Raw genomic sequence first — 41,374 nt, 5'->3', positions numbered from 1 at the left:
CGCTGCTTCGCGGTGTCGACCGTGACGGTGTGGAGCGCGGCCAGGTTCTTTGCAAGCCGGGTTCTGTTACGCCGCACACGAAGTTCAAGGCCGAGGCCTACATCCTGACGAAGGAAGAGGGTGGCCGTCACACGCCGTTCTTCACCAACTACCGTCCGCAGTTCTACTTCCGCACGACGGACGTGACGGGTGTTGTGACGCTTCCGGAAGGCACCGAGATGGTGATGCCGGGCGACAACGTGACGGTTGACGTCGAGCTGATCGTGCCGATCGCGATGGAAGAGAAGCTTCGCTTCGCCATCCGTGAAGGCGGCCGCACCGTTGGCGCCGGCATCGTCGCAAGCATCACGGAATAACTGAAAGACTGCACAAACGCGCCGGCTCAAACCGGCGCGTTTTGCAACCCCGGCGGTTCCAATCCGCGAACAACGAGAATTGGACTGGTTTTCAGTCCTTGAACTAAGGATTAAGTCGAATGAACGGCCAGAATATCCGTATCCGCCTCAAGGCGTTTGATCATCGGATTCTCGATGCCTCCACGCGTGAAATCGTGTCGACGGCCAAGCGTACGGGCGCCAGTGTGCGCGGACCTGTTCCGTTGCCCACGCGAATTGAAAAATTCACGGTCAACCGGTCGCCGCACATCGACAAGAAGAGCCGCGAACAGTTCGAGATGCGCACCCACAAGCGTCTTCTCGACATCGTCGACCCGACACCCCAGACCGTCGATGCGCTGATGAAGCTCGACCTGGCTGCCGGCGTAGACGTGGAAATCAAGCTTTAACGAGCAGTCTGTGGGGCCGGTTGCGAAAAACCGATGCGGGACCTTCGCGCAAGACCGGACCCAAACGGAGACAAGGACGAACCAATGCGTTCAGGTGTGATTGCACAGAAAGTGGGAATGACCCGGGTCTACAACGACGCCGGCGAGCATGTTCCGGTAACCGTTTTGCGGCTCCAGAACTGCCAGGTCATCGCCCAGCGTACAGAAGAAAAGAACGGCTACACCGCGGTTCAGCTCGGTGTCGGCATTGCCAAGGCCAAGAACACGACGAAGCCGATGCGCGGCCATTTTGCCGCCGCCAAGGTGGAGCCGAAGGCCAAGCTTGCCGAGTTCCGCGTGACGGCCGACAACATGCTTGATGTGGGTGCGGAGATTACCGCCGAACACTTTATCGCCGGCCAGCGCGTAGACGTGACCGGCACCTCCGTCGGTAAAGGCTTTGCCGGTGCCATGAAGCGGCACAATTTCGGCGGCCTGGTTGCCTCGCACGGCGTGTCGATCTCGCACCGCTCGCACGGCTCCACCGGCCAGTGCCAGGATCCGGGCAAGGTCTTCAAGGGCAAGAAGATGGCCGGCCACATGGGCGGAACCCGGGTGACGACGCAGAACCTCGAAGTCGTGTCCACGGACAGCGACCGCGGCCTCATCCTCGTGAAGGGTGCAGTACCGGGCTCCAAGGGTTCCTGGATCATCGTCAAGGACGCAATCAAGGCTCCGGTGCCGGACGACGCACCGAAGCCGGCAGGTCTGCGCGCCGCTGCTGCGGCCGAAGCCGCACCCGCCGAAGAAGCCACTGAGGGAGCCGAGTAATGGATTTGAAGGTAACAACCCTCGAAGGCAAGGCTGCCGGCAAGGTGAAGCTGTCCGAGACGGTGTTCGGCCTCGAGCCGCGCCAGGACATCCTTCAGCGCATGGTTCGCTGGCAGCTCGCCCGCAAGCAGCAGGGTACGCACAAGACCAAGGGTCGCTCCGAGATCAACCGCACCGGCGCCAAGATGTTCCGGCAGAAGGGCACCGGCCGCGCCCGCCATTCTTCGGCACGCGCGCCGCAGTTCCGCGGCGGCGGCAAGGCCCACGGTCCGGTCGTTCGCAGTCATGAGCACGGCCTTCCCAAGAAGGTGCGCGCCCTGGCTCTGCGTCACGCCCTTTCGGCGAAACTGCGCGATGAGAACCTGATCATCGTCGACGAGATTGCCGCCAAGGAAGCAAAGACCAAGGCGCTGAGCGGATCGCTCGAGAAGCTCGGCCTCTCGAACGCGCTGTTCATCGGCGGTGCCGAGCTCGACAGCAACTTCAGGATCGCTGCCCGCAACATACCCGGTGTCGATGTGCTGCCGGTTCAGGGCATCAATGTTTACGACATTCTGCGGCGCGGGAAGCTGGTGCTCTCAAAGGCCGCGGTTGAGGCTCTCGAGGAGCGGTTCAAATGACGGATCTTCGCCACTACGACGTGATCACCGAGCCGGTGATCACCGAAAAATCGACCCTCGTGTCGGAGCAGAACCAGATCGTTTTCAACGTCGCGAAGACGGCGACGAAACCGGAGATCAAGGCGGCTGTCGAGGCTCTGTTCGGCGTCAAGGTCAAGGCTGTGAACACGCTCGTCCGCAAGGGCAAGAAGAAGCGTTTCCGTGGCCGGGTCGGCCAGCAAAGCGACGTCAAGAAGGCCATCGTGACGCTCGTTGACGGCGAATCCGTCGACGTCACCACCGGTCTTTGACGGCAAGCCCAGAGGAAAGAAGAAGACAAATGGCACTGAAATCTTTCAAGCCGACGACGCCGAGCCAGCGCCAGCTGGTCATTGTCGATCGCTCCGGCCTTCACAAGGGCAAGCCGGTCAAGTCGCTGACGGAGGGCCTTTCGGCGAAGGGCGGCCGCAACAACACCGGCCGCATGACCGTTCGCCATCGCGGCGGCGGACACAAGCGCACTTATCGCCTCGTCGACTTCAAGCGCCGCAAGTTTGATGTCGAGGGCACGATCGAGCGCCTTGAATACGATCCGAACCGCACGGCGTTCATCGCGCTCGTCAAGTATGACGACGGTGAACTGGCCTACATTCTGGCGCCGCAGCGCCTGTCCGCCGGCGACAAGGTCATCGCGTCCCAGTCGGCAGTCGACGTCAAGCCCGGCAACACAATGCCGCTGCAGTCGATGCCGGTCGGAACGATCGTCCACAATGTCGAGATGAAGCCCGGCAAGGGCGGCCAGATCGCCCGTTCGGCAGGCACCTATGTCCAGCTGGTCGGCCGCGACCAGGGCATGGCGATCCTGCGGCTCAATTCCGGCGAGCAGCGCCTGGTTCCAGGCAGCTGCCTGGCAACCGTCGGCGCCGTGTCCAATCCGGACAACGCCAACCGCAACGACGGCAAAGCGGGCCGTTCCCGTTGGCTCGGCAAGCGCCCGACTGTTCGTGGCGTCGTCATGAACCCGATCGACCACCCGCATGGCGGTGGTGAGGGACGCACCTCCGGCGGTCGTCACCCGGTGACCCCGTGGGGCAAGCCGACCAAGGGCAAGCGTACCCGGTCCAACAAGTCGACCGACAAGTTCATCATGCGCTCCCGCCATCAGCGCAAGAAGTAAGAGAGGAAGTCTCAAGTGGCTCGTTCAGTTTGGAAAGGTCCGTTTGTTGACGGCTATCTGCTCAAGAAGGCGGAGACGGTTCGTGAAAGCGGCCGCAACGAGGTGATCAAGACGTGGAGCCGCCGCTCCACCATCCTGCCTCAGTTCGTCGGCCTGACATTCGGTGTCTACAACGGCAACAAACACATTCCGGTATCCGTGTCGGAAGACATGGTCGGACACAAACTCGGTGAATTTTCCCCGACCCGTACCTATTACGGCCACGGGGCCGACAAGAAAGCGAAGAGGAAGTAGCAATGGGCAAGGCCAAGGCCGAGCGCCGGCTAAAGGACAACGAGGCAAAAGCAGTTGCCCGCACGATCCGCGTCAGCCCGCAAAAGCTCAATCTTGTGGCGGCGATGATCCGCGGCAAGAAGGTCGAGCGCGCCCTGGCGGATCTGGAGTTCTCGCGCAAGCGGATTTCGGAAACCGTCAAGAAGACGCTGGAATCGGCGATTGCCAATGCCGAGAACAACCACGATCTCGACGTGGACTCGCTGATCGTCGCCGAGGCCTATGTCGGCAAGTCGATCGTCATGAAGCGTTTTCACGCACGCGGCCGCGGCCGGGCATCGCGGGTCGAAAAGCCGTTTTCGCACCTGACGATCGTCGTCCGTGAAGTCGAGGAACAAGGGGAGGCCGCGTAATGGGTCAGAAGATTAATCCGGTCGGCCTTCGTCTCGGCATCAACCGCACTTGGGATTCCCGCTGGTTCGCCGAGAAGGGCGAATATGGCGATCTGCTTCAGGAAGACCTGAAGATCCGCGATTACCTGACGCAGGAACTCAAGCAGGCGGCGATCTCCAAGGTCGTCATCGAGCGCCCGCACAAGAAATGCCGCGTTTCGATCCACTCCGCGCGTCCCGGCCTGATCATCGGCAAGAAGGGCGCGGATATCGAAAAGCTGCGCCGCAAGCTGTCGGTGATGACCAACTCGGAGACGCACCTCAACATTGTCGAGGTCCGCAAGCCCGAGATCGATGCGACGCTGGTCGCCCAGTCGATCGCCCAGCAGCTCGAGCGCCGTGTCGCGTTCCGCCGGGCGATGAAGCGTGCGGTCCAGTCGGCCATGCGCCTCGGCGCGGAAGGCATCCGCATCACCTGCGGCGGCCGTCTCGGCGGCGCGGAAATCGCGCGCACCGAGTGGTACCGCGAAGGCCGTGTGCCGCTGCACACGCTGCGCGCGGATATCGACTACGGCACCGCCGAAGCGCACACCGCCTACGGCGTCTGCGGCATCAAGGTCTGGATCTTCAAGGGCGAGATCCTTGAGCACGACCCGATGGCCTCGGAGCGTCGCGCAACGGAAAGTGACAACCAGGGCAGCGGCGGACGCCGCCGCGAAAACCCGTCGCAAGCCGCGCGGTAAGCCAGTTCGGAGAAAAACAAAATGTTGCAGCCAAAGCGTACGAAGTACCGCAAGCAGCACAAGGGCCGTATCAAGGGTGTCGCGTCAAGCGGCACCAAGTTGAACTTCGGATCCTACGGCCTCAAGGCCCAGGAGCCCGATCGCGTCAACGCGCGCCAGATCGAAGCTGCCCGCCGTGCCATCACCCGTCACATGAAGCGTGCCGGCCGCGTGTGGATCCGCATCTTCCCCGACGTTCCGGTCACCCAGAAGCCGACCGAAGTTCGCATGGGTAAGGGCAAGGGTTCGGTCGAATACTGGGCGGCCAAGGTCAAGCCCGGCCGGATCATGTTCGAGATCGACGGCGTCAGCGAGGAAGTCGCACGCGAGGCCCTGCGCCTCGGTGCTGCCAAGCTGTCGGTCAAAACCCGCTTCGTACAGCGCATAGCAGACTAGGAAGTCAGACCATGAAATCCGTAGATGTACGTGCGATGAGCGCCGACCAGCTGACCGACGAGCTGGCCAAGCTGAAGAAAGAGCAGTTCAACCTGCGCTTCCAGAAGGCCACCGGGCAGCTCGAGAAGACCTCTCGCATCAAGGAAGTCCGTCGCGATATCGCGCGCATCAAGACAATTGCCCGCCAGAAGGCGGCAGAAGCCAAGGCCTAAGGACCGAAAACAATGCCGAAACGCGTTCTGCAGGGCACTGTCGTCAGCGACAAGAGCGACAAGACCATCGTTGTGAAGGTCGAGCGCCGCTTTGCCCACCCGATGATGAAGAAAACCGTGCGCCGTACCAAGAAGTACAAGGCGCATGACGAAGCAAACCAGTTCAAGACCGGCGACACGGTTTCCATTGAGGAATGTTCGCCGATCTCAAAGGACAAGCGCTGGACGGTGGTTACCGAGTAGGCGCAGTCCGAACCGAAAAGACAATGAAATCGCCGGGGCCGATCGATAACCCCGGGCAAGTTGGAGAAGGCGGTCTGACATGATTCAGATGCAAACAAACCTCGACGTAGCCGACAATTCCGGCGCCCGTCGTGTCATGTGCATCAAGGTGCTGGGCGGCTCGAAGCGGAAATACGCTTCCGTTGGAGACATCATTGTTGTCTCCGTCAAGGAAGCCATTCCGCGCGGCCGCGTCAAGAAGGGCGATGTCATGAGGGCGGTTGTCGTGCGCACGGCCAAGGACATTCGCCGGCCGGACGGCAGCGTCATCCGTTTTGACAAGAATGCGGCAGTCCTGGTGGACAACAAGAAAGAGCCGATCGGCACCCGCATCTTCGGGCCGGTCCCGCGCGAACTTCGTGCCAAGCGGCACATGAAGATCATCTCGCTGGCGCCGGAAGTTCTTTAAGGAGATAACGATGCAGAAGATCCGCAAAGGCGACAGTGTCGTTGTTCTGACCGGCAAGGACAAAGGTCGCACAGGCGAAGTCATCCAGGTGATGCCGAAGGAAAACCGCGCCCTCGTGCGTGGTGTCAACATGGTTCGGCGCCACCAGAAGCAGACGCAAACCCAGCAGGCAGGCATTGTCAGCAAGGAAGCGTCCATTCACCTGTCCAATCTGGCCATCGCCGACAGCGAGGGCAAGCCGACCCGCATCGGCTTCAAGATCAATGATGACGGCCGCAAGGTCCGCGTTGCAAAGCGTTCAGGAGAAGTGATCGATGGCTGAGGCAAATTACGAGCCGCGGCTCAAGAAGGAATATGGCGAGCGCATCCGCGACGCGCTGCAGGAGAAATTCTCCTACAAGAACGTCATGGAAATTCCCCGTGTTGAGAAAATCGTTATCAACATGGGCGTAGGCGAAGCGACGACGGACTCCAAGAGGCCTGCGGCGGCAGCGGAAGACCTGGCGGCCATTTCCGGCCAGAAGGCCGTTGTCACCCATGCCCGCAAGTCGATCGCCGGCTTCAAGGTCCGCGAAGGCATGCCGATCGGCGCAAAGGTTACGCTGCGCCAGACACGCATGTATGAATTCATGGATCGCCTGGTCAACATCGCGCTGCCGCGCGTTCGCGACTTCCGGGGTCTCAACCCCAAGAGCTTTGATGGCAACGGCAATTTCGCCATGGGCATCAAGGAACACATCGTGTTTCCGGAGATCGACTACGACAAGGTCGATCAGATCTGGGGCATGGATATCATCGTTTGTACGACCGCCAAGACGGATGACGAGGCACGGGCTCTGCTGGCAGAGTTCAACTTCCCGTTCCGGCAGTAACGGCAAGCGTAGAGAGGATATTTGACATGGCTAAGGTTAGCGCAGTCGAAAAGAACAAGCGCCGTCGCCGTACAGTCGCGGCACATGCCGAAAAGCGCGCCGCGCTCAAGGCAATCATCAAGAACCAGGAAGCGCCGATCGAGGAGCGTTTCAAGGCAACGCTGAAGCTTGCCGAAATGCCCCGCGACGGATCCAAGACCCGGGTTCGCAACCGCTGCGAAGTGTCGGGCCGTCCGCGCGCCTATTATCGCAAGCTCAAGATGTCCCGTATTGCGCTGCGCGAACTCGGTTCGCTCGGACGCGTTCCGGGCGTCGTCAAGTCCAGCTGGTAAGGAGACAGGCAGATGGCTATGACTGATCCGCTGGGCGATATGCTCACCCGTATCCGCAATGCAACCGGCCGCCGCAAGGCGACGGTTTCAACCCCGGCCTCGAAGCTGCGTGCCCGCGTTCTCGACGTGCTGCAGTCCGAGGGCTACATCCGCGGATATTCGGAAGTCAAATACGACAACGGCAAGTCCGAGATTAACATCGAACTCAAGTACTATGAGGGTGCCCCGGTCATTCGCGAGATTGCTCGCGTCTCCAAGCCGGGCCGCCGCGTTTACGTCTCGGTCAAGTCCATCCCGCAGGTCTCGAACGGCCTCGGCATTTCCATTCTTTCGACCCCGAAAGGTGTGATGGCCGACCACGAGGCGCGCGAACAGAATGTTGGTGGCGAGGTTCTCTGTCACATCTTCTGATGTGACGGACCTCCATAACGGTCAGACAGGTTTGAAAAATGTCTCGTATCGGTAAAAAGCCCGTTTCGGTTCCCGCCGGCGTCACTGCGACCGTCGAGGGAAAGAAGGTCACCGCCAAGGGGCCCAAGGGCGAACTGAGCTACGTCGTGAACGACGAGGTTCTGGTGAAGATGGAAGAAAATCAGGTCGTGGTTTCACCCGTCGACCAGAGCAAGGACTCGCGCTCCAAGTGGGGTATGACCCGCACGATGATCGAAAACATCATCACCGGCGTGACGGACGGCTTCGAGCGGCGGCTGGAGATCAACGGCGTCGGCTACCGCGCCGCCATGCAGGGCAAGAATCTGCAGCTCGCGCTCGGTTACAGCCACGACGTGGTCTATGAAACGCCGGACGGCATCACCATCGCCTGTCCGAAGCCGACGGAAATCATCGTCACCGGCATCGACAAGCAACAGGTCGGTCAGGTCGCCTCGGAGATCCGCCGATTCCGCAAGCCCGAGCCCTACAAGGGCAAGGGTGTCAAATATGCCGAAGAGCGGATTGTCCGCAAAGAAGGCAAGAAGAAGTAAGGATTACGCAAAATGGCTAGCAGGAAGGAAACACTTTCGCGTCGTGCTGCGCGTGTCCGCCGTCAGCTTCGATCGGTCGCCGATGGCCGCCCACGGCTGTCCGTCCACCGTTCTTCGAAGAACATCTATGCCCAGATCATCGATGACGAGGCAGGCAACACGATCGTCGCCGCTTCCACGCTCGATGCTGATCTGCGCAAGAAGCTGAAGACCGGTGCAGACAAGGATGCCGCTGCCGCCGTCGGCAAGCTCGTCGCCGAGCGCGCATCCAAGGCGGGCGTAAAGGACGTGGTCTTCGACCGCGGCGCCTTCATCTACCACGGCCGCATCAAGGCGCTGGCGGATGCCGCGCGTGAAGCAGGGCTGAATTTCTAACCAACTGACCGTTGCACCCGGAAAAGAAAAAGGACAAGGACAATGGCAAGAGAAGCGCGCCGCGATAACCGCGGCAAAGAGGAAGAGCGCGACAGCGAATTCGTCGACAAGCTCGTCCACATCAACCGTGTGGCGAAGGTCGTCAAGGGCGGCCGCCGTTTCGGTTTCGCCGCCCTGGTCGTCGTCGGCGATCAGAAGGGACGCGTCGGCTTCGGCCACGGCAAGGCCCGCGAAGTGCCGGAAGCGATCCGCAAGGCGACCGAGGCCGCCAAGCGCAACATGATTTTCGTTCCGCTTCGCTCCGGCCGCACGCTGCACCACGATGTGCGCGGCCGCCACGGCGCCGGCAAGGTTCTGCTGCGCTCGGCGAAGCCCGGTACCGGAATCATCGCGGGTGGTCCGATGCGCGCCGTTTTCGAGACGCTCGGCATGCAGGACGTCGTCGCCAAGTCGACCGGCTCGTCCAACCCGTACAACATGGTTCGCGCCACGTTCGATGCGCTCAAGCACCAGATGCATCCGAAGGATATCGCCGCGCAGCGCGGCATCAAGTATTCGACGCTGCAGGCGCGCCGCGCATCCATCGTCGGCAATGAAGAATAGGGAAGCGGTACGTTATGGCTGAGAAAAAGAAGGGCAATACGGTTACCGTCGAACAGATCGGTAGCCCAATCCGCCGCCCGGCCGACCAGCGCCAGACACTGGTTGGGCTGGGGCTCAACAAAATGCACCGCCGCCGCACCCTGGAAGATACCCCGGCCGTGCGCGGCATGATCCGCAAGGTCAGACACCTCGTGCGCGTCGTCGACGAAGGCTGAGGGGAGTTGGAAACATGAAACTGAACGAACTTCGTGACAATGAGGGCGCGACGCACAACCGCAAGCGTGTCGGCCGGGGCATCGGCTCCGGCAAGGGCAAGACCGGCGGTCGCGGCGTCAAGGGCCAGAAATCGCGTTCCGGCGTCGCCATCAAGGGGTTTGAAGGCGGGCAGATGCCGATCTACCGTCGTCTGCCGAAGCGCGGCTTCGTCAATATCTTCAAGAAGGACTTCAACATCGTGTCCCTCGGTCGGCTGCAGGTCGCCGTGGACGCAAAGAAGCTCGACGCCAAGAAGACGGTCGATGCGGCTGCCCTTCTGGAAGCCGGCGTTATCCGCCGTGTAAAGGACGGCGTACGCGTTCTTTCCGATGGCGAATTGAAGGCCAAGCTCAAGCTTGAGGTTGCCGGTGCTTCCAAGTCGGCAATCGAGAAGATTGAAAAGGCGGGCGGCTCGATCAAGGTAATCGCTCCGGCTGTCGAAGCGACCGAGTAAACGGATGTTGGCCCGTTGTGATTTGCAATGGGCCCATTTGTTCCCATATGGGTGACGCACGTTGCCCGTGACGGGCTTGGATGAAGGGGCGCATGTCGCATTGACAATTTGTCGTATTGCGCGGGCGCCCCGACAACAGCAAAGGTGACCTCGTCCGGCGGTAGTATCGATTTGCCGACAACAACAGTGACCGGGTCTCGCGGAGATTTCGCATGGCATCTGCAGCCGAACAACTCGCAGCCAATCTGAATTTTTCTGCCTTCGCGAAAGCCGAGGATCTCAAGAAGCGCATCTGGTTTACCCTGGGTGCGCTTCTGGTCTATCGGCTGGGGACCTATATTCCGCTGCCCGGGATCAATCCCGAAGCATTTGCGCAAGCATTCGCGCAGCAGGCCGGCGGTGTCCTCGGGCTGTTCAACATGTTCGCCGGCGGCGCTGTCGAGCGGATGGCGATCTTCGCGCTCGGCATCATGCCGTACATTTCCGCCTCGATCATCATGCAGCTGATGACGTCGGTTGTTCCGACGCTCGAGCAACTCAAGAAAGAGGGCGAGCAGGGCCGCAAGGTCATCAACCAGTATACGCGCTACGGAACCGTGCTGCTGGCGACCATGCAGGCTTACGGGATCTCCATCGGACTGGAATCCGGCACGAACATCGTCACGGACCCGGGCTGGTTCTTCCGTATATCGACGGTCATCACGCTCGTGGGCGGCACCATGTTCCTGATGTGGCTGGGCGAGCAGATCACCGCCCGCGGAATCGGCAACGGCATTTCGCTGATCATCTTCGCCGGCATTGTCGCGGCGTTGCCCGGCGCCATCGCCAGCATGCTGGAACTCGGCCGCACCGGCGCGATGTCGACCGGCCTGATCATCATGGTCATCGTCATCGCGATCGCCGTGATTGCATTCATCGTCTTCATGGAGCGCGCGCAGCGGCGGCTTTTGATCCAGTATCCGAAGCGCCAGGTCGGCAACCGCATGTTCCAGGGCGATTCCTCGCACCTGCCGTTGAAGCTCAACACCGCCGGTGTCATCCCGCCGATCTTCGCGTCGTCGCTGCTGCTGTTGCCGGCAACGCTTGCCGGCTTCTCGGGAACGACGGATCTTCCCGGCTGGGCAACGACCGTGCTGGCGTTGCTCGGCCACGGCCAGCCGCTCTATATGCTGTTCTACGCAGTCATGATCGGCTTCTTCGCCTTCTTCTACACTGCTGTCGTTTTCAATCCGAAAGACACCGCCGACAACCTGAAGAGCCATGGCGGCTTCATTCCCGGCATAAGGCCGGGTGAGCGGACGGCTGAATACATCGATTTCGTGCTGACGCGCATTACGACCGTCGGTGCGATCTATCTGATCTTCGTCTGTCTTCTGCCCGAGGTGCTGATCGCGCAGACCGGCATTCCGTTTTATCTGGGCGGCACGTCTTTGCTGATCGTGGTCAGTGTCACGCTGGACACCGTGGCCCAGATACAGGGCCATCTGATCGCTCAGCAATATGAGGGGCTGATCAAGAAGTCCAAGCTTCGGGGAGGAAAGAGGGGACGATGAGACTGATTTTGCTTGGCCCGCCGGGAGCGGGAAAGGGGACCCAGGCTCAAAGGCTGGTCGAGAAGCACGGCATACCCCAGCTTTCGACCGGTGATATGTTGCGGGCAGCCGTTGCCAGCGGCACGGAGGTCGGACTTCGCGCCAAGGCGGTTATGGATGCCGGAAAGCTGGTCTCCGACGATATCGTCAACGCGATCGTTTCCGAGCGGCTTGATCAGCCTGACTGCCAGGCCGGTTTCATCCTCGACGGATATCCGCGCACGCTGGCCCAGGCGGATGCCATCGGCGCGATGCTTGCGGCAAAGGACATGCCCCTTTCGGCGGTCGTCGAGATGCGCGTTGACGACGACGTGCTCGTCGACCGTATAGCCGGGCGCTACACTTGCGCCAATTGCGGTGCCGGCTATCACGATGAGAATCTAAAGCCCGCCGAAGAAGGCGTGTGCGACAAGTGCGGGTCGACCGAGTTCAAGCGGCGCAAGGACGACAATCCGGAAACCGTTCGCACACGGCTGCAGGCCTATTACAAGGAAACCGCGCCGCTGCTTGGATATTACTACGCCAAAGGGCTGCTGAAGCCGGTCGACGGAATGGCCGAAATCGACGAGGTCACGGCCCAGATCGATAACGTGCTGGCTTCACTTTGACGCCAAGGAGCGTTTTTTCGCCTAAAATGCGCGGTCGCACCGGATTTTAGGCATTTGGACTGTTGACGATTGTGCATCGAGTCCGTTAGAAACCCGCCAATTCGAGATTGTCGAGCGATTGGCGCGGTTTTCGAAAAGAGAGAACCGGGGCCGGTCGCTTATACATGTCCCGGCTATGAACAACCTGCGGCAACTCGGCCGCACCAGGAACCAGCCAGGCCATTCTGGCTTGGAAGGCAAGGAGACTAGACGTGGCCCGTATTGCTGGCGTCAACATTCCAACGAACAAGCGCGTCGTCATCGCGCTACAGTACATTCACGGGATCGGCCCGACTTTCGCCAAACAGATTACCGAAAAGGTCGGTATTCCGGCAGAGCGCAGGGTCAACGAGCTCTCGGATGCAGAAGTCATCCAGGTTCGCGAGGCAATCGACCGCGACTATCAGGTCGAGGGCGATCTGCGCCGTGAAACGGCAATGAACATCAAGCGCCTGATGGATCTGGGCTGCTACCGCGGCCTGCGCCACCGCCGCAACCTTCCGGTTCGCGGTCAGCGCACGCACACCAATGCCCGCACCCGCAAGGGACCGGCAAAGGCGATCGCAGGCAAGAAGAAGTAAGCAGCCGGATATGGTCCGGTTCTGGTCGGCTCCTTTTCGGGGATGCCGGCCTTTTGCATAGGAATTGTCGGGGCGGCCATAGCGCCCTGACAGGTGGAGCCGCTGGAATTACGGCGGTGTAGAGATCGATGAAAGGGTCGTAATGGCAAAGGAAGCCACGCGCGTTCGCCGTCGCGAGCGCAAGAATATCTCGTCGGGCGTCGCCCACGTGAATTCGACGTTCAACAACACCATGATCACCATCACCGACGCACAGGGCAACGCCATTGCCTGGTCGTCCGCCGGTGCCAAGGGTTTCAAGGGTTCGCGCAAGTCGACGCCGTTCGCGGCGCAGATTGCCGCCGAAGACTGTGCCAAGAAGGCTCAGGAACATGGAATGAAATCGCTTGAGGTCGAGGTCTGCGGACCCGGCTCCGGTCGTGAGTCGGCGCTGCGGGCGCTTCAGGCCGCAGGTTTCACCATCACGTCGATCCGTGATGTCACGCCCATTCCGCACAATGGCTGCCGTCCGCGCAAGAAGCGGCGCGTCTAACGTGTGATTGTCTGCCGATGAGCGGATATCCGCTCCTCTCGGTACTCCAGCTCTGTTGCCACGATTGGATGGTGGCAAGGAACGGAAGGTAATACAAATGATCCAGAAAAACTGGCAGGAACTGATTAAGCCGAACAAGATCGAGTTCAGCGCCGCGGGCCGCACCAAAGCGACCCTGGTGGCCGAGCCGCTCGAGCGCGGCTTCGGACTGACGCTCGGCAATGCCCTGCGTCGCGTGCTGCTGTCGTCGCTGCGCGGCGCCGCCGTGACCGCGGTGCAGATCGACGGCGTTCTGCACGAATTCTCCTCGATCCCGGGCGTCCGCGAGGATGTCACGGACATCGTCCTGAACATCAAGGAAATCGCCATCGGCATGGAAGGTGACGAGCCCAAGCGCATGGTCGTGCGCAAGCAGGGCCCGGGAACCGTTGTTGCCGGTGACATCCAGACGGTCGGCGATATCGAGATCCTCAATCCGGAACATGTCATCTGCACCCTCGACGAGGGCGCGGAGATCCGCATGGAATTCACGGTGCAGAACGGCAAGGGCTACGTGCCCGCCGACCGCAACCGTGCGGAGGATGCGCCGATCGGCCTCATCCCGGTCGACAGCCTCTATTCGCCGGTGAAGAAGGTCTCCTACAAGGTCGAGAACACCCGTGAGGGTCAGGTCCTCGACTATGACCGCCTGACGATGACGCTGGAAACCGACGGTTCGGTGTCCGGCGAGGACGCGATCGCCTTCGCGGCGCGCATCCTGCAGGACCAGCTTGGCGTGTTCATCAACTTCGACGAGCCTCAGAAAGAGGTCGAGGAAGTCCAGGCCACCGAGCTTGCCTTCAACCCGGCACTTCTGAAGAAGGTCGACGAACTGGAACTCTCGGTGCGTTCGGCCAACTGCCTGAAAAACGACAACATCGTTTACATCGGCGATCTCATTCAGAAGACCGAGGCGGAAATGCTGCGCACGCCGAACTTCGGACGCAAGTCGCTCAACGAGATCAAGGAAGTTCTGGCTTCCATGGGGCTCCATCTCGGAATGGAAGTTCCCGCATGGCCGCCGGAGAACATCGAGGATCTCGCCAAGCGCTACGAGGACCAATACTAATCGAACCCGCGGGCGCGCCCGCATTCAAGGAGAAGGCTCATGCGCCACCGTAAGTCAGGCCGCAAGCTGAACCGGACAGCCAGCCACCGCAAGGCAATGTTTGCCAATATGGCGGCGTCCCTGATCGAGCACGAACAGATCGTCACCACCTTGCCCAAGGCAAAGGAAATCCGGCCGATCGTCGAGAAACTGGTTACGCTCGGCAAGCGGGGCGACCTGCATGCCCGCCGCCAGGCGATCTCGAAGATCCGCGACGTCGAAATGGTGCGCAAGCTGTTCGACACGATCGCCACCCGCTATGCAGACCGTCACGGCGGTTACATCCGCATCATGAAGGCCGGCTTCCGCAAGGGCGACAACGCCCCGCTTGCGGTCGTCGAGTTTGTTGACCGCGATGTCGATGCGAAGGGTGCGAAGGACCTTGCCCGCCTCGAGGCGGAAGAGGTGACGGAAGAAACCGAAGCAGCGTAAGAACTGCAACTTTGAAGCTGTCAGGCCGGGCTTTGCCCGGCCTTTTTTCTTTCAAGACCGTTTTTAACCGTAACGAAATCCCCGCCAGGCGGCCGGATGCCGTAAAGTCTTGCTCCAGCCTTTTTGATCGGTAGATCCTGATTATCTATGTAGAATAGAGATTCGTTCGGAGGGAATCGCATGCGCCGTTACAGATGGGCCGGACTGGTTGTTCTCGCCATTGCCGCAATAGGAATCATGCTGCCGGTCACCGGCGCCCAGGAGCAGCCGGCTACCGAGCGGCTCAGGGGCGTCATTTCCGAGATTCTCGGCAACGCGGACAAATCCGCCGCCGAGCAACGCAGGGTCGTGCCTCCATCACGCCCGGCGCTGCAGTATTCCTACGCGCCGCTGGTCAAGCTGGCCGCGCCGGCGGTCGTCAACGTCTATGCGGAACGCATGGTCCGCACCCGCTCGCCCTTTGCCGGCGATCCGTTCTTTGAACGCTTTTTCGGGCAGGGACCGCCCGGGCGCTCGCAGCGGCAGTCGTCGCTCGGTTCGGGGGTTATCGTTGATGCCTCGGGCATCGTGGTGACGAACAATCACGTGATAGACGGCGCCGACGAGATCAAGATCGCGCTGGCCGACGGGCGGGAATATCCAAGCCGGGTCCTTCTGAAGGATCAACGGGTGGACCTCGCTGTGCTCAAGATTGACGATTCGGGTCCGTTCACGGCGATCGACTACAGCGACTCGGACCGCCTGCAAGTCGGTGACGTCCTGCTGGCGATCGGAAATCCCTTCGGTGTCGGCCAGACGGTCACCAGCGGCATTGTCTCCGCGCTGGCCCGCAACGGCATCGGTGTTTCGGATTTCGGCTTCTTCATCCAGACCGATGCAGCGATCAATCCCGGTAATTCCGGCGGCGCCCTCATTGACATGAACGGGCGGCTGGTCGGCATCAACACCGCGATATTCTCACGGTCAGGCGGCTCCAACGGCATCGGCTTTGCCATTCCCGCAAACATGGTACGCGCCGTTGTCGATGCGGCCAGGAACGGAGAGGAGAAGTTCCTGCGGCCGTTTATCGGTGCATCCTTCGTTCCGGTCACCGCGGACATGGCCGAGGCGCTGGGTATGGAGCGCGCATTTGGCGCGATCGTCACGGCGGTCGTTGAGGATGGGCCCGCCCATAAGGGCGGAATGAAGGTCGGTGATCTGGTGATCAGCCTGGATGGCCTGACCGTCCAACACCCCGACGCCCTGGGATACCGTCTCGCAACGGCCGGCGTCGGCAAGATCGTGAAGCTTGAGGTGATCTCTCGCTCGACCGTCCGCACGCTCAGCATCGAACTGGGCGAGCCGAGCGACCCGCAGCGGCCCGGAGAACTGCGCATTACGGGCGAGAACCCGTTTGCTGGTTCGGTCGTTGTGGATATCGATCCCCGGATCGCGGAGCAGCTTCGCCTGCCGCCGAGCATCAGGGGCGTGGTCGTCACCGAAGTCGAACGCGGTTCGCCGGCCAATCGATACGGTCTCCGGCCACGCGATATCCTGGTTGAGATCAACGGCGAAACGATGCGCCAGGCAAGCGACGTCGCCGAAGCGATCGCCCAGGATCCCGGATACTGGCAATTCGAGATTACCCGTAACGGACGAAGACTCCGGCAAGTGATACGCTGATGAGTGATCTGTTTTCATCGCTCGCCGATGAAACGGCACAGAAGGCAAGACCACTTGCGGACCGGTTGCGTCCGCAATCCCTGGCGGAGGTCTGCGGCCAGGATCACCTGACCGGGGCCGACGGCACGCTGACCCGGATGATTGCCACCGGCACGCTCGGCTCGATGATTTTCTGGGGGCCGCCGGGTACGGGCAAGACAACCGTCGCCCGTCTGCTGGCCGGCGATACAGATCTTGCGTTCGAACAGATTTCGGCGATCTTCTCCGGTGTCGCGGACCTGAAGAAAGTATTCGAGGCGGCCCGCGCCAGACGCATGTCGGGCAAACAGACGTTGCTCTTCGTGGACGAGATCCACCGCTTCAACCGCGCGCAACAGGACAGCTTCCTCCCGGTGATGGAGGATGGAACGGTGATCCTGGTCGGTGCGACGACCGAGAATCCCTCGTTTGAACTTAATGCCGCTCTGTTGTCGCGCGCACGGGTTTTGACATTCAATGCGCTCGATGAAACGGCGCTGCTGCAATTGCTCGACCGTGCGGAGGCCGCGGAGGGCAGGGCGCTGCCGGTCGACGAGGATGCGCGCCGGAGCCTTCTTCGCATGGCCGACGGAGACGGACGCGCGGTCCTGACACTCGCCGAGGAAATCTGGCGCGCGGCGCGCGAGGGCGAGACCTTCGACGCCGAGGCCCTCCAGGCCGTCGTGCAAAGGCGCGCGCCGGTCTACGACAAGGGGCAGGACGGGCACTACAACCTCATTTCCGCGCTGCACAAGTCGGTGCGCGGCTCCGATCCCGATGCCGCACTGTATTACCTTTGCCGCATGTTCGACGCCGGCGAGGATCCGCTCTATATCGGGCGCCGCCTTGTCCGCATGGCGTCTGAGGATATCGGTCTTGCCGACCCCCAGGCTCTGGTCGTCGCCAATGCGGCGAAGGATGCCTATGACTATCTCGGTTCGCCCGAGGGAGAACTGGCGCTGGCCGAGGCCTGCGTCTACATTGCGACGGCGCCGAAATCGAATGCGCTCTATACCGCGTACAAGGCGGCAAGCAGCGCGGCGAGGGAGCACGGATCACTGCTTCCGCCCAAGCACATCCTCAACGCGCCGACGCGGCTGATGAAGGACGAGGGCTATGGCGCCGGCTACGAATACGATCACGATGCGCCGGACGCCTTCTCGGGACAGGATTACTTCCCGGAAAAGATGGGAAGGCGCACGTTCTATGATCCGCCGGAAAGGGGCTTCGAGCGGGACCTGCGCAAACGCCTGGATTACTGGGCCAAGCTGAGGGCCGAGAGAGGCGGCGATGAGCGCTGATCTCGGGCCGATCGGTGTTTTCGGTGCCGGAGCGATCGGCTGCTATGTCGGCGGCATGTTAAAGGCAGCCGGCGCAGATGTGCGGTTCCTTGGGCGCGACACCGCCGTCGCGACATTGCAAAAGCACGGTTTGACACTCACACGGTTCGACGGGCCGCAGGTGACCGTTAAGCCGGGGGACATCGCCATATCGTCCGATCCGTCGATACTCTCGGCCTGCGATATCATTCTTCTGTGCGTCAAGTCACAGGCAACGCCGGAAGCTGCTGTCGACATTGCATCGCGGATGAAATCCGGTGCCTGCGTCGTATCGCTCCAGAACGGGGTCGAGAACGCGGAGACGCTGGCCGACGCGCTTGGTGCGAACCGGGTCCGGGCCGGGATGGTGCCGTTCAACGTTCTTTCGTCCGGCAACGGCCAGTTCCATCGCGGAACCGCGGGCGATATCCTGCTGGCCGATGGTGAATCGACGCGCAAACTGGCCGCCTTTCTGACGCGCGCCGGCATTGCCGCTAACACACGCAGAGACATGAACGAGGTTCTCTGGGGCAAGCTGCTGCTCAATCTCAACAATGCGCTCAATGTGCTTTCGGATGTGCCGCTGGTTCAACAGCTTTCCAACCGTGCCTACCGGCTGGTCCTTGCCGGCATGGTCGAGGAGGCATTGCGCGCGATGCGCAAATCACGGATCAGGCCCGCCAGCATCGGCAGGGTGCGCCCGTGGCTCATCCCGCATATCTTGCGGCTGCCGGACTGGCTCTTCCTGCGCGTCGCCCGCTCGATGCTCGCCATGGACGCCAAGGCGCGTTCGTCCATGTGGGACGACCTGAAAAACGGGCGTCAACCGGAAATCGATTTCCTCAACGGCGCCGTCGTGCGTCTGGCGGAGAATGCCGGGATGCCGGCGCCGGTCAACCGCAAGGTCATCGCGCTGGTTCACGAGGCCTTCAAGTCCGGCCATTCCCCGGGCTTCAGCGGCGATGAGTTGTTGCGGCTCGTCGGGAGCAGGCAAGTCTAGGAATTTTCCGTTTCGACCTTTTCTGCACTCGCAAAAGCGATTAAAGCCACTGCCATGGCACAATTACTCATTGTTGCGCTGGGCGGAGCCATTGGCGCGACGCTGCGGCATCTCGTCAATCTTGCAAGTCTGAGAATGCTCGGCCCGAATTTTCCGTGGGGGACATTGACCGTCAATATCGTCGGGTCCTTTGTCATGGGCCTGTTCATCGAGTTGCTGACGCGGCGCCTCGGGGGATCCCAGGAACTGCGTCTCCTGATCGCGACCGGTGTTCTCGGCGGCTTCACGACATTCTCCGCCTTTTCGCTGGACATTGCCGTGCTGTGGGAGCGCGGGGCTGTATTGAGTGCTTCCGTCTATGCCGTTTCCAGCGTTGTGCTCTCCATCGCCGCCCTGTTTGCCGGGCTCGCGGCCGTTCGAGCGTTCGTCTAGAGGAACAGGATCTTCCATGTCAGGTGTTGAACAGCGCAAGGTCGACCAGGACGAACAGGGCATGCGCCTCGACCGCTGGTTCAAGTCGCACTTCCCGGGCCTCGGCTTCGGCAAGCTGCAAAAGCTCCTGCGGTCCGGGCAGATCAGGATCGACGGCGGCAGGGCCAAGCACGACACCCGCGTCCAGCCTGGTCAGATCATCCGCATCCCACCGCTCGGCACGGACGAGAAAAACGCCGGTCCAGATCAGCAAAAAAAAGATGCCGACAGCGCCGACGGTGAGTTTCTGTCCAAGATGCTGCTCTACGAAGATCCCAAGGTTTTCGTGTTCAACAAGCCAGCGGGTCTAGCGGTCCAGGGCGGCTCCGGCCTCTCGCGCCATGTCGACAAGATGCTTGAGGCCTGGCGCAATCGCAAGGGCGAGAAGCCGCGGCTCGTGCACAGGCTCGACCGGGACACTTCCGGCGTCCTCGTCGTTGCGCGCACGCGCGGAGCGGCACAGGCACTGACGACCGCATTTCGTGTCCATGAGACGAAGAAGACGTACTGGGCACTGGTCAAGGGTGTGCCGCCCAAGCGCGAAGGGCGTATCTCCACCTGGCTCGTCAAGGAACACACGCCGGACGGCGACCGCATGCGGGTGTGCAAGCACGGCGAACCCGATGCCGATCACGCCATATCGAACTACCGGATCATCGAGCAGGCGGGCCAGCGTCTGTCCTGGCTCGAAATGGAGCCCTACACGGGCCGCACGCACCAGCTGCGCGTACATGCCGCTTACATCAAGTGCCCGATCCTGGGCGATCCGAAATATTTCGAGGCCGATCACAACTGGGAGTTCCCGGGCGGCATGCAAAAAAGGCTGCATCTTCATGCGCGGCGAATTTCCATTCCGCACCCCGACGGCCGGGGTACCATCGATGTGACGGCACCCCTGCCGCCGCACATGGTCCAGAGCTGGAACCTGCTCGGCTTCGACAGGGACTTCGAGGAATGAGGCTGCTGTTATTCGACTGCGACGGTACGCTGATCGACAGTGCGGCCGTCATCCATGCCTGCATGGAAAAGGCCTTTGCGGAGGAGGGCTTTTCCGCGCCGGAACTTGCCCACACGAAGTCCATTATCGGGCTGACGCTTGACTTCGCGATCGCCCGCCTTCTGCAGCGGAAGATCGACGACACGGTCCATCGGCTGGTGCGCAGCTACAAGCATCACAGCACGCAAATGCGCGATGCCGAGGACTGCGAGGAGCCGTTCTACGAAGGCATCTGGGAACTGCTTGAAACGCTCGCCGCCAAGGACGATATTCTATTGGGTGTCGTCACCGGTAAATCGCGCAGGGGGCTCGACAAGCTCTTGCATCAGCATGGCCTCGCAAAAACCATGATCGCGACGCGCACCGCCGATGAATGCCCCTCGAAACCGAATCCTGCGATGGTCCTCGAGTGCTGCAACGACACCGGGATGGATCCGTCGCGCACAATTGTCGTAGGCGATGCGATCTACGACATCGAAATGGCGCGCAACGCGGGCGCGACGGCGGTCGGCGTATCCTGGGGCTATGCCGAGGTACGGCAGTTGCACGAAGCCGGTGCGCATCACATCGTCCGAGAGCCGGCCGACCTGATGCCGATCATCGGGATTGACTGAGGAAAACGATCATGCGCGATATCCTGAACGATCTCAGCGAGATGCTGAGCGATGCGGATCCCGTCCGCCGGGCGCAGATCAAGTCGAAACAAGAGCTGCCAAAGCGGTTTTACGAGCGTGCGCATATTGATGATTCGGAAGGAAAATTCCCGATCCTTCTTGACGGAAAACCCATCCGCACACCGGCCGGTAATCTGCTCGAAATGCCGACCAACGACCTGGCCGAGCTCCTGTGCGCCGAATGGAACGCGCAACAGGATGAGATCAACCCCGTTACCATGCCCGCGACACGCCTGGTGAACACGGCAATTGACGGCATAGCGTCCGATCCGCAGGCGATTGTCGAGGACATCCTGCGCTTTGCCGGCACCGATTTGCTCTGCTATCGCGCGGACGGTCCGCAGCGCCTTGTCGACCGCCAGAATGCCCACTGGGATCCGGTCATCGATTGGGCGCACTCGAGCCTCGGCGCGCGCTTTGTCCTTGCCGAAGGCGTCATGCATGTGGAACAGCCGAAGGAAGCGATCAACGCCATCGGCATCCATCTGTCAGCATTCGAAAGCCCGATCGCGCTTGCAAGCCTGCACACGTTCACGACGCTTACCGGCTCCGCGCTTTTGGCCGTGGCCCTTGCCAGGGAGTTCCTGACGGCGGAAGACGCGTGGACCGCGGCGCATGTCGACGAGGACTGGAACGCAGAGCAATGGGGCGAAGATGCCGAGGCCAAGGCGCGCCGCGCATTTCGCTGGGGCGACATGCAGGCTGCCGACAGGGCCCTGAAGGCGCTTTCGTGAATTCGTGCTCTGGCAATCGGGCCTACAGCGCCTAGTTACAGTTGACTGGACATTACAGAAATCCGCACCGGGAGTTACGCACCATGACCGCACAGACAGCCCTGATCGTTGGCGTCGGAGACGGCCTGTCAGCCTCGCTCGCGCGCCTCTTGCACAAGGAAGGCTACAACCTCGTTCTGGCCGCCCGAAACAGGGAAAAGCTCGCGGCGCTTGCGGATGAAACAGGCGCAGCGACCGTATCCTGCGACGCCGCGGAGCCGGAAAGTGTCCGCGAACTTTTCGTCGGCGTTCCGGGACCGTTGAGGGTAGTCATCTACAACCCTTCAGCCCGGCAGCGCGGTCCGCTCATCGAGCTCGATCCGGTTGCTGTCAGGCATGCCATGGACGTCACGGCCTACGGCGCCTTTCTCGTCGGGCAGGAAGCGGCAAGAGCTATGCTTGCCCAGGCGGATGAAGAGGGCGTGCGGGGAACCATCCTCTTCACCGGCGCGTCGGCGGGCGTCAAGGGGTTTCCGAATTCGGCCCCCTTCGCGATGGGTAAGTTCGCGCAGCGTGGACTGGCCCAGTCGATGGCGCGGGAACTGCACCCGCAAGGGATCCATGTCGGCTGGATCAATATCGACGGAGCGATCCGCAATCCCGGGCGGACGGAGCCGGCTGACCGTCCCGATTCCATGCTCGACCCGGATGCCATAGCCAGGAGTTATCTCGACCTGATAAACCAGGATCGTTCAGCCTGGTCCAACGAGATAACCGTGCGGCCCTGGGTCGAAAAGTTCTAGAACGCGTCCGGGCGGGAGAGGGGCCATCAACGAGCAGGTCGACAACTACTGCGAACGGGTCGGAACGGCTTTCTGGGCCGAGCCGATCAACGCGGTAACAAATCTGGCATTCGTGATTGCCGCGCTTTTCCTGATCCTTGCCTGGCAAAGAAGCAAGGCAAGGTCGCCGGCCGTCCTTTATCTGAGCATCTGGGTCGGCATTATCGGTATCGGATCGTTCCTGTTCCATACATTCGCGACCCTGTGGTCAGCGGCGGCCGATGTCATACCGATCCTCGTGTTCATCCTGAGTTACCTGTTCCTGGCGGTGCGATACTACCTCGGCCTGCCGCTGTCGCTGAGCCTGGTCGCGACCGCCGCCTATATCCCGATCAGCTACGTGGTCGTTCCGGTCATCGAACCCCTGATCGGATCGTCGTCCGGCTATGTTCCGGCGCTCCTTGCGATCTTCATTGTCGGTCTGCTGATGCTCGGACGCGATCGAAGACTGGCGCTCGGCTTGATCGTCACCGGCGGCGTATTTCTCCTCTCCATCGGGTTCCGCATGGCCGACGAGCCTGTCTGCAACGTGCTGCCGCTCGGCACGCACTTCCTGTGGCACATTTTCAATGCGGTGGTCCTCTACCGCCTGACGATGATTTACTTGCGGAAATGCGAGCGGTCGGTTCAGTCGGCTCAGTGAACTGAAACACCCCGAAAAATCAAAGGCCGACCGCGCTTTTCGGCCCGGTCAGCCCGTTTCCCCCAAAAATTCGTGCCGTTATATAGCGGGACTCTTCAGCTTCATCAGGCGAACGCTGGAAATCTGGTAGTTTCCGTCATCCTGCCTGTTGAGAATATAGATCGCCCGCCAGTCCTTGCCTTTGGGACCGGTTATCAGCAACTCCAGCGCAATCATGTTTCCGCCGGTCGCGCTGTGCGACCGTCCGAACGCATAATTTCCCGGACGGTATACCGGCTGATAGTTGCGCTTGACCATCTCAATGAAGCGCTGCGGCTCGGGATACAGGTTCTTTATGCCCGGAGAGGCATAGGAATACGCCGCATCGATATCGTCATTGAGGAACGCGATAATCTGTTGTTCGACAACACCTCTCGCCGTGGCCAGGTCGGTGTCCTCGTCATTCGCGAGCGAGGACGTGGCCATCAGCAAGCCAACCATGATGGATAAACCGAGTATACGCATGGTTTCATCCTCCTTTCTTAACCCTAGATAGGGTGCTGCATCAGGACGAAAAGCTCACGCAAACTCAACTTTTACTGAACAGATTCGTTGTAGTTTATCACTATTATTGAACAGTTTGAAGTTATCGGCGGGTTATCCCGGGAGGTCTCCATCGCTGCGCTGCGCATTTCGCACACCGGACCCGGGTCGGTCAGATATCTATCTTTTCGCCAAAGAGCTTGAACGTACCGGTGGCGGTCGCGACCTTCGTGCCGTCTTCGGCGGTCAGTTCGGCATCGATAAACACGATCTTTCGGCCGCCACCGGTTTTCCGTGCGGTGGCTACGACCCGCCCGTCGCGGACCCGGGCGAGATAATTGACCGTAAGGGAGACGGTGGATGTGTAGTAGAGCGATTGGCCGTCGACAGACAGGCTGACAGCATAGCCGGCAACTGCGTCCAGCATCGTTGCCATGATCCCGCCATGCAGGGAGTTGCCCCTGTTGATGTGGCGCTCGTCAATATCGAGATAGACACGCGGCTTGCCGTCCTCGATCTCGACGACATAGCCGATATTGGTCTGCGCTCCCGTTTGATCGCGGATGATCCTCATGACGGTCCGAGCGGCTGTTACCGGCGCGCCACGTCCATCACGCCGCCTGCCGAGAGAGTTCGGCAAATCGCGCGGTATGATAGTCGACGTCGCCGAACTGATGGTCGATCATGATCAGCCGCTTGGCGAAATGTCCAAGCCCGTATTCCCAGGTCATGGCGATGCCGCCATGCATCTGGATGGCTTCCTCGGCGACGAGACGGCCTATACGGCCGGTCAGCGCCTTGGCGGACGAGATCGCCATCTCCCGCTCGATGCGTGGCCGGTCGAGCCGTCCGGCCGCATTGACGGCGGCCGAGCGCGCCTGCTCGATTTCGGTCAGCACGGTGGCCATGCGGTGCTGCAGCGCCTGGAACTTGCCGATGGGCACACCGAACTGTTTGCGCGTGCGCAAATAGTCCAGCGTCATGTCACGGCACACGTCCATGAGCCCGACCGCTTCGGATGCGAGAGCGACATTGGCCCTTGCCGCAGCCATCTCGATCGCAGGATATGCCTTGCCGGTATCTCCGAGAAGCGCCGTATCCGGAAGCCGGACATCGGACAGCGTGATCTCGCTCGCGTGGAGGCCGTCCATGGTCGGATAGCCGCGCACTGAAACGCCGTCCGTATCTGCCGGGACCAGGAACGCCGAGATTCCGTCCTCGTCCCACGTCTCGCCAGAAACGCGCGCGGTCACAACAAGGAGGTCGGCGCTGTCGCCGTTGAGGACGACAGCCTTGCTGCCGTTGATCAGCCAGCCGCCGCCGTCGCGAACAGCCGTTGTCGCGACATGCGAGAGTTCATAATGGCTCTCCGGCTCACCGTGGGCGAGGGCCATCAGCTTCGATCCGTCAATGATCCCTGCAATCAGGGCCTTTTGCTCCGCATTGCCGAGCTGCGCGAGCACGCTTCCCGACAGGACCGCGCTTGCCAGGAAAGGCTCAACGACAAGGCCCTTGCCGAGTTCCTCGAACAAAACGCCGATATCGAAACCGGCACCGCCGAATCCGCCGTCCTCCTCGCTGAACAGGGCACCGATCAGTCCGAGCTCCGCGAACCGGGCCCACATCTGCCTTGAAAACCCTTCCGTGCCCTTGGCTATCTCATTGCGGGCCTCCAGCGCGTAATTGTCGGCGATGAAACGCGAGACCATGTCCTTGAGCATGGCGCGGTCTTCGGTGTGATTAAAGTCCATGATGCCTCACAGTCCCATCATCATCTTGGTGATGATGCCGCGCTGGATTTCATTGGAGCCGCCATAGATGGTGATCTTGCGGTTGTTGAAATACTCCTGGGTCACCGGTGCCGCGTAGTCGGGACCGATCGGCTCTTCATTGTACCCGGCGTCCAGCGCCTCGGAAACGAACGGCATCGCGTAGGGGCCGAGCGCCCGGCGGGTCAGGTCGTTCAGTGCCTGGCGGATCTCCGTTCCCTTGATCTTGAGCATGGAACTCATTGGGCCGGCATTGGCGACACTGTCGGGGGACGACAGGAGGCGTAGATTGGTGGTTGCCATCGCGTCGAGCTCCATCTCGATCTGTGCCAGCCGCGCGGCGAAAAGCGGATCCTCGATCAGCGGGCGCCCGCGCACTTTCTGCTTGCGGCCGATATATTTGAGATGATCGAGCGAGACCTTGTTGGCGCCGACATTGGCGATATTGGTGCGCTCGTGGGTGAGCAGGTACTTGGCGTAGGTCCAGCCCTTGTTCTCCTCGCCGACGAGATTGGCCACCGGCACCCGCACGTCGTCGAAGAACACTTCGTTGACCTCGTGCGTGCCCTCAAGAAGGATGATCGGCCGGACGGTCACGCCGGGCGTATCCATATCCACGAGGATGAAGGAGATGCCTTCCTGCGGCTTGCCTTCCGTCGATGTGCGCACCAGGCAGAAGATCATGTTTGCGTGCTGGCCAAGCGTCGTCCAGGTCTTCTGGCCGTTGATCACGTAGTGGTCGCCATCGCGGACGGCCCGCATTTTCAGCGACGCAAGGTCGGAACCGGCGCCCGGCTCGGAATAGCCCTGGCACCACCAGTCGGACCCGTCGAGAATACGCGGCAGATAGTGGTTCTTCTGCTCTTCCGAGCCGTATTTCATCAGCACCGGCGCGAGCATTTTCAGGCCGAACGGTACGGTGCGCGGCGCGCCCGCGGCAAAGGATTCGTCCTCGAATATCTGCCGCTCGACGGCGTTCCATCCGGTTCCGCCATATTCTACGGGCCAGGATTCCGCGAGCCAGCCGCGCCGGTTCAGGATCGCGTGCCAGTTCTCCATGTCCTCCTTGGTCAGCCGCTTTCCGGTCTTCACCTTGGCTGAGATCGAAGCCGGCAGCTCGGCGTCGAGGAAAGCGCGGACCTCCTCGCGGAAGGCCAGTTCCTCGTCGGTATAGTTGAGATCCATGATCCGGCTCCCTAGTAAATCTCAAACAGGCCGGCCGCACCCTGGCCGCCGCCGATGCACATCGTCACCACCACATGTTTGACGCCCCGGCGCTTGCCTTCGTACATCACATGGCCGACCTGGCGCGCGCCGGTCATGCCGTAGGGGTGGCCGATGGAGATCGAGCCGCCATTGACGTTAAGAATCTCGCTCGGAATGCCGAGCTTGTCGCGGCAGTAGAGCACCTGGCTGGCAAAGGCCTCATTGAGTTCCCAAAGGCCGATATCGTCCATCGTCAGCCCGGCGCGCTCCAGCAGCCGCGGCACCGCGAAAACCGGGCCGATGCCCATCTCGTCCGGTTCGCAGCCGGCGACCACGAAGCCCCGGAACGCGCCCATCGGTTCGATGTTGCGCTTTTCTGCCTCGGTCGCCTCCATCAGGACGCAGGCGGATGCCCCGTCCGAAAGCTGCGACGCATTGCCGGCGGTGATGTACTGGTCGGGCCCGCGCACCGGCTCCAGCGACTGCAGGCCCTCGAGCGTCGTACCCGGCCGGTTGCACTCGTCACGCTCGATGGTGACCTCGTGTTTGGATATCTCGCCCGTTTCCTTGTCCTTGACCGCCATCACGGTGGAAAATGGAATGATTTCATCGTCATAACGGCCGGCTTCCTGGGCCGCGGCGGTCCGTTGCTGCGACGAAAGGGCATATTCGTCCTGCGCCTCCCTGCTGATGCCGTAGCGCTCCGCCACGATGTCGGCGGTGTCGATCATCGGCAGGTAGATTGCCGGCTTGTTTTCTAGGATCCACGGGCTTTGCGCCATGTGCGTATTGGCGTTGCCCTGTGCAAGGGTGATCGACTCGATGCCTCCGGCCAGCATTGCCGGCGCGCCCTGCTGGGTGATGGCGTGCGATGCCAGTGCCACCGCCTGCAGGCCCGAAGAGCAGAAGCGGTTGACGGTCATGCCGGCGGTGGTTACGGGCATGCCCGCGCGAATGGCGATCTGCCGGGCGATATTGCCGCCCGTCGCGCCTTCCGGCAGGCCGCAGCCGATGACGGCGTCCTCGATCATGTCGGTATCGACGCCCGAGCGCTGCACGGCGGCGCGTGCCGCGGCGCCGCCGAATTCCGCGCCATGGGTCATGTTGAGCCCGCCGCGAAAGGCCTTGGTAATGCCGGTCCGGGCGGTCGAAACGATTACAGCTTCACGCATGGTGTCCTATCCTCAGCGGTTGGCGCTTTTGTTCAGGCTGTCGAAATTCTCCCCGCGCTCCACGAGATCGACCAGCAGCTTTGCCGGCTTCCAGAACTCCGGATCCTCTTTCTCGAATTCGCGAATGTCGGCGAGCACCTTGTCGAGGCCGATCATGTCGGCATATTTCAGCGGACCGCCACGCCAGCGCGGGAATCCGTAGCCATAGAGCATGGTGATGTCGACATCGAGCGGCCGCAACGCGATGCCTTCCTCGACGACATGCGCACCCTCATTGATCATTGCCGCCATGTAACGGCGCATGATCGCGTCCTCGTCGAGCGGTTTCGGCGTGATGCCCTTTTCAGCCCGCACCCGGTCGATGATTTCGAGGACCTCCGGATCGGGTTTCCCGACGCGGCTGCCGTCCTCGTAGATGTAGAAACCGCGGCCGGTCTTCTGTCCGTGACGGCCGAGTTCGGTGATGCGGTCCATATAGTCGGCCGCATAACGGCCCTTCCAGCCTTCTTCGCGCTTGCGCTTGCGGTTGGCGTAACCGATATCGAGACCGGCGAGATCGCCCATCTGGTTCGGCCCCATCGGGTAGCCGAATTTCAGCACGGCCTTGTCGATGTCGTAGGGGCTCGTGCCGTCCTCGACCATATAGGAAGCCTGCGACAGGTAGCGTTCCAGGATGCGGTTGCCGATGAAGCCGTCGCAGACGCCGGCGCGCACGCCGACCTTCTTGAGTTTCTTTGCCAGCGCAAAGCCGGTCGCGGCAACATCCGGATCGGTCTTGTCGGCCACCACGATCTCAAGCAGCCGCATGACATGAGCGGGCGAGAAGAAATGCAGCCCGAGAACGTCCTGCGGCCGGCCGGTGACGGAGGCGATCTCGTTGATATTCAGGTAGGACGTGTTGCTGGCCAGGACAGCACCGCTCCTGGCGTGCTGGTCGATCTGCCGGAAAAGGTCCTTCTTGACGTCCATGTTCTCGAAGGCCGCTTCGATGACGATATCGGCCTCGGCGAGCGACGCGATATCGGAGCTGACGCTGTAGAGCTCGTTGGCCAGGCGGTCGCGATGCGCCTGGTCGAACTTGCCCCGCCGCACGCCGTCGTCGAGGATGCGTTCGACATTCTGCCGGCCGCGCGCCGCACTTTCCTCGTCGCGCTCGATCATTTTCACCGGCATGCCGGCAAACAGCATCGACACGGTGATGCCCGATCCCATGGTGCCGCCACCGATAACGGCGGCACGATCGAGCGGCCTTGGCGCGCCGGTTTCCAGCTCCGGCACCTTGCCGACCTGGCGGTCGGCGAAAAACACGTGGATCAGCGCCTCGCGCTGCGGCGAGGCCATGAGTTCCATGAACAGCTCTCGCTCGCGCTTCAGCCCCTGTTCGAAGGGCAGTTCCGCGGCTGCGATTACTGCTTCAAGGCACAGTTGCGGTGACAACTGGCCCTTGGCTTTCTTCTTGACCGTCTGTCGCAGCTCGTCGAAAAGGGCCTGGTTTCCGCGCGCCGCCTCGACCTTGTCCGACAGCTCGCACGTCCGGCGGGCCGGCAGCTTCTCGGCCAGGACCCGCCGAGCGAAGGCGAGCCCGGCCGCAAGCGGATCGTCGCCCTCGTCAACCGCATCCACAATGCCCAGCTTCAGCGCCTCGGGCGCCGGAACGTGGCGTCCCGATGTGATGATTTCGGCCGCTGCCTCGATGCCTGTCAGGCGCGGCAGACGCTGCGTGCCCCCGGCGCCCGGGCACAGGCCCAGCAGCACCTCGGGCAGACCGACGCGCGCCGATTTCACAGCGACGCGGTAATGGCAGGAGAGGGCGGTTTCCAGTCCGCCGCCGAGCGCAGTCCCGTGGATGGCGCAGACAACCGGCTTGTCGAGATTCTCGATGGCGTCGATGACCTCTCCGAGGCCCGGTGCCTGCATCGGCTTGCCGAATTCGCGGATGTCGGCGCCGGCGATAAAGGTGCGCCCCTTTCCGACGATAACCGCAACCTCCGCCGAGTCCCTGGCGAATTTCTCGGTGGCGTCCGCCAGACCCTGACGGACCGCGTGGCTGGCCGCATTCACCGGCGGATTGTCGATGGAAATCACGGCAATGGAGCCGGCTTCATCGGACAGGACTTCATAGGATACTGCTTCGGTCATTGCACTCACCGGTAAATTCTCTCGAAATAGGCTGGATCAAATGGTCTAAAGTCGTCGGTGACCGGCGCCCCGAGGGGCGCCGGTTGTTTTCGTGGATGGGACTATTTCTCGCCCTTGACCTGCCAGTCGCCGCCTTCGATCTTCGAGATGATGATCGCGTCGCCGCCCTGGTGATCGGTTGGACTGTAGTCCGTCTGCACACCGGTGATCTTGTCGACGTAGTTCAGGCTTTCCATGGCCTTGAGGAAGCCCTCGGCGGTCAGGTCAGGACCGGCTGCCTCCAGCGCCATCACAAGGCCCTCGGCTGCCGACCGGCCCAGCAGCGCGCCGGTTCCGGGTGCTTCGCCGAACTCGGCGGTGTAGTCCTCGACCCATTTCTTGACGTGCGGGTCATCCATGCGGGTGTTCAGGTCCGGCCAGCCGGCCGCTGCATAAAAACCCTCGGTAATGCCGTTCGGCACCTTGGCGATCGCCGTGTGGAAGGCCGCGGACGAACCGATGAAATCGACATCGTCCCAGCCGATCTTCTTGGCCGTTCCCAGGACGGTGATCGTCTGACGCACGGTGAGAGCCGTGGCGATCGCGTCGCAGCCTTCATCCTTGAGCTTGGTCAGCGAACCGACGAAATCCTGCTCGTCCGGCTTGTGGGTGGTTTCCGCCTTGTATTCATGCCCAAGTTCGGTAGCGCCATCCTTTGTGCCTTCCTGGATTTCCTTGCCGAAATCGGTCGGGAGGTACATCGCGCAGAACACTTTCCTGTCGTTGTTCTCGCTCAGATAGTTCACGCCTGCCTTCATCTGATCGTAGTAAGATGAGAAGCCGGCAAACTTGTAAGGCGCCGGCGGTTCGATCATCTGCCGCGCCGCGCTCAACGGGCCGATATTGGCAATGCCCTTGCGTTCCAGAAGCGGGAAGCTGGCGATGTTCATCGGTGTTCCGAGCGACAGAAGCATCACGAAGACCTGGTCCGAGTTGACCAGCTTGTTGATGTTCTGCATTGCCTTCGGCATCTGATAGGCATGGTCTTCGGCGATCAGCTTGAGCTGACGGCCGTGGACGCCACCGGCGGCGTTCACCTGGTCAAAATACTGTTTGGCCGCGCCGGTGGCCGGTGCCCCGAAGGCGGCGAAAGGTCCTGAAAGGTCGTTGTTCGAACCGATCAGGATCTCGGTATCGGTGACCCCTTGCGTCTGGGCATTGGCCTGCGGCAGGAAGGCCGCGGACATGGCCAGGGCAAAAGCCAGTGGTTTCATGAGATTCTTCATGTTTTCCTCCTTGGAATGCAAATCTCTAATTTGGCTTAGGCATACATCTCGTCTATGAGCGCTTTGTGTTTGTCCTCCACGAAACTGCGCTTGAGCTTCATGGTGGCAGTCAATTCATCGTCCTCCGCGGTCAGCAGCACATCGATGAGGCGGAAGGCCTTGATCTGTTCGACACGGGCGAATTCGTCATTGACATCGCTGACGACGCTGCCGATCAGCTCCTGCACCTCGGCCGTGGCGCAAAGCGAGGCAAAGTCGCCGAAGGGGACGCGCCTGTCCTGGGCGAACTTTTCGACATTTTCCTGGTCGATCATGATCAGGCAGGACAGGAACTTGCGCTTGTCGCCGATGATCACGGCGTCGGAAATATAGGGCGAGAACTTCAGTTTGTTCTCGATCTCCGCCGGCGTAATGTTCTTGCCGCCCGCAGTAATAATGATGTCCTTTAACCGGCCGGTGATGTTTACGTAGCCGGAGTTGTCGATGTGGCCCACGTCGCCGGTCTTCAGCCAGCCGTCGTCGGTCATCGTCTCGCGGGTCTTGTCGGGTTTTTTCCAGTAGCCCTCGAAGACGTTGCCGGCCTTGTATTGAATTTCCTCGCCTTCACCGATCCGCACCTGGCCGCCGGGAACAACCTGACCGACAGAGCCGATCTTGTTCTTGCCGAACATGTTCAGCGAGATGATGCCCGCGGTCTCGCTCATGCCGTAGCCTTCGAAGAGATCGATGCCGATCGCCTTGAACCAGCGCAACAGGTCCGGCGATATCGGCGCCGCGCCTGTCGTGCCGCGGCGCAGCCGGTCCATGCCGATCATCCGCCGTATGTTCTTCAGGACCAGCGCGTCCCAGATCCGGTAGCGCATCTCGAGCAGCCCCGGAACGGTTTTGTCGTCTTCCAGCAGCGCGGCCCGCGCCTGACCCGCCGCAACCGCCTGATTGAAGGCCCAGCGCCCGAACGGTGTCGCATCGCCGACCATGATCGAGATGCGCGAATAGATCTTCTCCCAGACCCTGGGGACCGCGGTAAACACGTGCGGACTGACTTCCTGCACGTTGTCGAAGACGGTCTCGGGACTTTCGGCGAAATTCACCGTAGATCTGGCGGCGATCGGGGAAAGCACCGAGATGAAGCGCTCAAGGATATGGCACAGCGGCAGGAAACAGACCTGCTCGTCCGTTTCGAATACCGGAAGCGTGTAGGCGCCGATGGACAGCGAGAACATAACGTTGCTGTGCGAGATCATCGCGCCCTTCGGCTGGCCGGTCGTTCCGGACGTGTAGACCAGGATGCAGATGTCTTCAGGCTTGGATTTGGCGATCTCCTGCTCAAAGAGCTCCGGGTGCTTTTTGGCGTGGACACGGCCAAGATCGTAGAGTTCCTCAATGAAGAGCACCTGATCGTCGTGATAGTCGTGCAGGCCTTCTCGGTCGAAGACAATGACTTTTGTAAGGCCGGGCATCTGGTCCCGTACGGTCAGGAACTTGTCCAGTTGTTCGTCGTTTTCGACAAACAGGAACCGGCTGTCGGAATCGTTGATGAGATAGGCCAGTTGGCTTGCGGAATCGGTGGTGTAGACGCCGGATGCGATGCCGCCGACACTCTGAATGGCGAGGTCGCAGTAGACCCATTCCTTGTTGTCCTCGGACAGGATCGAAACCACCTCGCCACGCTTAAGGCCAAGCGAAATCAGCCCGTGGGCGATGAGTTTGGCGTGTTCAAGAAAATCGTGCCACGAGTAGGAAAGCCAGATCCCGTAGTCCTTTTCGCGATGCGAGGTGCGCTCGCCGAGCTCCCTGCAGCGCTGCAGGAAGAGTTTCGGCAGCGTGTCGCAACCGTCGATGAAATAGGGACCTTTTTCCAGGTCGGTATTGACGTTCAGCCCGTTGATCTTTGTTTGCGGCGGAATGGATTCCATGCTGCCCATATGTATCCTCCCTTCGGCCTATCGCCAGGTCTTGCGCTGCTTCCAGCGTCTTTGCCCGCGCTGCGTTTCCTGTTGCGCACCCAGGTAAAACTCCTGGATGTCCTTTGATTGTTGCAGCTTTTTGGCCTCGCCGCTCATCACAATACGCCCAAGTTCAAGGACATAGCCATAGTGTGCGACTTCAAGGGCGACCTTGGCGTTCTGCTCGACGAGCATCATTGTCACGTTCTGCTCGTGATTGAGGCGGCGGATGATGGTGAAAATCTCGCGCACCAGCAGCGGGCTGAGGCCGAGGCTCGGTTCATCGAGCAGCATGATGCTGGGCTTGGTCATCAGGCCGCGTCCGATGGCGAGCATCTGCTGCTGTCCGCCCGACAATGTGCCGGCTTCTTGTGTGCGCCTTTCCTTGAGGATCGGAAAGTAATCGTACACAAGCTCCATATCCGCAGCGATCTGCGCGTGATCGGAGCGCGTGTATGCGCCCATCTTCAGGTTTTCCTCCACCGTCAGGATCGGGAAGATCTCCCGGCCTTCCGGAACGTGGACGACCCCCTTGTTGACGACCGCATCCGGCGCCGAACCCTGGATCTCGGATCCCTGCAGCACCACCGTGCCTTTCTCCGGGTCCATGACGCCGGAGATGGTCTTCAAGAGCGTCGTTTTGCCGGCGCCGTTGGCGCCCAGAACGGTGACGATCTGCCCTTCGTTGACCTCGAGGCTGACACCGCGAATGGCCATGATCGGTCCGTAGAAGCTCTCCAGGTTGTCGACCTTGAGGAGAGGGGCCTTGTTGTCCTGCTTCATGCCGCTTCTCCATCTTCGGACATATCGTCGGAACCGAGATAGGCCTCGATCACGGCCGGGTCGTTCTGAACCTCCTGCGGTGTTCCGATGGCCAGCATGCGGCCGTCGGCAAGCGCCATGACACGGTCGGAGACCGCACCGACAAGATGCATATCGTGCTCGACCATCAGCACCGTGATGCCCATGACCTTCTTGATATCCTCGATCCAGAACGCCACGTCCTGCGTCTCTTCCACCGACAATCCTGACGCCGGCTCATCCAGCAGGAGGAGTTTCGGTTTGATGGCAAGGGCACGCCCCATCTCCACAACCTTGCGCACGCCGTAGGGAAGGCCGGCTATCATCTTGTCGCGGTAGGCCTGCAGATCGAGGAAATCGATGACATGTTCGACCGCTTCTCTGTGCACCCGTTCCTCGTTACGCACGAATGGCGTGAAGACCATGTCCGCAAGGAAGTTCGAGCGCCTGTGCGTGTGCCGGCCGACAAGAAGGTTCTGCAGCACCGACGCCTGTTCAAAGAGTTCGATGTTCTGGAAGGTGCGGGCGATGCCCTGCGAGGGAATCTCGTGCGGCTCCCAGTTCAGGATGCTCTTGCCCTCGAATTTGATCTCCCCTTCGGCCGGCGTGTAGAAGCGCGAGATCATGTTGAAGATCGTGGATTTGCCGGCGCCGTTAGGCCCGACCAGCGCAAAGACCTCGCCTTCTTCCACGTTGAACGAGACGTCATTGACGGCGACCAGCCCCCCGAAACGGAGCGTGACGTTGGTTAGCTCGAGCAAACTCATCGCGTACGCTCCGTCTTGAGGTAGCTCTTTTGCCGCCTGAACATGTCCTTGCGGTAGAAGGGGAAGAGCTCGAAATAAGTCCTGATCTTCAGCCACCGGCCGTAAAGCCCCATCGGCTCGAACAGGATGAACCCGATCAGGATCGCACCGAAAATACCGCTTTCCAGACCCGGGATCGTGATCGATCCGGAGCCGGTCAGCGACCCGACCGCATCCCGGGTCACCGATATCAGCAACGGCAGCATGACAAACACGATGGAGCCGAAGAAGGCCCCGTGAATGGTGCCCAGCCCGCCGACGACGATGATCAGCAACAGCGTGATCGAGATGATCAGGTTGAAGGTCTCGTTGGTAAAGACGGTGGCGAAATGTCCCATCAGGGCACCGCCAAGCCCCGTGATGGTGCAGGATATCGCGAAGGCGACCATCTTGGTCCGCGCGACATTGACGCCCATCGCCTTGGCCGAGACTTCGGAGTCCCGGACCGCGGCAAACGCGCGGCCGGTGGGCGAGCGCAAGATGTTGCGATAGGCATAGACCACGACGAATGTGATCGCCAGGACCAGCCAATAGAGTTCGACCGGATTGCCGTATCGGTTGAACGTGTAGCCGAAGATCTGGATATCGGGCGCAAAGATACCGGCGATGCCGCCGGTGATCGGCTCGAGGATGATGATGATGTCTTCCGTGAGCACCGATATGGCAAGCGTCGCAATGGCAAGATAGATGCCGTGAAGTCGCGTTGTCGGCAGGGCCACAAGCGCGCCGGCCACACCCGCCGTCAGTCCCGAGAGCGGGAAGGACAAGAGGAACGGCATGTTGAAATTGATCTGGTAGATCACGTTGGAATAGGCGCCGACGGCCATGAACGCCGCGTGTCCAAGGCTGGCCTGGCCGGTCTGGCCGACGAGCATCATCAGCCCCATGCCGCAGATCGCCCAGATCAGGACAAGCGTTGCCTCGCCGATCAGGAAGTCGTTGACCAGGAACGGCAATAGGATCGCCACGGTAAAGAGCAGCAGATACCAGAACGCCTGGGCGTTGTGTTTGAACAGGCGGATGTCGGCGTCGTAGGAAGTCTTGAAGACAATGCGCATGACGGATCCCTACACCTTCTTCGTCTGAATCTGTGAAAGGATGCCGTGCGGCCGCACGATCAGCATGATGATGAGGATGAGATAGGGAAAGATCTGCGAATAACCGGCCGGCATGTACCGCGCCGCGAACGGCTCCACAAGACCGACGATCAGACCGCCCAGCAACGCACCCGGCAGGCTGCCGAACCCGCCGATGACGGCGGCGGCAAATGCCTTGATGCCGAGAAGCCCGGCCGTCGGATCGATCGATCCCTTGGAAGCAAACAGGATTCCCGCAATGGTGGCGACAATTCCCGAAAGCGCCCAGATCATCGAGTGAATCCGCTTGACCGGAATGCCCATGTAGTAGGCGGCAAGCTGGTTCTGCGAGGACGCCTGCATGGCAACGCCAAGCTTCGTGCGGGCAAAGAAGAAGTATAGAAGCAGCGTGAGCAGGACCGTGATGATGATGACCCATATCTCGTCCATGCCGAGCGCCAGCCCGCCGAAGCGTAATTCCACCCCGGCAATCGGCGATTCCAGGGATTGCGGTTCATGCCCCCAGATGGCCCCGGCAATGAAGCGGATCACAAACCCGAGCGCGATGGTCAGGATAACGACCGCCACCTGCGACTGACCGAACATCCTGCGCAGAACGATCAGGTCGAGCAGGTATCCCAGCATGCCCATAATGGCGATGGCCAGGCACACCGACAACCAGAACGGAAGGCCCAGATAATGCTCATTGGTGAACCCGAGGGTGATGAAGGCACCTAGCATCATGAAATCGCCCTGGGCGAAATTGACGGCTTCCGTTGCCTTGTAGATCAGAACAAAACCCAGCGCGATAAGGCCGTACACGCACCCGTTGGCCAGACCGCTGACAATCAATTGCAATATGTCCACTCAATGGCCCTCCCAAAGCCCGAGTTCTTGCTTCTTTATCGGCTTCGCCGAATATGCTGGTCCGTCCTTTCCTCCTCTAGGGGACAAGCATCACCTTTCCATTGGCGTTGCGCAATGCACCGGCAAGGTCGGACATGGCGTCCTTAAGCCGGATTGTTTCGGCCACTTCCGTTTGCCATTTGCCGGATACGAACCGTTCCTGAACCTCGCCGATAATCCGCATCTGCTCCTCCGGCGGCGTGCTCATGAACCAGCGGGTCAGCCAGAAGCCTTCGATGCGTTTTTCCATGAAGACGAACTGGCCCATTTCCCTGAATGCGGGCGGTTGCGGGTCGAGTTTGCCATAGACGATCCAGCGTGCGCGGTTGGGCATCGCCGCAAATATGTCGGCGGAAACCTGGTTGGCGACCGCATCGAGAAGCACGCGCGGTTTTTCCTGCTTGATCGTGGCCCGGGCGACCTCCTGAAAATCATCCGATGCGGTGCAAAGGACATGGCGGGCGCCAAGCTCCTCCAGGTGTGCTGCCTGCTCCTGCTTTCGCACGACCGCTATCGGCGCGATGCCTTCGTCCCGGCCGAGTGCCGTCATCAGCTTGCAAAGCTGGCTGTTGGCCGCGGTCATGATGAAACTGGACGTCTCTGACTTGCGGACGATGTCGAACATGGCCATTGCCGTCAGCGGATTGACCACATGTCCCGCCGCGTCTTCGTTCCGCATATCCTCGCGGACGGGAATGCAGACCTTTGCCGACGTAATCGCGTAGTCGGCCCAGGCTCCCGAGCCGGCCGGATCGACTGTGAATGCGACGCGCTTGCCGACGAGCGACTGCGCATACGCGCCGTTTCCGGCGACCACTTCGCCCACGCCCTCGAAACCCGCGGCCGCGCCCTTGACGCGCGGATGACCGTATTCCCCCTTGATGTAGTGCAAGTCGGAGGGGTTGATCGACGCCATGGCCATCTTGATCAGCACCTGACCGTCCGCCAGTTCCGGCAGCGCAATGGTCGCTGCATCCAGGTAAAGATCGAGGCTCTCGATGGACGGTCCCTCAGCCTTGCCGGAAAATCCGTCGTGCTTCTGCACGAGAGCGAAGGTTTCTGACGGTATGGCCAAATTCATGCTCCTTCGGGGACGAGTACGAGTTTTCCGGTGGCACCGCGGCCGAGCACGCGCTCCAGAACGGACGGCGCGTCGGCAAGCGGGTAACGGCCTTCGATGAAAGGCTTGACCTTTCCCTCAAGGTACCAGCCGATCAGTTCCTTCATGTTGTCCGCATAGACCGCGGGCTCATGTTGGGTGAACGAGCCCCAGAACACACCGACAAGGGAGAATTCCTTGACCAGCGTCAGATTGGCGGGCAGTTCCGGAATGCGCCCCGAGGCAAAGCCGATCACCAGGAGACGACCTTTGCGCGCCATGGCCCGGCAGGCGGCATCGAAGGCGTCGCCACCGACGGGGTCGAACAACACGTCCACGCCCTTACCGCCGGACAGCTTCTTCAGATCATCCTTCAGATTGTCGTAGCCGGTGACATCGTCAGCGCCGTTTTCCCGGGCAATTGCCTGCTTTTCTGGGGAAGATGCCACCGCAATGACCTTTGCCCCCATGGCCTTGGCGATCTGGATGGCTGCGATGCCGGTCGATCCGGCCGCGCCCAAAACAGCGACCGTTTCTCCCGGTTGCAAATTTGCACGCTGCTTCAGCGCGTGATGAGCCGTGCCGTAAGCACAAAGCAACGCACAGGCATCCGCTGTATCGATGGCCTCGGGGAGCGGGAACACCGCCGCCTGGGGCACAGCGGCGAGTTCCGCGTAGCCGCCAAGTTGCCCCAAGGCGGCAACCCGGTCTCCGGGTTTGAAATTCTCGACCGCCGATCCGACGGCCTCGACAGTGCCGGCCACCTCCATGCCCGGCACGAACGGGGTCGGCGGCTTAACCTGATAAAGTCCCTGAACAAGGAGTCCGTCCGGATAGTTGACGCCTATGGCCTGCGGGCGGATGAGAACCGTATGATCCTTGACCCGTGGGTCGTCGATATCCCTGTAGGCGAGCTTGTCGAGCGCGCCGAATTCTTCGCAGACGATTGCTTTCATGGTCACACGCGCTCCTGCGTGTACTTTTTCAGTTCGGTGCGGGCGACCTGCATGCGATGGACCGCGTCCGGGCCATCGGCAAGTCTCAATGTTCGCAAACCAGTCCAGGCGCGGGCGAGGGGCGTGTCCTGCGAGACGCCCTGACCGCCATGCATCTGAACGGCTTCGTCGGTGACCTTCAGCGCCACTTGCGGCGCAACGACCTTGATCTGGCTGATCCACGGCGCAGCAGCCCGCGCATCGCCCTTGTCCATCATCCAGGCCGCCTTCAGGCAAAGCAGGCGGGCCATTTCAATCTCCATCCGGCATTCGGCGATGATGTCGTAGTTCGCACCGAGTTTCGCGAGTGGCTTTCCGAATGCCTCGCGGCGGAGCGATCGCTGGCACATCAGTTCAAGTGCGCGCTCGGCCTGACCGATGGCCCGCATGCAGTGGTGGATGCGGCCCGGCCCAAGTCGCCCCTGGGCGATTTCGAAGCCGCGGCCTTCGCCCAGGATCATGTTCTCGACGGGAACCCGGACATCGGTGAACCGAATGTGCAGGTGCCCGTGCGGCGCGTCGTCGTGGCCATAGACCTGCATGGCGCGCAGTTTTTCGATGCCCGCCGTTTCGGCCGGCACCAGGATCATCGAATGGCGCTGGTGGCGCGCTGCGTCTTCGCCGCCGGTCTTGACCATGACGATATAGATCTTGCAGCGCGGATCGCCGGCACCGGAAGACCACCATTTCTCCCCGTTGAGAACATAGTGATCGCCGTCCCGTTCGCAGCGCATCGCGATATTGGTGGCATCCGACGAGGCGACATCGGGCTCCGTCATCAGGTAGGCGGAGCGGATCTCGCCGGCAAGGAGCGGGGTCAGCCACTCGCGCTTGTGCTCCTCGCTTCCATAACGCTCGAGCACCTCCATGTTGCCCGTGTCAGGAGCTGAGCAGTTGAACACCTCAGCGCCGATGCTGGCCTTGCCCATCTCCTCGGCGAGATAGGCGTATTCGACCGTCGAGAGGCCATAGCCCCGTTCGGAATCCGTCAGCCAGAAGTTCCATAGGCCGCGTTCCCTGGCCTTTGCTTTCAGGCCCTCGAGTATTTCCGTCTGCCGCGGCGTGTGGGACCACCGGTCGCCGACATCGACTTCCGCGAGGTACTCCTCCTCTACCGGTTGGATATCGTCACGCATCATGGTTCGGACTTCTTCGAGAAGCGGAGCGAGTTTGTCGGTAATACCCAGATTCATGTCAGACATCGGCAATTAGCTCCTCTTTCATTCCGAGGCCCCGCAGTGCGAACAAAGCGCATTGGCTCGCGATATTATCGATTGTTGATGCATCCTGGCCTTCGCGCTCGCGATACCAAAAAAGCGGTGAATTCAGCGACATAAACATTAATTGTAAGGCAATGCTTGAACTGTCGAACCGGGCAAGACCCTCGCTCTTGGCGGCCTCGAGCACTGTGCGGAAGATTTCCGCATAGTTGTCGCGCATCGCCTGGAGCTCGATCAGCACCTCACGCTGTTCGGGCGTGGTCGCGCCGCGTTGCAGAAGCTCGACGCCCTCCCACACGCAGCGCTGGAAATGCTGTGTGCGTATCATCGCGATGCAATGGGTTTTGGCCATGTCGCGAAGCTTGTCCGCCGTCGGCTGAGACGATTCGGCAATCGGCACCAGCACATCGAAATTCATCTGCATGCCGTGCCGGAAGACATCAAAGAACAGGTCGGCCTTTGACCGGTAGTGATGGTAGATGCGGCCCTTGGTGGCGCCGAGGCTTCGGGCGACGTCGTCGATGCTGGTGGCGGAATAACCGCGGTCCATGAAGCAATGGGCGGCGGCGTTGAGAATGTCCTCCTGGACGGGACGAACGGGATTTGCTGTCGCCGAGGCAGACATGTGCCGGTATTTCCTCCTCAGTGTGACCGCGTTGTGTTTTCTGCACCGGGCAAATATGCCGGCGGCTGACTTATCGGTCACACTGCAAAGAGGTACATACTACCGGGTATGTTGTCAACGTTTGGCTGGCGCAATGTTTGCGGCCGCAGCCGGATTGGCTCACGGTTCAAGCGTGTGCCGGAACCAGGCGACGGTTTCTCTCAGCCCGTCCTCGAGCTGCACTTTTGGCGTCCATTCGAGCTCCGAAGAGGCGATCGAGATATCGGGACAGCGCTGAATGGGATCGTCTTGAGGCAAGGGTTTGAACACGAGCTTGGACCGACTGCCGACAATCTGCAGGACCCGGTCCGCCAGTTCCAGCATCGAACATTCGTGAGGATTGCCGAAATTGACCGGACCTCTAAGCTCCCCGGGGCTGTCCATGAACGCGATCATCCCTTCGATCAGGTCGTCGACATAGCAGAAGCTGCGGGTCTGCTTGCCGTCCCCGTAGATCGTGATCGGGTCGCCACGGAGCGCCTGAACGATGAAATTGCTGATCACCCTTCCGTCATTCGGGTGCATGCG

Annotated in this window: 53 protein-coding genes and 1 pseudogene (1 of these 54 running past the window's edge); 37 read left to right on the top strand and 17 right to left on the bottom strand. The window is 61.0% G+C overall.

Annotation, left to right across the window (positions count from 1 at the left end):
- From E4M07_RS06525 to E4M07_RS06345, 37 genes and pseudogenes are all read left to right on the top strand, one after another.
- Positions 1 to 356 (top strand): annotated as a pseudogene (locus tag E4M07_RS06525) (elongation factor Tu); the annotation flags it as partial.
- 119 nt (positions 357 to 475) lie between these two features.
- Positions 476 to 784, top strand: coding sequence for a 30S ribosomal protein S10 (gene rpsJ, locus E4M07_RS06520; RefSeq protein ID WP_003547547.1), 309 nt, complete (start codon positions 476 to 478; stop codon positions 782 to 784).
- An 84-nt stretch (positions 785 to 868) separates the two neighbouring features.
- A complete protein-coding gene (gene rplC / locus E4M07_RS06515; RefSeq protein ID WP_136657444.1) occupies positions 869 to 1,594 on the top strand; it encodes a 50S ribosomal protein L3 in 726 nt (241 codons plus the stop codon).
- The gene (rplD, locus tag E4M07_RS06510) at positions 1,594 to 2,214 is read left to right on the top strand and encodes a 50S ribosomal protein L4 (protein ID WP_136657443.1); all 621 of its coding nucleotides are present in this window, start codon (positions 1,594 to 1,596) and stop codon (positions 2,212 to 2,214) included. Before rplC ends, rplD begins: the two co-directional genes overlap by 1 nt.
- Entirely contained in the window at positions 2,211 to 2,504 is a 294-nt protein-coding gene (locus E4M07_RS06505; protein WP_136657442.1) for a 50S ribosomal protein L23, read from the top strand. Before rplD ends, E4M07_RS06505 begins: the two co-directional genes overlap by 4 nt.
- Before the next feature lie 29 nt (positions 2,505 to 2,533).
- Positions 2,534 to 3,370: a 50S ribosomal protein L2 gene (gene rplB / locus E4M07_RS06500; RefSeq protein ID WP_136657441.1), complete on the top strand. Its 837-nt coding sequence runs from the start codon at positions 2,534 to 2,536 to the stop codon at positions 3,368 to 3,370.
- Between the two features lie 15 nt (positions 3,371 to 3,385).
- Positions 3,386 to 3,664 carry a 30S ribosomal protein S19 gene (gene rpsS / locus E4M07_RS06495; protein WP_136657440.1) on the top strand — a complete coding sequence of 93 codons (279 nt, stop codon included), beginning with the start codon at positions 3,386 to 3,388 and terminating at the stop codon, positions 3,662 to 3,664.
- Between the two features lie 2 nt (positions 3,665 to 3,666).
- On the top strand, positions 3,667 to 4,056 hold the full coding sequence (gene rplV, locus E4M07_RS06490; RefSeq protein WP_136657439.1) for a 50S ribosomal protein L22: 390 nt from the start codon (positions 3,667 to 3,669) through the stop codon (positions 4,054 to 4,056).
- Entirely contained in the window at positions 4,056 to 4,778 is a 723-nt protein-coding gene (rpsC, locus tag E4M07_RS06485) for a 30S ribosomal protein S3 (protein ID WP_136657438.1), read from the top strand. The genes rplV and rpsC overlap by 1 nt, the downstream gene beginning before the upstream one ends.
- A gap of 21 nt (positions 4,779 to 4,799) precedes the next feature.
- On the top strand, positions 4,800 to 5,213 hold the full coding sequence (gene rplP / locus E4M07_RS06480) for a 50S ribosomal protein L16 (protein WP_136657437.1): 414 nt from the start codon (positions 4,800 to 4,802) through the stop codon (positions 5,211 to 5,213).
- Positions 5,214 to 5,224: 11 nt separating this feature from the next.
- Positions 5,225 to 5,425, top strand: a complete 201-nt coding sequence (rpmC, locus tag E4M07_RS06475; RefSeq protein ID WP_136657436.1) for a 50S ribosomal protein L29 — start codon at positions 5,225 to 5,227, stop codon at positions 5,423 to 5,425.
- Positions 5,426 to 5,437: 12 nt separating this feature from the next.
- The gene (rpsQ, locus tag E4M07_RS06470; RefSeq protein ID WP_136657435.1) at positions 5,438 to 5,668 is read left to right on the top strand and encodes a 30S ribosomal protein S17; all 231 of its coding nucleotides are present in this window, start codon (positions 5,438 to 5,440) and stop codon (positions 5,666 to 5,668) included.
- Between the two features lie 79 nt (positions 5,669 to 5,747).
- Positions 5,748 to 6,116, top strand: a complete 369-nt coding sequence (gene rplN, locus E4M07_RS06465; RefSeq protein ID WP_136657434.1) for a 50S ribosomal protein L14 — start codon at positions 5,748 to 5,750, stop codon at positions 6,114 to 6,116.
- A gap of 10 nt (positions 6,117 to 6,126) precedes the next feature.
- Positions 6,127 to 6,438, top strand: a complete 312-nt coding sequence (rplX, locus tag E4M07_RS06460) for a 50S ribosomal protein L24 (RefSeq protein ID WP_136657433.1) — start codon at positions 6,127 to 6,129, stop codon at positions 6,436 to 6,438.
- Positions 6,431 to 6,988: a 50S ribosomal protein L5 gene (gene rplE, locus E4M07_RS06455; protein WP_136657432.1), complete on the top strand. Its 558-nt coding sequence runs from the start codon at positions 6,431 to 6,433 to the stop codon at positions 6,986 to 6,988. Before rplX ends, rplE begins: the two co-directional genes overlap by 8 nt.
- 26 nt (positions 6,989 to 7,014) lie before the next feature.
- Complete coding sequence (gene rpsN, locus E4M07_RS06450; RefSeq protein ID WP_136657431.1) at positions 7,015 to 7,320, top strand: 30S ribosomal protein S14; 306 nt, start codon at positions 7,015 to 7,017, stop codon at positions 7,318 to 7,320.
- A gap of 12 nt (positions 7,321 to 7,332) precedes the next feature.
- Positions 7,333 to 7,731, top strand: a complete 399-nt coding sequence (gene rpsH / locus E4M07_RS06445) for a 30S ribosomal protein S8 (protein ID WP_136657430.1) — start codon at positions 7,333 to 7,335, stop codon at positions 7,729 to 7,731.
- Between the two features lie 38 nt (positions 7,732 to 7,769).
- Complete coding sequence (rplF, locus tag E4M07_RS06440) at positions 7,770 to 8,303, top strand: 50S ribosomal protein L6 (protein WP_136657429.1); 534 nt, start codon at positions 7,770 to 7,772, stop codon at positions 8,301 to 8,303.
- Positions 8,304 to 8,315: 12 nt separating this feature from the next.
- Entirely contained in the window at positions 8,316 to 8,678 is a 363-nt protein-coding gene (gene rplR, locus E4M07_RS06435) for a 50S ribosomal protein L18 (protein ID WP_136657428.1), read from the top strand.
- Positions 8,679 to 8,720: 42 nt separating this feature from the next.
- Positions 8,721 to 9,281: a 30S ribosomal protein S5 gene (gene rpsE / locus E4M07_RS06430; RefSeq protein ID WP_136657427.1), complete on the top strand. Its 561-nt coding sequence runs from the start codon at positions 8,721 to 8,723 to the stop codon at positions 9,279 to 9,281.
- A 14-nt stretch (positions 9,282 to 9,295) separates the two neighbouring features.
- Entirely contained in the window at positions 9,296 to 9,496 is a 201-nt protein-coding gene (gene rpmD / locus E4M07_RS06425; protein ID WP_136657426.1) for a 50S ribosomal protein L30, read from the top strand.
- 14 nt (positions 9,497 to 9,510) lie between these two features.
- Positions 9,511 to 9,990: a 50S ribosomal protein L15 gene (rplO, locus tag E4M07_RS06420; RefSeq protein WP_136657425.1), complete on the top strand. Its 480-nt coding sequence runs from the start codon at positions 9,511 to 9,513 to the stop codon at positions 9,988 to 9,990.
- A 212-nt stretch (positions 9,991 to 10,202) separates the two neighbouring features.
- Entirely contained in the window at positions 10,203 to 11,543 is a 1,341-nt protein-coding gene (gene secY, locus E4M07_RS06415) for a preprotein translocase subunit SecY (RefSeq protein ID WP_136657424.1), read from the top strand.
- Positions 11,540 to 12,190, top strand: coding sequence for an adenylate kinase (locus E4M07_RS06410; RefSeq protein ID WP_136657423.1), 651 nt, complete (start codon positions 11,540 to 11,542; stop codon positions 12,188 to 12,190). Before secY ends, E4M07_RS06410 begins: the two co-directional genes overlap by 4 nt.
- Positions 12,191 to 12,441: 251 nt before the next feature.
- Entirely contained in the window at positions 12,442 to 12,810 is a 369-nt protein-coding gene (gene rpsM, locus E4M07_RS06405; protein WP_136657422.1) for a 30S ribosomal protein S13, read from the top strand.
- A 142-nt stretch (positions 12,811 to 12,952) separates the two neighbouring features.
- Positions 12,953 to 13,342, top strand: coding sequence for a 30S ribosomal protein S11 (rpsK, locus tag E4M07_RS06400; protein WP_136657421.1), 390 nt, complete (start codon positions 12,953 to 12,955; stop codon positions 13,340 to 13,342).
- 97 nt (positions 13,343 to 13,439) lie between these two features.
- Positions 13,440 to 14,450 carry a DNA-directed RNA polymerase subunit alpha gene (locus E4M07_RS06395; protein WP_136657420.1) on the top strand — a complete coding sequence of 337 codons (1,011 nt, stop codon included), beginning with the start codon at positions 13,440 to 13,442 and terminating at the stop codon, positions 14,448 to 14,450.
- Positions 14,451 to 14,489: 39 nt separating this feature from the next.
- Positions 14,490 to 14,921, top strand: a complete 432-nt coding sequence (gene rplQ, locus E4M07_RS06390; protein WP_136657419.1) for a 50S ribosomal protein L17 — start codon at positions 14,490 to 14,492, stop codon at positions 14,919 to 14,921.
- A 180-nt stretch (positions 14,922 to 15,101) separates the two neighbouring features.
- Positions 15,102 to 16,583, top strand: a complete 1,482-nt coding sequence (locus E4M07_RS06385) for a DegQ family serine endoprotease (RefSeq protein WP_136657418.1) — start codon at positions 15,102 to 15,104, stop codon at positions 16,581 to 16,583.
- A complete protein-coding gene (locus E4M07_RS06380) occupies positions 16,583 to 17,902 on the top strand; it encodes a replication-associated recombination protein A (RefSeq protein ID WP_136657417.1) in 1,320 nt (439 codons plus the stop codon). The genes E4M07_RS06385 and E4M07_RS06380 overlap by 1 nt, the downstream gene beginning before the upstream one ends.
- The gene (locus tag E4M07_RS06375) at positions 17,892 to 18,920 is read left to right on the top strand and encodes a 2-dehydropantoate 2-reductase (RefSeq protein ID WP_136657416.1); all 1,029 of its coding nucleotides are present in this window, start codon (positions 17,892 to 17,894) and stop codon (positions 18,918 to 18,920) included. Before E4M07_RS06380 ends, E4M07_RS06375 begins: the two co-directional genes overlap by 11 nt.
- 54 nt (positions 18,921 to 18,974) lie before the next feature.
- A complete protein-coding gene (crcB, locus tag E4M07_RS06370) occupies positions 18,975 to 19,352 on the top strand; it encodes a fluoride efflux transporter CrcB (protein WP_136657415.1) in 378 nt (125 codons plus the stop codon).
- Between the two features lie 16 nt (positions 19,353 to 19,368).
- Complete coding sequence (locus tag E4M07_RS06365; protein ID WP_136657414.1) at positions 19,369 to 20,349, top strand: RluA family pseudouridine synthase; 981 nt, start codon at positions 19,369 to 19,371, stop codon at positions 20,347 to 20,349.
- The gene (locus E4M07_RS06360) at positions 20,346 to 21,002 is read left to right on the top strand and encodes an HAD-IA family hydrolase (RefSeq protein ID WP_136657413.1); all 657 of its coding nucleotides are present in this window, start codon (positions 20,346 to 20,348) and stop codon (positions 21,000 to 21,002) included. The genes E4M07_RS06365 and E4M07_RS06360 overlap by 4 nt, the downstream gene beginning before the upstream one ends.
- An 11-nt stretch (positions 21,003 to 21,013) precedes the next feature.
- The gene (locus E4M07_RS06355; protein WP_136657412.1) at positions 21,014 to 21,796 is read left to right on the top strand and encodes an ATP12 family chaperone protein; all 783 of its coding nucleotides are present in this window, start codon (positions 21,014 to 21,016) and stop codon (positions 21,794 to 21,796) included.
- Between the two features lie 83 nt (positions 21,797 to 21,879).
- Entirely contained in the window at positions 21,880 to 22,578 is a 699-nt protein-coding gene (locus tag E4M07_RS06350) for an SDR family NAD(P)-dependent oxidoreductase (RefSeq protein ID WP_136657411.1), read from the top strand.
- Positions 22,579 to 22,603: 25 nt separating this feature from the next.
- Entirely contained in the window at positions 22,604 to 23,260 is a 657-nt protein-coding gene (locus E4M07_RS06345; RefSeq protein ID WP_136657410.1) for a ceramidase domain-containing protein, read from the top strand.
- Positions 23,261 to 23,338: 78 nt separating this feature from the next.
- On the opposite strand, the gene E4M07_RS06340 is transcribed toward E4M07_RS06345, so the two are convergent.
- The 17 genes from E4M07_RS06340 to E4M07_RS06260 all read right to left on the bottom strand — a co-directional run.
- Entirely contained in the window at positions 23,339 to 23,764 is a 426-nt protein-coding gene (locus tag E4M07_RS06340; RefSeq protein WP_136657409.1) for a DUF4864 domain-containing protein, read from the bottom strand.
- 190 nt (positions 23,765 to 23,954) lie between these two features.
- Positions 23,955 to 24,356, bottom strand: a complete 402-nt coding sequence (locus tag E4M07_RS06335) for a PaaI family thioesterase (RefSeq protein WP_136657408.1) — start codon at positions 24,354 to 24,356, stop codon at positions 23,955 to 23,957.
- Between the two features lie 37 nt (positions 24,357 to 24,393).
- On the bottom strand, positions 24,394 to 25,533 hold the full coding sequence (locus E4M07_RS06330) for an acyl-CoA dehydrogenase (RefSeq protein ID WP_136657407.1): 1,140 nt from the start codon (positions 25,531 to 25,533) through the stop codon (positions 24,394 to 24,396).
- 6 nt (positions 25,534 to 25,539) lie between these two features.
- Positions 25,540 to 26,736 carry an acyl-CoA dehydrogenase family protein gene (locus E4M07_RS06325; RefSeq protein WP_136657406.1) on the bottom strand — a complete coding sequence of 399 codons (1,197 nt, stop codon included), beginning with the start codon at positions 26,734 to 26,736 and terminating at the stop codon, positions 25,540 to 25,542.
- Positions 26,737 to 26,747: 11 nt separating this feature from the next.
- Entirely contained in the window at positions 26,748 to 27,929 is a 1,182-nt protein-coding gene (locus tag E4M07_RS06320) for an acetyl-CoA C-acyltransferase (protein ID WP_136657405.1), read from the bottom strand.
- 12 nt (positions 27,930 to 27,941) lie between these two features.
- Entirely contained in the window at positions 27,942 to 30,068 is a 2,127-nt protein-coding gene (locus E4M07_RS06315; protein WP_136657404.1) for a 3-hydroxyacyl-CoA dehydrogenase NAD-binding domain-containing protein, read from the bottom strand.
- Positions 30,069 to 30,169: 101 nt separating this feature from the next.
- Positions 30,170 to 31,333, bottom strand: coding sequence for an ABC transporter substrate-binding protein (locus E4M07_RS06310; RefSeq protein WP_136657403.1), 1,164 nt, complete (start codon positions 31,331 to 31,333; stop codon positions 30,170 to 30,172).
- Positions 31,334 to 31,368: 35 nt separating this feature from the next.
- Positions 31,369 to 33,258 carry a long-chain fatty acid--CoA ligase gene (locus E4M07_RS06305; RefSeq protein ID WP_246660370.1) on the bottom strand — a complete coding sequence of 630 codons (1,890 nt, stop codon included), beginning with the start codon at positions 33,256 to 33,258 and terminating at the stop codon, positions 31,369 to 31,371.
- An 18-nt stretch (positions 33,259 to 33,276) separates the two neighbouring features.
- Positions 33,277 to 34,062: an ABC transporter ATP-binding protein gene (locus E4M07_RS06300; RefSeq protein WP_136657402.1), complete on the bottom strand. Its 786-nt coding sequence runs from the start codon at positions 34,060 to 34,062 to the stop codon at positions 33,277 to 33,279.
- Positions 34,059 to 34,847, bottom strand: coding sequence for an ABC transporter ATP-binding protein (locus tag E4M07_RS06295; RefSeq protein ID WP_136657401.1), 789 nt, complete (start codon positions 34,845 to 34,847; stop codon positions 34,059 to 34,061). Before E4M07_RS06295 ends, E4M07_RS06300 begins: the two co-directional genes overlap by 4 nt.
- Entirely contained in the window at positions 34,844 to 35,944 is a 1,101-nt protein-coding gene (locus E4M07_RS06290) for a branched-chain amino acid ABC transporter permease (RefSeq protein WP_136657400.1), read from the bottom strand. The genes E4M07_RS06295 and E4M07_RS06290 overlap by 4 nt, the downstream gene beginning before the upstream one ends.
- Before the next feature lie 9 nt (positions 35,945 to 35,953).
- Complete coding sequence (locus E4M07_RS06285; protein WP_136657399.1) at positions 35,954 to 36,829, bottom strand: branched-chain amino acid ABC transporter permease; 876 nt, start codon at positions 36,827 to 36,829, stop codon at positions 35,954 to 35,956.
- A 76-nt stretch (positions 36,830 to 36,905) separates the two neighbouring features.
- Complete coding sequence (locus E4M07_RS06280; protein WP_136657398.1) at positions 36,906 to 37,943, bottom strand: zinc-binding dehydrogenase; 1,038 nt, start codon at positions 37,941 to 37,943, stop codon at positions 36,906 to 36,908.
- A 2-nt stretch (positions 37,944 to 37,945) separates the two neighbouring features.
- Complete coding sequence (locus E4M07_RS06275; protein WP_136657518.1) at positions 37,946 to 38,923, bottom strand: NADPH:quinone oxidoreductase family protein; 978 nt, start codon at positions 38,921 to 38,923, stop codon at positions 37,946 to 37,948.
- Positions 38,924 to 38,925: 2 nt separating this feature from the next.
- Entirely contained in the window at positions 38,926 to 40,164 is a 1,239-nt protein-coding gene (locus E4M07_RS06270; protein WP_136657397.1) for an acyl-CoA dehydrogenase family protein, read from the bottom strand.
- Positions 40,157 to 40,807, bottom strand: a complete 651-nt coding sequence (locus tag E4M07_RS06265; protein WP_136657396.1) for a TetR/AcrR family transcriptional regulator — start codon at positions 40,805 to 40,807, stop codon at positions 40,157 to 40,159. The genes E4M07_RS06270 and E4M07_RS06265 overlap by 8 nt, the downstream gene beginning before the upstream one ends.
- Before the next feature lie 159 nt (positions 40,808 to 40,966).
- A protein-coding gene (locus tag E4M07_RS06260) for a UDP-glucuronic acid decarboxylase family protein (RefSeq protein ID WP_136657395.1) crosses the window boundary here: on the bottom strand, positions 40,967 to 41,374 show its 3' portion. It continues 531 nt past the right edge of the window; only the last 408 of its 939 coding nucleotides appear in the window; its start codon lies beyond the right edge, outside the window; its stop codon occupies positions 40,967 to 40,969.

Origin of the sequence: Nitratireductor sp. XY-223, from assembly GCF_004959855.1 — a bacterium.
Taxonomy (GTDB): domain Bacteria; phylum Pseudomonadota; class Alphaproteobacteria; order Rhizobiales; family Rhizobiaceae; genus Hoeflea_A.
This window is presented reverse-complemented; position numbering and strand designations above follow the sequence as displayed.

Bases quoted from the DNA above. Each gene is read 5' to 3' on its own strand.
- rpsJ (WP_003547547.1), top strand. From the start codon at position 476: ATGAACGGCCAGAATATCCGTATCCGCCTCAAGGCGTTTGATCATCGG.
- rplC (WP_136657444.1), top strand. From the start codon at position 869: ATGCGTTCAGGTGTGATTGCACAGAAAGTGGGAATGACCCGGGTCTAC.
- rplD (WP_136657443.1), top strand. From the start codon at position 1,594: ATGGATTTGAAGGTAACAACCCTCGAAGGCAAGGCTGCCGGCAAGGTG.
- E4M07_RS06505 (WP_136657442.1), top strand. From the start codon at position 2,211: ATGACGGATCTTCGCCACTACGACGTGATCACCGAGCCGGTGATCACC.
- rplB (WP_136657441.1), top strand. From the start codon at position 2,534: ATGGCACTGAAATCTTTCAAGCCGACGACGCCGAGCCAGCGCCAGCTG.
- rplV (WP_136657439.1), top strand. From the start codon at position 3,667: ATGGGCAAGGCCAAGGCCGAGCGCCGGCTAAAGGACAACGAGGCAAAA.
- rpsC (WP_136657438.1), top strand. From the start codon at position 4,056: ATGGGTCAGAAGATTAATCCGGTCGGCCTTCGTCTCGGCATCAACCGC.
- rplP (WP_136657437.1), top strand. From the start codon at position 4,800: ATGTTGCAGCCAAAGCGTACGAAGTACCGCAAGCAGCACAAGGGCCGT.
- rpmC (WP_136657436.1), top strand. From the start codon at position 5,225: ATGAAATCCGTAGATGTACGTGCGATGAGCGCCGACCAGCTGACCGAC.
- rpsQ (WP_136657435.1), top strand. From the start codon at position 5,438: ATGCCGAAACGCGTTCTGCAGGGCACTGTCGTCAGCGACAAGAGCGAC.
- rplN (WP_136657434.1), top strand. From the start codon at position 5,748: ATGATTCAGATGCAAACAAACCTCGACGTAGCCGACAATTCCGGCGCC.
- rplX (WP_136657433.1), top strand. From the start codon at position 6,127: ATGCAGAAGATCCGCAAAGGCGACAGTGTCGTTGTTCTGACCGGCAAG.
- rplE (WP_136657432.1), top strand. From the start codon at position 6,431: ATGGCTGAGGCAAATTACGAGCCGCGGCTCAAGAAGGAATATGGCGAG.
- rpsN (WP_136657431.1), top strand. From the start codon at position 7,015: ATGGCTAAGGTTAGCGCAGTCGAAAAGAACAAGCGCCGTCGCCGTACA.
- rpsH (WP_136657430.1), top strand. From the start codon at position 7,333: ATGGCTATGACTGATCCGCTGGGCGATATGCTCACCCGTATCCGCAAT.
- rplF (WP_136657429.1), top strand. From the start codon at position 7,770: ATGTCTCGTATCGGTAAAAAGCCCGTTTCGGTTCCCGCCGGCGTCACT.
- rplR (WP_136657428.1), top strand. From the start codon at position 8,316: ATGGCTAGCAGGAAGGAAACACTTTCGCGTCGTGCTGCGCGTGTCCGC.
- rpsE (WP_136657427.1), top strand. From the start codon at position 8,721: ATGGCAAGAGAAGCGCGCCGCGATAACCGCGGCAAAGAGGAAGAGCGC.
- rpmD (WP_136657426.1), top strand. From the start codon at position 9,296: ATGGCTGAGAAAAAGAAGGGCAATACGGTTACCGTCGAACAGATCGGT.
- rplO (WP_136657425.1), top strand. From the start codon at position 9,511: ATGAAACTGAACGAACTTCGTGACAATGAGGGCGCGACGCACAACCGC.
- secY (WP_136657424.1), top strand. From the start codon at position 10,203: ATGGCATCTGCAGCCGAACAACTCGCAGCCAATCTGAATTTTTCTGCC.
- E4M07_RS06410 (WP_136657423.1), top strand. From the start codon at position 11,540: ATGAGACTGATTTTGCTTGGCCCGCCGGGAGCGGGAAAGGGGACCCAG.
- rpsK (WP_136657421.1), top strand. From the start codon at position 12,953: ATGGCAAAGGAAGCCACGCGCGTTCGCCGTCGCGAGCGCAAGAATATC.
- E4M07_RS06395 (WP_136657420.1), top strand. From the start codon at position 13,440: ATGATCCAGAAAAACTGGCAGGAACTGATTAAGCCGAACAAGATCGAG.
- rplQ (WP_136657419.1), top strand. From the start codon at position 14,490: ATGCGCCACCGTAAGTCAGGCCGCAAGCTGAACCGGACAGCCAGCCAC.
- E4M07_RS06385 (WP_136657418.1), top strand. From the start codon at position 15,102: ATGCGCCGTTACAGATGGGCCGGACTGGTTGTTCTCGCCATTGCCGCA.
- E4M07_RS06380 (WP_136657417.1), top strand. From the start codon at position 16,583: ATGAGTGATCTGTTTTCATCGCTCGCCGATGAAACGGCACAGAAGGCA.
- E4M07_RS06375 (WP_136657416.1), top strand. From the start codon at position 17,892: ATGAGCGCTGATCTCGGGCCGATCGGTGTTTTCGGTGCCGGAGCGATC.
- crcB (WP_136657415.1), top strand. From the start codon at position 18,975: ATGGCACAATTACTCATTGTTGCGCTGGGCGGAGCCATTGGCGCGACG.
- E4M07_RS06365 (WP_136657414.1), top strand. From the start codon at position 19,369: ATGTCAGGTGTTGAACAGCGCAAGGTCGACCAGGACGAACAGGGCATG.
- E4M07_RS06360 (WP_136657413.1), top strand. From the start codon at position 20,346: ATGAGGCTGCTGTTATTCGACTGCGACGGTACGCTGATCGACAGTGCG.
- E4M07_RS06355 (WP_136657412.1), top strand. From the start codon at position 21,014: ATGCGCGATATCCTGAACGATCTCAGCGAGATGCTGAGCGATGCGGAT.
- E4M07_RS06350 (WP_136657411.1), top strand. From the start codon at position 21,880: ATGACCGCACAGACAGCCCTGATCGTTGGCGTCGGAGACGGCCTGTCA.
- E4M07_RS06340 (WP_136657409.1), bottom strand. From the start codon at position 23,764: ATGCGTATACTCGGTTTATCCATCATGGTTGGCTTGCTGATGGCCACG.
- E4M07_RS06335 (WP_136657408.1), bottom strand. From the start codon at position 24,356: ATGAGGATCATCCGCGATCAAACGGGAGCGCAGACCAATATCGGCTAT.
- E4M07_RS06330 (WP_136657407.1), bottom strand. From the start codon at position 25,533: ATGGACTTTAATCACACCGAAGACCGCGCCATGCTCAAGGACATGGTC.
- E4M07_RS06325 (WP_136657406.1), bottom strand. From the start codon at position 26,736: ATGGATCTCAACTATACCGACGAGGAACTGGCCTTCCGCGAGGAGGTC.
- E4M07_RS06320 (WP_136657405.1), bottom strand. From the start codon at position 27,929: ATGCGTGAAGCTGTAATCGTTTCGACCGCCCGGACCGGCATTACCAAG.
- E4M07_RS06315 (WP_136657404.1), bottom strand. From the start codon at position 30,068: ATGACCGAAGCAGTATCCTATGAAGTCCTGTCCGATGAAGCCGGCTCC.
- E4M07_RS06310 (WP_136657403.1), bottom strand. From the start codon at position 31,333: ATGAAGAATCTCATGAAACCACTGGCTTTTGCCCTGGCCATGTCCGCG.
- E4M07_RS06305 (WP_246660370.1), bottom strand. From the start codon at position 33,258: ATGGGCAGCATGGAATCCATTCCGCCGCAAACAAAGATCAACGGGCTG.
- E4M07_RS06300 (WP_136657402.1), bottom strand. From the start codon at position 34,062: ATGAAGCAGGACAACAAGGCCCCTCTCCTCAAGGTCGACAACCTGGAG.
- E4M07_RS06295 (WP_136657401.1), bottom strand. From the start codon at position 34,847: ATGAGTTTGCTCGAGCTAACCAACGTCACGCTCCGTTTCGGGGGGCTG.
- E4M07_RS06290 (WP_136657400.1), bottom strand. From the start codon at position 35,944: ATGCGCATTGTCTTCAAGACTTCCTACGACGCCGACATCCGCCTGTTC.
- E4M07_RS06275 (WP_136657518.1), bottom strand. From the start codon at position 38,923: ATGAAAGCAATCGTCTGCGAAGAATTCGGCGCGCTCGACAAGCTCGCC.
- E4M07_RS06270 (WP_136657397.1), bottom strand. From the start codon at position 40,164: ATGTCTGACATGAATCTGGGTATTACCGACAAACTCGCTCCGCTTCTC.
- E4M07_RS06265 (WP_136657396.1), bottom strand. From the start codon at position 40,807: ATGTCTGCCTCGGCGACAGCAAATCCCGTTCGTCCCGTCCAGGAGGAC.